The sequence below is a fragment of the Mycolicibacterium brisbanense genome, assembly GCF_001570425.1.
GTDB classification, from domain to species: Bacteria; Actinomycetota; Actinomycetes; order Mycobacteriales; family Mycobacteriaceae; genus Mycobacterium; species Mycobacterium brisbanense.
In genome coordinates this window covers 54,978-112,170 of the sequence record NZ_BCSX01000019.1, presented here as the reverse complement: position 1 = coordinate 112,170, position 57,193 = coordinate 54,978, and the positions used below count along the sequence as shown (strand labels likewise).

Genomic DNA, 57,193 nt, shown 5'->3' with positions numbered 1-57,193 from the left:
CATGGCCTGCGCGAAGATCGCCACGACGCCCGCCTCGCCGTGCGGATCCTGCCGCGGTCCGTAGACGTTGGCAGGCGCGATGTGCGAGCAGTCCAGGTTGTACAGGTTGCGGAAGGTGTTGAGGTACACCTCGCCGGCCACCTTGCTCGCCGCGTAGGGCGAGGCGGGGTTCGTCGGGATCTCCTCGCTGGTGGGGTACGTCGGGGGGACGCCGTAGACCGAACCGCCCGACGACGTGTGCACCACCTTGCGGACGCGCGCCTTGCGGGCGGCCTCGGCGAGCCGGACGGTGCCGACCACATTGATCGTCGAATCCAGCTGCGGATCGTCGACCGACCGCTTCACCGAGATCTGCGCGGCCAGGTGAAAAACCACCTCCGGCTGGAACTCGGCCAGCAGCGCGACCAGATCGGCGTCGACGATGTCGGCCTTCACGAACTCGAAGTCGTCGCTGGTCTCCGCACCCTGCAGGTTCTCGACCCGTCCACTGCTCAGATCATCGAGACCCACGACACTGTGGCCGTCGGCCAGCAGCCGATCCACCAGCGTTGATCCGATGAAGCCCGCAGCGCCCGTCACCAGTGTTCGCACGATGACACCGTACAGTCGGCAAGAGTGAACTGGGTCGCGCGCACCGCAGCCGCACTGATCGTGGCGCAGCTCGTGGTCCGTGGCGTACTGGCCTTCGGCGGCTACTTCTACTGGGACGATCTCATCCTGGTCGGCCGCGCAGGCACCCAGAACCTGCTGTCCCCCGGCTACCTTTTCGACGATCACGACGGCCATGTGATGCCCGGCGCGTTCCTGGTCTCCGGCGTGATCACGCGGCTGGCTCCGCTGAACTGGGTTCTTCCCGCGATCAGCCTGGTGGTGCTGCAACTCCTGGCCTCATTGGCGCTGCTGCGGGCCTTGTGGGCCATCCTCGGCTGGCGGCCTGTGCTGCTGGTGCCGCTGACGTTCGCGCTGTTCACCCCGTTGGGCGTGCCGGGGTTCGCCTGGTGGGCCGCCGCACTGAACTCGCTGCCGATGCTGGCCGCACTGGCCTGGGTGTGTGGTGAAGCGGTGCTGCTGGTGCGCACCGGGGCCCCACGGCACGCCGTGATCGGGACCCTGGTCTACTTCGGCGGGCTGCTGTTCTTCGAGAAGGCCGCCGTGATCCCGTTCGTCGCCTTCGCCGTCGTCGCACTGCTGGGGTATGTCACCGGGTCATTCGGTGTCCGCGAGGTGTGGTTGCGCGGGTTTCGGTTGTGGACGGCATGCCTGGCGCTGACCGTCGCGTGGATCGGCGTCTACCTGCTGGTCGTCAACCAGAAGCGCTGGAGCTTCGACCTGTCGATGACATGGGACCTGCTGAGCCGGTCGTTCACGCACGGCATCGTGCCGGGCCTGGCCGGTGGGCCGTGGGCGTGGCAACGCTGGGCACCGGCATCGCCGTGGGCGACGCCGCCGCTGACGGTGATGCTGCTTGGCTGGCTGGTGCTTGCTGCGGCGGTGGCCGTGGTGCTGGCGCGTAAGCAACGCATCTGGCCGGTGCTCGTGGTGGCCCTGGGCTACGCCGTCGCCTGCCAGATACCCATCTATCTGATGCGCTCGTCGCGGTTCACCGCACTGGAACTCGCGCAGACGCTGCGTTACCTCCCGGACCTCGTGGTGGTGCTGGCGCTGCTGGCGGCGGTGGGCTTCTGTGCGCACAACCGCGAGTCGCCCTTGCTCGACGCGTCCCGGACCCGCACGGCCGTATGCGTCGGCGTGGCAATCGCTTTCGTGGGCAGCAGTCTCTGCTCGACCGCGACGTTCCTGCGGGTCTGGCGTGACAGCCCGGTGCCTGCCTACCTGGCCAACGCGCAGGCCGGGCTCGCGACGGCGTCGTCCGCACCGCAACTGGATCAGGAGGTCGACCCCCTGATCCTGCAACGGGTGGCCTATCCAGAAAACCTGGCAAGCCACATGTTCGCCCTGGTCCGAGCTCGTCCCGAATTCGCCTCGGCAACAACAGAACTCCGCATGTTCGACCGCTCCGGCAAGCTCTTGCCCGCGCTGGTGACCTGGGTCCGCAGCATCGCCGAAGGCCCAGCGCCGCATTGCGGCTTCCTGGTCCAGCCCGACGCACCTGTACGCATGCCGCTGGACGGCCCACTGCTGCCGGCGGATTGGACCGCCGAGATCAACTACCTCGCCAACAGCGATGGCTCACTGACCATGTCCCTGCCCGAAGGGCCTGAGGTCAAAGTGCCTGTGCGGCCTGGGCTCAACCGCGTCTTCGTCCGCCTGCCCGGCGCCGGCGACGCAATTCTCGTGCGGGCCAACACCGCCGCGCTGTCGGTCTGCATCTCCCCCGGGCCCGTCGGATTCCTGGCGCCGAGGTAGGTCGGCATACGGGATACTGATAGTTCACTCATCAGATCCCGGGGGGTGGCTGCGGCGCCAGATCATCGCTGGCAAGGGACCGCGAACGACGCGTATGCAAGTGGGCAACTTCATCTTCCGCCGCATCGGCACCTTTGCGTCGGTTGTCACCGCGACGTTGTGGATGGCTGGGTGCATGCCGCTTCACGCACCACCGCGCGCGAGCACATCCCCGCAGCCCACGGTGAATCTGCCTCCGCGCGAGCATGCCCAACAACTCATGGACCAGTTCGGGATCTCGTTACCGACACATGCTCGGAATGTCCGGGTTGTCACACCCCCGCTCGATGATTTTCGCGCCAAGGCACTCGTCAGTTTCGAAGCGCCCCGCGAGGAAGTTGTAGACGAGACGTGTCGCGGCGTGAAAACCAAATCGCTGGAGCACTGGCCGCTCATCGCCGGCGGCACTGATCAAGAGATCCTCGACTATGCGCATGCCGCGCCCGACGAAAACAAGTACGGTTCATGCCAGCAGTACATTGGGGGCAAGAAAATCCTCATCCTCGTACCACGGATAGAGAACCTACTGACATATGTGGTTCTTTATCACAGGCCTTATCGGTGAGCCACAGGCCGCCACCAAACGATTAACGATCTCGCCGTTGACGACCGCTTACTTGTCGGTGGCCGCGAGTAGCATCGGTAGCGTGTTCGAAAGTATGTTCGACATCGACGCGGAGGCCAGCGAAGCTGAGCTGCGCGCCCAGATCGAGACCTTCGAACACCTGAAATCGGCTGCCGCCGCCGCCCAAGCGCGGGCCACCGCACTGTGGGCCGCCAAGCGCCGCGCCGCCGAAGCAGCCGCCGGCGTACCCGCCAGCCGCCGCGGCCGCGGCCTGGCCAGCGAAGTGGCGTTGGCCCGCCACGACGCCCCCGTCTGCGGCAACACCCACCTGGGCATGGCCCACGCCCTCGTCCACGAAATGCCCCACACCCTGGCCGCCCTGCAATGCGGCGCCCTGTCCGAATGGCGCGCCACCCTCATCGTGCGCGAATCGGCCTGCCTCAGTGTCGAACACCGCCGCCAACTCGACGCCGAAATGTGCGCCGACATCTCGCGCCTACAGGGCTGGGGAAATTCGCGGATCACCGCCGAAGCCAAAAAGATCGCCGCCAAACTCGACGTCGAAGCGGTCGTGCAACGCTGCGCCAAAGCCGCCAAGGACCGCTGCGTCACCATCCGACCCGCACCCGACAGCATGGCCTACGTGACCATCCTGCTGCCGGTCCAACAAGGTGTCACGGTGTATGCCTCCGCCAAACATGCCGCCGACACCACCTTCGACGAGCGCACCCGCGGACAAATCATGGCCGACACCATCTACGAACGCGTCACCGGCAGGCCGGCCGGTCAGCCGGTGCCGATCGAGCTGAACCTCGTCATGGCCGACACCACGTTGGCCGGCGACGACGACGCCCCCGCCTGGATCGGCGGCTACGGCCCCGTGCCCGCCGGGTTCGCCCGCACCCTCGTCAACGACACCTGCGCGGCCGACGTCAAGGCCACCCTGCGGCGGCTCTACCGCCATCCCCGCAGCGGACAACTGATCGCGATGGAGTCGCAGGCCCGGCTCTTCCCCAAAGGCCTGGCAACCCTGCTCGACCTGCGCGACCAAACCTGCCGCACCCCCTACTGCAACGCACCCATCCGCCACCACGACCACGCAGTCCCCAAACACCACGGTGGCCCCACCACCGCACTCAACGGCCTCGGCACCTGCGAAGCCTGCAACTACACCAAAGAAGCACCCGGCTGGAGGGTCACCACAACTGAGATCGACGGCGTCCACACCGCCGAATACACCACCCCCACCGGAGCCGTCTACCAATCCACCGCACCACCGCTACCCGGACCACCGGTGCGAACCGTGAGCATCATCGAAGGCCAGCTCAGCATCGACCTGGTCACCTTCGAAGCTGCCTGACATCTGCCATGAGCCGATTACGGCCCTCAGACGTTGACGTCGAAGCCCAGATCAACGTCGCAGGCCGCCTGTCCGCCTCGGACGCCCCAGTTCTCGAGCGCGCTCTCGCGCAGCAGGATGGTGATGTGGTCGGCCGGAATTCCGAAGTCCCCCAAGCGATTGACGATCTGGCTGTATAGATTGCGCTTGGCCTGCACCGAGCGGCCCACGAAGCAGTCGATGGTGACGAGCGTATACAGATCGGGATTCGCGAGCTTCGGCGAATACGCGAACCGATGCGGCTCATGGCTCACCAGCCGCACGTGCTTGTCTTCCGCGGGAATCTGGAAAGCAGCGACAAGTGCGGCATGCACGGCATCGATGAGGGCCACCTCTTCGGCAACCGTGTAGGGCTTGCGAACCTCGATCAGCGAACTCGGCACTGGCGAATAATCACACGCCGGGGCCGAGCCGTCATCCAATTTTCGAGGCGAACTGACCGGCGGTTGGAGCAGGCTGGGAGCCATGGACCTCGATCGCTCCCCACGGTCGCCAGCCCCGAGGATCACTCGCATCAACCCCGACCAGTTGCACAAGCCACCTGGTTATCACCACATCACGATCGTCGAGTCCGGGCGAACCGCCTTCCTGGCGGGCCAGTGCCCGGTCGATATCTCCGGCGCACTGGTCGGCGCTGATGACATCGCCGTCCAAATCGACCAAGTGGTGTCCAATTCGGCAATCGCATTGGCGGCCGTGGGGGCCCAGCCGGGCCACGTCGTCCGCTCTGTGGTCTACGTGGTGAGCGACGACACGGCTGTTCTCGCCGCCGTCTGGCGACGGCTCACGCACTCGGTCATCGCCGCGGCCTTCACCACCGCGAGCACCCTGCTTGGCGTTTCACGGTTGGGATTCCCGGGGCAGCTCATCGAAATCGACTTGACGGCAGCACTTTTGGATAAAGCGGTGGGCTCAGGCGAACGTGAGCATGACAGGTGAAGGAACCACGGATGGAGCCGCCTGGGGGAATCGAACCCCCGACCTATTCATTACGAGTGAATCGCTCTACCGACTGAGCTAAGGCGGCGTGCTCGGCGAACCGGGCGGCACGAGTCTACGGCAGAGGCCGCGAGCGACCAAAGTCGCTCCCCGAGTCGCTGCGCACCTGCCGCCGGCCGTCAGCTCCGCAAGGCCTGCCCGACGGTGGCGACCATGGCGTCGAGGGCGAACTTCGGCTTGACGTTGACGGCCAGGGCCTCGCGGCATTCCAGCACCGCCTCGATACAGCGCAGCAACTTGTCCGGGGACGCGTGGGCGGCCATGGCGGCGACCTTGTCAGCCATGTCCGGGTGATTGGCCGTCACGCCCGTCGCCCCCGACGACACCAGCAGGGCGTCCCGGAAGTACGTCGCGAGGTCGATCAGGGCTCGATCCAGGGCATCGCGCGATGCGCGTGTCTTACGTGATTTCTGCCGGTTCTCCAGCTCCTTGAGGGCTCCGGCGGTGCCTCGCGTGGTGCCCGCGGTGCCCTTGCCGGTGCCACCGGCGCCCAGGGCCGTCTTCAGCTCCTCCATCTCGGCCTCATTGCGGCCGGCCGTCAGCGCCAGCGCCTCGGCCTCGGCGACTGCCACCATCTCCTCGGCGGCCGCGTAGGCCCGCGCCGGGGTTGCCGCGTCGCGGGCCAGCCCAAGCGCCCGCTTCCGGCGCTCCCTGGCTTCCGGATCGGTCGCGAGCCGCCGGGCCCGCCCGACATGCCCACCGCTGACCGAGGCGGCCCAGCGGGCGTCTTCCTCGGGCAAGCCGTCACCGGCTATCAGCACGTCCGCGATGGCGTCGGCTCCCGGAGTCGTCAACGCCACATGCCGGCAGCGCGAACGCAGGGTGATCGCGATGTCCTCGGGGTCCACCGAGGGTGCGCACAGCAGGAACACGGTCGACGGCGGCGGTTCCTCCACCACCTTGAGCAGCGCATTGGCAGCGCCCTCGGTGAGCCGGTCAGCATCCTCGATGACGACGATCTGCCAGCGCCCCGTCCCGGGCCGCCGCGACGCGATCTGGACGATCTCGCGCATCTCCTTGACCGCGATGGACAGCCCTTCGGGGATGATGCGTCGCACATCGGCGTGGGTACCGGCCATCGTCGTCGTACACGCGCGACACTGCCCGCACCCCGGCGTCCCGTCCGACGTGCACTGCAATGCGGCAGCAAAGCACAGCGCCGCCACCGACCGGCCGGAGCCGGGAGGCCCGGTGATCAGCCAGGCATGTGTCATGGATCCTGTCGCGGCGCCGTTGTGCGCGGAATCACCCCGCGCAGCCGCAGCAGCCGAGACCAGCTCCTGTTCAACCGCGTCCTGGCCCACCAGCCGCGAAAACACACCGCTCATCACGGCCAACAGTAGTGGTCCAGGCCGACACAACCTGCGTACAGCGGCGCTGAACGTCGCCCGGGACCGATACGGTGAACGGGTGAGCACGGGGGCTGTCCCGATCGGGCGAATCAGCGCATTCGTCCGATGGGTCGCGCGTACCCCGTGGCCGGTCTTCACGCTGGGCATGCTGCAGTCCGACATCATCGGAGCGCTGTTCGTTCTCGGCTTCCTCAGATTCGGTCTGCCACCCGAGGATCGCATCCAGCTCCAGGACCTGCCGGCCGCCAACCTGGCGGTGTTTCTCGGCTACCTGTTCATCGCGTTCACGGTCGGCGCGTACCTGAGCCTGCGCTTGCTGCTGCCGGTCATCCGCTGGCAACGCCGCGACACCCTGATGACCGCCGGCGACCCGGCCATCACCGAGCTGGCTCGCACCCGCGCGCTGCGGATGCCGTTCTACCGAACGCTGATCAGCGTCACCAACTGGTGCCTGGGTTCGGTCGTGTTCATCGTGGCGAGCTGGCCGGTGGCCAGCCGGTCGGCGCCCGTGGTCGCGGTGGCGACCGCGCTGGGCGCCACCGCCACCGCCATCATCGGCTACCTGCAATCGGAGCGCGTGCTGCGCCCCGTGGCGGTCGCGGCTCTGCGAGGCGGCGTCCCGGAGAACTTCCACGCTCCCGGCGTCATCCTGCGCCAGGTGCTCACATGGGTGCTGTCCACCGGGGTGCCGCTGCTGTCGATCGTGTTGGCCTTGGTCGCCAGCAAGTTCTCGATCCTGACGGCGACGGCCGACCAGCTGACCACCCCGTTGTTACTGCTGGCTGTCGCCGCGTTGGTGATCGGGTTGGCGGGCACAGTGCTGGTGGCCATGTCGATCGCCGATCCGCTGCGCCAGCTGCGCTGGGCACTGGGCGAGGTGCAGCGTGGCAACTACAACGCCCACATGCAGATCTACGACGCCAGCGAGCTGGGCCTGCTGCAGGCCGGGTTCAACGACATGGTGCGCGACCTGGCCGAACGGCAGCGCCTGCGCGACCTGTTCGGCCGCTACGTCGGGGAGGACGTGGCACGGCGGGCGCTCGAGCGCGGCACCGAGCTCGGCGGCCAGGAGCGCGACGTGGCGGTGCTGTTCGTCGACCTGGTGGGCTCGACCCATCTGGCGTCGACCATTCCAGCGGCCGAGGTCGTGAACCTGCTCAACGAGTTCTTCCGGGTGATCGTCGACACCGTCAACCGCCACGGCGGTTTCGTCAACAAGTTCCAGGGCGACGCCGCGCTGGCCATCTTCGGTGCTCCCATCGAACATCCCGACGCCTCCGGTGCCGCGCTGGCGGCCTCCCGCGAGTTGCACGACGAACTGCTCACGGTGCTCGGCAGCGACACCGAATTCGGCATCGGCGTCTCGGCCGGCCGCGCGATCGCTGGGCACATCGGTGCACAGGCCCGGTTCGAGTACACCGTGATCGGCGACCCGGTCAACGAGGCGGCCCGCCTGACCGAGCTGGCCAAGATGGAGGAGGGCCACGTGCTGGCCTCGGCCATCGCCGTCAGCGGTGCACTCGATGCCGAGGCGCTGTGCTGGGACGTGGGCGAGATCGTCGAGCTGCGCGGCCGCACCGCACCCACCCAGCTGGCCCGCCCGGTGAACCTCGTCACGCCGGCCGACCTGGACGCCGAACGTCAACTCGTATCGGAGAACTCGCCCGAATCCGGGGCATGAACCGGCCGGCCCGCGACGCGGTCAGGCTTTCTTGGCCGCAGCCTTCTTCGCCGGTGCCTTCTTGGCCGCCGCCTTCTTCGCGGGCGCCTTCTTGGCGGCCTTCTTCACCGGGCCGCGGGCCCGGCGGTCGGCCAGCAGTTCCGACGCGCGCTCGTCGGTGATGGATGCGACGTCGTCACCCTTGCGCAGGCTCGCATTGGTCTCACCGTCGGTGACGTACGGGCCGAACCGGCCGTCCTTGATCACCATCGGCTTGCCAGATGCCGGGTCAGTACCCAGTTCTCGCAGCGGTGGGGCCGACGCGGCCTGGCGGCCACGGCGTTTGGGCTCGGCGTAGATCTTGAGCGCCTCGTCGAGGGTGATGGTGAACATCTGCTCCTCGTTGGCCAGCGAACGAGAATCGGTGCCGCGCTTGAGATACGGCCCGTAGCGGCCGTTCTGCGCAGTGATCTCCTCGTTGTTCGACGGGTCGACACCCACCACGCGCGGCAGCGACAACAGCTTCAGCGCGTCGTCGAGCGTCACCGTCTCCAGATCCATCGAGCGCAGTAGCGACCCGGTGCGCGGCTTGGGACCGGTCGGCTTCTTGCCCTTCTTCGCCGTCGCACCGGCGGCACCGTCGTCGGGTTCCTCAGGCTCGGGCAGGATCTCGGTGACGTACGGACCGAACCGGCCGTCCTTGGCCACGATCTCGTGCCCGGTCGCCGGGTCGACACCCAGCACGCGGCCCTCTTGCGGTGTGGCGAAAAGCTTTTCGGCCAGCTCGAGGGTCAGCTCGTCGGGAGTCAGCTCGTCCTTGAGGTTGGCCCGCTGCGGCTTGAGCTCTCCGGGATTGTCCGGATCGTCGACCATGCGCTCCAGGTAAGCCCCGTTGCGGCCCACGCGCACGTTGATGGCGCGCCCCTCGGAATCGTCAAAGAGCTTGATGGAGTTGACTTCCCGAGCGTCGATGCCCTCGAGGTTGACGCCGACGAGCTTCTTGAGCCCACCGGCGCGAGCCACCGAGCCCTCGACGCCATGATCGCCGCCGAAGTAAAAGTTGTTGAGCCAGTTGGTGCGTCGCTCATGGCCGTTGGCGATCTCGTCGAGCTCGTCCTCCATGGCCGCGGTGAAGTCGTAATCCACCAGCCGGCCGAAGTGCTGCTCGAGCAGGCCGACGACGGCGAACGCGACCCACGAGGGCACCAGCGCGCTGCCCTTCTTCTGCACGTAGCCGCGATCCTGGATGGTCTTGATGATCGAGCTGTACGTCGACGGGCGACCGATGCCCAGCTCTTCGAGCACCTTGATCAGCGAGGCCTCGGTGAACCGCGCCGGCGGCGACGTGGTGTGGCCGTCGGCGGTCAGATCGGCTGCGTCGACGCGCTGGCCCTGCGTGAGGTTGGGCAAACGGCTCTCGGCGTCGTCGGACTCGCCGCCGGCGAGCTCGTCGATGCTCTCGACGTAGGCCTTGAGGAAGCCCGGGAAGGTGATGGTCCGGCCCGAGGCGTTGAACACCACCTGTTCGCCGGTGCTGGCGACCCCGGAGATCCGCAGGCTGAGCGTCGTACCGCGGGCATCGGCCATCTGCGAGGCAACAGTGCGCTGCCAGATCAGCTCGTAGAGCCGGAACTCATCGGTGTCGAGCTGCGCGTGCAGCTGACCGGGCGTCTGGAACACGTCACCGGCCGGACGGATTGCCTCGTGGGCTTCCTGGGCGTTCTTCACCTTGCGGGTGTACTGCCGAGCCGTCGGGTGCACGTATTCGTCGCCGTAGAGCTGACGAGCCTGGTTACGCGCTGCGTTGATGGCCGAGTCCGACAGCGTGGTCGAGTCGGTACGCATGTAGGTGATGTAGCCGTTCTCGTACAGCCGCTGCGCGATGCTCATGGTGCGCTCGGAGGAGAACCGCAGCTTGCGGCCCGCCTCCTGCTGCAGCGTCGAGGTCATGAACGGCGCGTACGGGCGCCGGGTGTAGGGCTTCTGCTCGACCGAGCTGACGGTCAGCTGGGCACCGCGCAAGCCGGCCGCAAGACCGGACGCGCCTGCCTCGTCGAGCACCAGCACCTCGTCGGGCTTCTTGACCTGGCCCAGCGAGTCGAAATCTCGGCCTGTCGCGACCCGGCGGCCGTCGACGGTGTTGAGCTTGGCGGTGAACCGCGGCGGAGAGGCCTCCGGATCGGACACGCTGGCGTCCAGCTCAGCGGTGACATCCCAGTACCCCGCGCTGCGGAACGCCATGCGTTCACGCTCGCGGTTGACGATGATGCGGGTCGCCACGGACTGCACGCGGCCGGCCGACAGCTTCGGCGCGACCTTCTTCCACAGCACGGGGCTGACCTCGTAGCCGTACAGCCGGTCGAGGATGCGGCGGGTTTCCTGAGCGTCGACGAGGGAAATGTCCAGGTCACGCGGGTTTTCGGCGGCTGCGCGGATGGCGGGCTCGGTGATCTCGTGGAACACCATCCGCCGGACCGGGACGCGCGGCTTCAGCGTCTCCAGCAGGTGCCAGGCGATCGCCTCACCCTCGCGGTCACCGTCCGTCGCCAGATAGAGCTCGTCGACGTCCTTGAGCAGGCCTTTGAGCTCGGCGACCGTGGTCTTTTTGTCGGGGCTGACGATGTAGAGCGGCTCGAAGTTGTCGTCGACGTTGACCCCGAGGCGGGCCCACGGTTCGGATTTGTACTTCGCCGGCACGTCCGCGGCGTTGCGCGGCAGGTCCCGAATATGGCCGCGCGAGGACTCCACAACATAGTTGGAGCCCAGGTAGCTGGCTATTTTGCGCGCTTTGGTCGGCGACTCGACAATGACGAGTCGCCGGACATTACCGGTCCTACCGCTACTGGCCCTTTTAGGGTCGTCGCCAGCCAACTGTGCCTACGCTCCACTTCTGTCAACGCCCCGACGTGCAGGGCAACTGACAATTTCGCATTCTGCGCGAGCCTACGCAAACTGGCTCCCCCGTGGGCAACCATTAAATACGTGGCCAGTGCGCTAACGCAGCAGGCTCCCGCGGTGGTTCCCCCACGTTTTCTACCAGGCGCGATAGCCGTCGCCTGCCACTGACCCGCAACGCCGGGTGCGAGCCGCGAGTCCCGATGAGCGTCGGGGCGATGCCCACCCGCATCATCGCCGCCGCCAGCGCGGCGTGCGTATCGGGTGCATGAGGGTCCAGGCCCAGCAGGTAGCGGTCGTCGGCCTCGGGGGTCCCGGCCGCCAGCGTCCAGGCCCGCAGCTCCCGGGCGCCGGGCAGCCAGGACGCCGGGACCGTCTTGACGGCGCCCCTGGTCCAGTCCCGGGCGATCGGCACCAGCTGAGGATCCAGGGCGGTGCGCACCAACGGTGTGTTCTCGTCGGTACGCGCGATCTCGGGCATCAACCCGGCCTGGTCCATCATCTCGGCCAGCGCAGTCGCCCGCCACGGCTCGTCGACCACGACGGATATGCGGGCCGCCGGCTGCCCCTCGACGTTCACGAGCACAATCTGTCCCGGGCCGGCCAGCAAGCCGGTGAGATCGGTGACCGTAGGGGGCACCGACTCCGCCGAGAAAAAGGACAGCTGGCTCACAAATCGACAGTAGGCCAGCCGACGTCAGAAAGCAGAACACCCCCGCGGGTGTCCGGTGTGGGACTTTCGCGGGGGTGTCCTATCAGGGTTGGGTTGGCTCAGACTGCCCGAACACCCGTGGCCTGCGGCCCCTTGGGGCTCTGGCCGACCTCGAACTCAACCTTCTGGTTTTCCTCCAGGGTGCGGAAGCCGCTGCCCTGGATTTCCGTGTAGTGGACAAACACGTCGGCGGAGCCGTCCTCGGGGGCGATAAAGCCGAAGCCCTTCTCCGCGTTGAACCACTTCACAGTTCCCTGTGGCATCTCTCGTTCTTTCCTTCTCTTCTTACCGGGTGCGGTCCACCGACTTCCGGCGTACCGGGCCCGTTCCGACCGCCATACCTTCGTGGAGTCGTCGGAACTGACCCGACCTACAACCCTCGCAGGAACCGCGATCGCAACGACGATCCTGCGAGTGCGAGTGACAAACACAGAAGCTGCGACCGTCGTTAGTCAATCACGTTCTCCGCTGGTGCGACAGTCTCGACGTGCACTGCGTGGTGAACAATTCGTTTACAAAGCCGGGTGGGTAGCCCCGGAGGGCGTTTCAGGAGGTCACGGAGTGTCGGATCGCGGGTCGGATTTGGGCCGCGGACGTGAGGAGCGATTCGGTAGAGGACGCGAGGAGCAGTCAAGTAGAGGGTTCGGCCGGGAGTTGCTCGCCCGCGCGGTCGACGGCACACCCGCCGACGAGCACCCGCTGCGGCACGTCGCCGACCTGCCCCCGCGTGAGGGGCACCGAGCCGAGTGGCCGGCGTGGGCTCATCCAGATGTGGTGCGGGCGTTCCATGATCAGGGCATCACCGCGCCGTGGGCGCATCAGCTCGCCGCCGCCCAATTGGCTCACGAGGGCAGGCACGTGGTCATCTCGACAGGTACCGCGTCGGGCAAGTCGCTGGCCTACCAGCTGCCGATCCTGTCGGCCCTGGCCACCGATCCACGCGCCCGGGTGCTGTACCTGTCCCCCACCAAGGCGCTCGGACACGATCAGCTCCGCACCGCTCACGTGCTGACCGAAAGCATCACCGCGCTACGGGATGTCGCGCCGGTGTCCTATGACGGCGACAGCCCCACTGAGGTGCGACGCTTCGCGCGCGAGCGGTCGCGATGGATCTTCTCCAATCCCGACATGATCCATCTGTCGCTGCTGCGCAACCACGCCCGCTGGGCGGTGTTCCTGCGCAACCTGAAGTTCATCGTCGTCGACGAATGCCATTACTACCGTGGCATTTTCGGTTCGAATGTGGCGATGGTGCTGCGGCGGCTGCTGCGGTTGTGCGAGCGCTACGCGCCGGGTGGCACCGAGTCGGTCGCCCCGACCGTGATCTTCGCGAGCGCCACCACCTCCGCCCCCGCCGATACCGCCGCCGAGTTGATCGGTCAAACGGTCACCGCGGTCACCGACGACGCGTCGCCGCAGGGCGCCCGCACCATCGCATTGTGGGAGCCGGCACTGCTGCCGGATCTGACGGGTGAGAACGGCGCCCCGGTACGACGCTCGGCGGGCGCCGAAGCCGCCCGGGTGATGGCCGATTTGGTCGAGGAGGGTGCGCGCACCCTGACGTTCGTGCGGTCGCGCCGCGGCGCCGAGCTCACCGCGCTGGGCGCACGGACCCGACTGGCCGACACCGCACCGGAGTTGGCCGAGCGGGTCGCGTCGTATCGCGCCGGATACCTCGCCGAGGACCGCCGCGAGCTCGAGCGCGCGTTGGCCGACGGACAGTTACGGGGGCTGGCCACCACCAACGCACTCGAACTCGGCATCGACATCGCCGGTCTGGACGCGGTGGTGCTGGCCGGCTTTCCCGGCACGGTCACGTCGTTCTGGCAGCAGGCCGGACGCTCCGGGCGGCGCGGGCAGGGCGCGCTGATCGTGTTGATCGCGCGCGACGATCCACTGGACACCTACCTCGTGCACCATCCCGCCGCGCTGCTGGACAAGCCGATCGAGCGGGTGGTCATCGACCCCACCAACCCGTATGTGCTCGGCCCCCAATTGCTCTGCGCCGCAGTCGAACTCCCGCTGACCGACGCCGAAGTACGGCGGTGGGACGCCGAAGCGGTCGCCGCGACGCTCGTCGACGACGGTTTGCTGCGTCGGCGGGCAGGCAGCTACTTCCCCGCGCCCGGCGCCGATCCGCATCCCGCAGTGGACATTCGCGGCTCCATCGGCGGGCAGATCGCCATCCTGGAGGCCGACACCGGCCGGATGCTGGGCAGCACCGGCGCCGGGCAGGCGGCCACATCGATCCACCCGGGTGCGGTTTATCTGCACCAGGGCGACAGTTATCTCGTCGACTCATTGGATTTCGAGGACGGCATCGCGTTCGTGCACGCCGCCGATCCCGATTACCGCACCTACGCCCGCGAGATCACCGACATCGCCGTCACCGGAGAAGGCGAACGGCTTACGTACGGGCCGGTCACCGTGGGCCTGGTGCCGGTTTCGGTGAGCAACAGCGTGGTCGGCTATCTGCGTCGCGGCCTCGACGGCGAGGTCATCGATTTCGTCGAACTCGACATGCCCACGAGCACTCTGGAAACCATGGCGGTGATGTGCACGGTCACTCCGGAGGCGTTGCAGGACCACGGAATTGACATGCTGGCGACTCCGGGGGCCTTACATGCCGCCGAGCACGCCGCGATCGGACTACTGCCACTGGTTGCCAGTTGCGACCGCGGTGACATCGGCGGAGTGTCAACGGCGGTAGGGCCTTCGGGCGTCGGCGGACTGCCCTCCATCTTCGTCTACGACGGCTATCCCGGCGGGGCGGGGTTCGCCGACCGCGGATTCCGGCAGCTCAGCACATGGTGGGGCGCGACGGCCGCGGCGATCGAGGCATGCGAGTGCCCGCACGGCTGCCCCTCGTGCGTCCAATCGCCGAAGTGCGGCAACGGTAACGATCCGCTCGACAAAGCGGGCGCGGTGCGGGTACTCCGTCTGGTGCTCGGCGCGCTGAATGATGCCTGAGCGTGACCCCCGACGGTGACGACGACCGACCCCTCGACGGTCGACTGCACGGATCGACATCTCTTTGCCACGTTCGGGCACGCCGAACACACAGACGTTGCAACGAACGGTCGGACAACGCGATCCGTTCTCAATCCCGGAGGCCGGGTGCAGTGGCAAAGTACTTGAATCCACTCATGTTTGCAACTCTCCCGCGCACTGGAAGCGCACCCGTAGCCGAATTCGGGTGCCGGCTGCTACGGATTTCGTCGTTGCTCAGCCGATAACCGGGCCCGAAACCACCGGTAAAATGCCCGCCATGACCCACGACTGGCTGCTCGTGGAGACACTGGGTGACGAGCCCGCCGTGGTCGCCCGAGGTTCTCAGACGAAGAACCTCGTTCCGATCAGTGTGTTTCTGCGCCGCAACCCCAATCTGATGGCCATCCAGAGCGCCATCGGGGCAACCGTGCGGGCTGGTCAGGGCCTCAGCAGCATCACCCCGAAGAATGACCGCGTGATCCGCACCGAAGTGGTGCGGATGTCCGACGGACGGATCCACGGCGTGCACGTCTGGATCGGTCCACTCGACGTCGAGCCACCTCAACGCCCCATTCCGGGCCCGCTGAAATGGGACCTGACCAACGGCGTCGCGACCGATACTGCGGAATCCATACGTAACAGCGGCATGAATCCCGAAACCGAGGCCACCCACGGACGGGCGTTCGCCGACGACCTGCCGACCCGCGATCTCAACGCCGGGGAAACCAAAGTGTTGTCGATGGCAATAAAACCGGAGGCCGGAAACACCCTTTGCACAACGTGGGACGTCACCGATTTCCGGGGCGAGCCCATCACCGTCGGATTTGTGGCTCGCGTCGCGTTCGAGCCGGACGACGACGGCACCGAGAACCTCATCTGCCGGGCGATGAATTGGCGCAGTGAGCGTGAGGGCACCGCGGTCGCCGCCGACTACCTGGCGCAGCGCATCCTCGACGGCCTTGCCCGGCCCGGCGTGCACCGTGCGCTGGTCGATCTCAAGAACTGGAAGTTGTTGAAATGGCTCGATGAACCAGCTCCTTTCTTCGACTGGCGCAGCAGCAACGGTGGACCCGCACGCGTACATCCCACCGATGCGCGCCACATGGCCAGGATGACAACGGAATTCGCCAGCGGGATGACGGCCGCGGTACTGCGGATGCGCGCGGCCGACGACAGCTGGCACCCCATCTACATCACGATCAACCGGATCGAACTCGAACCAGGCACCTTCGCCGGCCTGGTGGCCCTGCGGCTGCCCACCGCGGCCGAGATCACCGCCGCCGACCTGGATGCCATCGAATAGCTAAGCAGCCGAGGCGGTTTCGCTCGGACCCGCTCGGGCCACCGCCGTCGCCGGACCGATGCCCCACCGGCCGAGCCGCACCTCGGCGTGCACCGTGAGCACCACATCGAGGCCATCCACCCGGCACTGCGCCACCGTGGTACGCATCGCCGACGCGATCGCGGCCGCCTGCGTGCACGCCGCATCCGGTCCCGCGATCAACGCCCCCGCCGCGGCGAGCGCACCCAGATCCGCTGCGGCCTGGGCCCGATGCCGCGCGATCACCGCCGCACCGACACTGGCACCCGCCATCGCGCACATGACGAGCACACCGATCATCGCGGCAGCCAGCACGCTGGCCGAACCGGCGTCATCGCACACCCGGTTCGATCGCCGCGGCGGCCTCGGCGGCGACGGTGAGCCCCGGCATCGCGGCGGCGACGCTGACCCGCGCCACCACCAGCGCGCCGTCACGTCGCAACTGCACCACCGCATCTCGCGGGGCGATACGCTGAGCCACCTCGGTGGCCGAGCGATCATCGCCGCGCGCGGCCAGCCGCGCCGCTTCTCGCGCCGCATCGACACAGCGCACCTGCATCGACACCGCACTGAGGCCGGCCAGACACAACGCAAGAACCACCACCAGGGCCGCGATCGCGAACGCCGCCTCGACAGTGACCGCACCACGGTCACCTAGACCTTGGTGCTCAGCGCCCGGCTGATGATGTTGGTCAACGCCGTCACGATCGAGTCGCCGGTGACCACCGTGTAGAGAATCGCGCCGAAGGCCGCCGCAGCGATGGTGCCGATGGCATATTCGACCGTCGACATTCCGTCCTCGTCGACCGCCAACACGGCCAACCGCGTCTGGATCTGCGCAATGATCTTTCCCGCCATGATGTTTCCTCCCGATGTGTACCGATGTCACCACAAACCCGAACTCAGAACGTCTCCCGCGAGCCCTGCCACGACGGGGATGATCCCCAGACACAGAAAGGCCGGGAGGTAGCACAGCCCGAGCGGCCCGGCGATGAGCACACCGGCCCGCTCGGCAGCGGCGTCGGCTGCCGCGGCAGCTTCGTGGCGCGACTGATCGGCCAACTCGGCGACTCCACGGGCCAGCGCCGTGCCCGACGATGCCGACCTGCGGGCCAGCCGCAGCAGGGCTTCGGCGTTGCGGTCGTTGAGGCCAGCATCATTCGGCCACGCCGTCACGGGATCCGCGCCAAGAGCGAGCAGATCGGCGGACCGGGTGAGCAACCCGGCGAGCGGTTCGGGTGCCGACGGCGCCGCGGCGGCCGCCGCGCTCGACACCGCCATGCCGGCGCTCAGGCAGGCGGCGAACAGCTCGAACGTCGACGCAGCAGCCAGCGGGTCGTCCGCCGACGGGCGCTGCGGCAGCCGCGGCGCAGCCGACGGGTGGGTCCGTAGCCGCGTCGCGGGCCGATCCGCAGACACCAGCAGAGCGACCGCGAGAAAGATTGCCGCCCAGCTCATTTCAGCACTCCGGCCACTATCCGGTCTGACCACAGCAGGCCTGCGCACGCCAGCAGGACTCCGATGACCAACAGCCAGCCGCCCACGCCGGGGGCAAGCAGGAACGCAAGAGGCTCCGCACCGATCATCTGCCCGAGCGCGATGCCGATGACCGGCAGCCCGGCCAACATGGCCGCGGTGGTGCGGGCACCGGCCATGGCCGCGGTGACCCGGGCGGAAAAGCGTTCCCGCTCAACGATGTCCTGCGCAGCGGTCTGCATCAGCGTGGCGACGGCCAGACCACGGGCCTCTGCCAGTCGCCAACACACCGCGAGCCGGTGCCAGTGCATCGGCAGCGGCGAGGCCACCGCGACGTCGTCGAGCCCGGCCGCGACATCGGCACCCAGCCGGGCCCGCGCCGCCACGGCACGCATCCCATCGGCCACCGGGCCGGCGACCTCCTGCGCGGCCACGGTGAACGCGGCAACCGGGTGCGCCCCGACCCGCAGTTCACCGACCAACACCTCCAACGCCGATTGCAGCGCAACAGATTCGGCCGCTCGACGCCCCTGCATGGCTCGGCGATGCCTGCGCAGCGCCACGGTGCCCACCATCGCTCCGGCAGCCACCGCGACGGGGATCGGCACGAGCCACGCCAACGCGATCAGCACCGGCGCGAGCACTGCCCATGGACGTCGCTGTGGCGGGCGCGGCAACGCCCGCAGCCGTCGGGGCGCGGAGGGCCAGGCCAGCAGGGCCGCAGCGAGGGCCAGCGCCGCGGTGCTCACGACACGCCCCGATCGGCGAGCATCCGGCGCAGAATGCCTGCACCGGCGCCGAACCCGGTGTCCGCGTGCCATGCTGTGCACACGTCGAGAACACCGTCGACCCCGCGTTGCAGCACGGCGATCTCCGACAGCCGTCGCCGCCGTTCGCGGTCCCTGCCGACATGGAGCAGCACCTGAACCAGTTATCAGTAGTTAACTACACAATGTGGGCGCACAATGCGTGTTGAACTGCGTATTTATCGTCGGGTACATGTACTCTAAGAGTGTGCGTAGCAATATCAACCCTCTCGCCACGCCGATGCGGCGTGTTGCTTGCGCTCTCTGTTTTTGTGTGCGAAATTCGCCGTGTGAACCTACAAGAGCGGTTGCGCAAGGCGGTGTCGGATCATGGGCCGTCGTTGGCGACTCTGCGTTACGACTTGGAGGTGGTGATCCCCAAGGTTGGCCAGATGTGGCAGCCGTTGTTCGAGGATCCGTTGGATATTCATGGTCAGGCGTTTTGTACGTGTGTGCGCCAGATGGTGTTGAGGATGCGCGAGCTTCGCAAGCCGATCCCTGGGGACACGTTGTTGACTTCTCGTGGCAGTGGGTTGTCGGTGCAGATCGCCGATTCGCGGGGGATGGATTTTCGTGCGCGACGGTGGCCGTCGAAGGTGTTGCACGGGGAGCGAGTTCGGGTGGTGACGCATCCGACGGGCGGCGATCTTCGGGTGCTGCGGCCGCCGAAGGCTCAGGTCGACGAGCAGATGTTGTTGGACGAGGACGAGCCGGCGCAGTTGTTTCCGTCGCCGATTGTGACTCCGGCCGGTACACCGGATATCTTCGCCCTGTGGTGGCCGACCGACGATGGGTGGGGATTGTCGGAGGCGGTGTTGGCGTTCGTGGTGGATGTGGACAATGCGTCGCGGGTGCAGATTTTGGCAACCGAGCCGCTGCCTCCAGTCACCGACTCTCCGCTGGTGACTCCGTCGGCGCAGGGTCAGGGGCCCAGGGACGACTTCGGCGAGTACGAGCCGCCGGCGCTGGGGACGGGCGAGGATCCCGAGGAGCCGGCTTAAGGGGTCGTGGTGTCGGGGGTCGATGCGAATGTCGGCGGGTGGCTGTTGAATCGAGGTCGCAATGACGACGACCGTGGACGTGTATGGGTTGCGGGTCAACCAGGCCCGGGTCATGCGCGCGATGACTGCCACTGCGGTGATGGAAGCGTTGGGCTGGAAGCATTCTCGGCTGAACCGGTTGGAGAAGTCGACCACGACGGCGTTGCCGATCAAGGATTTCGACCGGCTGGTGGCGGTGTTGCGGTTCCCGGCGAAATTTTTCACCACCGCTCCGACGTCGCGGGTGCACCAGTCGGATCTGTTGTTCCGTGCGCCGCGGTCGATCACGGCGACCGAGCGGGAGTATTTGGCGCAGTTCGCGGCATTGGCTGGGGAGTTTCTCGACGAGCTCAATGGCCGCACTCAGTTACCTGCGGTGAAGTTGCCGATACTTCCGATCGACACCGCAGTGACCCAGGCCGCTGCGGCGGTGCGTGCCAGTTGGGGGTTGGAGCACGATCAGCCGATCGAGTACCTGACGCATGAGATCGAGCGCAGCGGTGTGGTGGTCGTGGTGCGCCGCTTGCTGACCTCCTCGTCACGGCGGATCCTGGGTGACGGGGATTCCACCGGCAAGATCGACAAGCATTTGGGTTATTCGGTGCGTGTCGGGGAGTTCAATACCCGGCCGTTGATCGTTGTGCGGCAATCGAATTCGTGGGAACGGACCCGCTGGACGCTGGCTCATGAGGTGGGTCATCTGGTGTTGCATGCCTCGGGCAGCGTCACCGAGGCCTGCGAGGAGCAGGCGTCGCAGTTCGCCTCGGAGTTGTTGGCGCCGGCGGCGGTGCTGGCCAAGGACGTGTCGCGGGCTCCGTCGCTGGCGGAGTTGTTGCCGGTGAAAGCAAAGTGGGGTGTGTCGCTGGGGGCGTTGATCAAGCATCTGCATACCTCGCAGTTGTTGACTGGGGCGCGGTTTGAGGCGTTGCGCCGCCAGCTCTACACCCGGGTCAATCCGGATACCGATACGACGTGGGGTCGGGTGGAGCCGGGCTGGAATGACCGTGAGGTGGAGCGGCCACGATTGATCAGCAAGTGGCTGGAGATGGCGTTTTCGGCGCGTTCGGCGGCGATGCTGGCCCCCTATGACTTGGTGTGGCCGCAGGATCTGCTGGAGGACTTCATGGCCGGGCAGCGGGCCGCCCCGGGCGCGGCGGCGGTGCGGGTGGCCGCCGGCAGCGGCAGAGCGACGGTCGGACCCGGGTCATCGGCGCCCAGTACGGGCAGCAATGTGATTCCGTTGCGGCAGCGAAGCCGGCGCGGCTAGAACACAAGGGGGGCCGGTGGCGCGAGTGCAGCGGGTGATCTTTGCCGACCAGCCTGTCACCTACACGGTCGTTGGCGCCGATCATCTGCCGGTGGCCCCGGCTGCGGAGTATCTGAGGTTTCTGCGTGAGGGGGGCGCGTCCCCGCACACGGTGCGTGGCTACGCCGCGGGGTTGGCGCGGTGGTTCACGATGCTCGAGCACACCGGCCATCGCTGGGATGACTTCCCCACCACCCTGTTCGGGCAGTACTTGCAGTATCTGCGGACTGGGGATCTGCCCGGGACACCGCGCCTGGGTGCCCCCGAGACCAAGATGGTGACCAGTTCTTTGCAGCCGCGGGCGGCTGCGGTGTTGTCGATGTATCGCTATCACGCTGATGCCGGCACCACCGAGGTGCCTTATCGGCGTTTGGTCACTCAGCGGGGCAGCTGGCGGCGCCACAACCGCTACGTCGGGTTCCTCGACGGCGTCGGGCCCCACCGCGACGGCGAGCACCCGATCTACCCGGTGCGCACCCCGCGGCGATCGGCTACCCCTGTCTTGTCGCCTGCCCAGGTGGCCACGATCCTCGATGGCTGCTCGGTGCAGCGCGACGGGGACTGGACCGGCGGGGCCGCCGCGGTGCGCAACCGATTGTTTTTCGCAGTACTGGCCGAAACGGGAATGCGTCTGGGCGAGGCCTTATCACTGCGGCACAACGATTTTCATATCGGCGCCGGTGCGACCCCGTGGATCGACATTGTGGAGCGCCAAGATCATCCCCATGGTGCTCGGGTCAAGACCGGGCCGCGGCGGATCTATGTCGGTGATGACCTGGAGGCACTGTATTCAGAGTATGTGTGGCAGTTGGTCGCGATGAACGCCGACCAGGTGGTCGATGATCTGTCGAATCATTTCGTGTTCGTCAATCTGCAACGGGGACCGCGTTTTTCGCCGATGCGCCAGGAGAACATCTACGAGAAGGTGCGCGGGCTGCGCACAGCGCATCGGAGTCTGCCGCCGGATTGGTCACCGCACTGGCTGCGCCACACTCACGCCACCGCGTTGCTGCTGGCGGGGGTGCCTGAGCATGTGGTGATGCGGCGTCTGGGCCACGCCGATGTGCAGACCACTCTGTCCACCTACGGCTGGGTCACCCAGGACGCGGCGATGCGTTCACTGGCCGAGTGGAAAAACTATGTCGCCGGATGGAAAGGACTTCACGATGGCCAGCAATGAGGGCCGCCTGACCACACCGGTAGGCGACCTCGGTGCGGTGGCGTGGCAGGCGCAGTGGGCCCAGGTACCCGCCGAATGGCGCCGCCCGGCCTATCAGGTGCATCTGCCCCCGGCAGATCGGGTGTTCCTGTCCCGCAAGAACGATCTGCCGCCCGCTGCGACCGCTGGGGTGTACGACTTCACCCCGCAGGCCACACCGGCGCGGTTCGCCGACGAGATCGCCTGGTGGGTGTGGGTGTGCTACCACGAGGGGCTGCGCAAGATCGAGCATTCCCTGCTGCGCTGGGCCACCCAGGCCATCAGCGCCGCCGCGGCCGAGTACCGCAGTGCGCACGGCCGCCACCCGGTGAGCATCACCGACCTGGCGGTCAACGACATGGTGCGCCACGCGGTCGTGGTGTTCGAGCGGCGCAATGCGCGGCTGCCCGCCGGCGGCACACGCCGCAATATTGTGGGCCTGATCGAGCATCTGCACCTGTTTGTGTCGGTGCGGGCCAGCGCCATCGACTGGTGGGCCTATGACACCTGGGATCTGCGGGCCGATCCACGGATCCCGCAACGCGAACACGAACCGTGCCACGAGAAGACGGTGCGCATCGGCGCGATCGAACCAGCGTGGCTGCGCGAAGGGGTGCGGTTTTGGCTGCGCACCTGCCTGGATGCGGAGTTGCTGCGCTGGTCATCGGCAGTCGATCGTGCCCGCGAGATGGCGCGCCATTTCGGTGAATTCGTGATCGCGCGTGGCTACACCGATCCCGTCTTATCCGATGACCCGGCGCAGCTACGCCTGATTTTCACTACCTACAACGAATACCTGCGCTCCCCAGCCGCGGCTGCCCGACCTGACAAGCCGTTGTCTGCCACGGCGATCGGCGACAGCCAATCTCAGATCCAGAGCTTCTACACGTTCATGCTCGACCATGCACCCGAGGCCGCGGCAGCCACCGGCGATGCGCGTTGGGAGAACCTGTCCGCGGCGCACACCCGGTTGTGGGGGCCGGCGTTTCGCACCCGCCGCGCCCACCGCACCCGGGAATTGACCTGGTACTCCACTGGAGAACTGCAGCAGATGCTGGCCTACCTCGACGTGCTCGCCGCCCAACGGGGCGCCCTGGTGTCGGTGACCCATCCCGATGGCACCGTGTCGCTGATCAAAGGCCTCGGCGACCCCCAGGCCGCCCGGATCTGGCTGCTGCAAGCACTGACTGGGCGGCGGGCCTCAGAAATTCTCATGCTCGATCACCACCCGCTCGAAGCGATCCCCGGCGCGGCGCGGCCCACCGCCACCGATGACCCCGATGTGTTCGTGGCCAAACTGCGCTACCAACAGACCAAAGTCGACGGGGTCATCCCCACCATCCTGGTCGAGCAGGCCGTGGTCAACGTCATCGCCGAGCAACAGCGCTGGCTCGCCGACACCCACCCCAGCCTCACCCCGAAATACCTGTTCATCGCGGTCAAACAAAACCTGGCCGGGCGCCGGCCCCGCCCGTATGCAACGTATCGGGCCTCCCTGGACAAGCTCGATGCCATCCATGGTCTCAGCGATGCTGCGGGAAACCCGTTGCGGTTCACCCAAACGCATCGGCTGCGCCACACCCGGGCCACCGAACTGCTCAACGACGGCGTGCCGATCCACGTCGTCCAGCGCTACCTGGGCCACAAGAGCCCCGAGATGACCATGCGTTATGCCGCGACACTGGCCGCGACCGCCGAAGCGGAGTTCCTCAAACACAAGAAGATCGGCGCTCACGGCACCGACATCGGAATCAGCCCGTCTGACATGTTGGACATGACCCAGCTCTCAGTGCGCACCGACCGGGTCTTGCCCAACGGGGTGTGCCTGCTGCCGCCACTGAAAACCTGCGACAAGGGCAACGCCTGTCTGTCGTGCGGGCATTTCGCCACCGACGCCACCCACCTCGACGAACTCAAAGATCAGCACGCCAAGACCACGGCGCTGGTCGAGATCAGACGTCAGCAGTACCGCCAGCGCACCGGCCGCGAACTCACCGATGACAACGTATGGGTCGCCCAACGCCTGCGCGAATTGCATTCCCTGCAAGCCATCCTGGACCGCCTGACCGCAGATCAACGCACCCATCAGGAGGCGATCGCCGGGGCCGGGACGGCCAACCGCATCCCGCTGCAACCTGTGGCCACCCGCGGTGCGCACGATTCAGCACTGCGCAAAGCCGATCCTCACACACCCGCATGACCGTCACCCCCGCCTCCCTCACCGCCCTTGAGGCCAGCGCCCGCAAACGCAGCGCCGACGTCGAGGCCCGTATCGATCGGGCCCTGAAGAAGATGCGCAAGCAGGGCCTCGACATCAACGTCAGCAGCCTGGCCCGCCACGCCGGAGTGTCACGCAGCGTCATCCACCGCCGCCCCCAACTGCGAGAACAGATCCGCACCACCCAGCCGCTGGCCGCCGCCCCCGATCCACCGCCACCACCGGCTACCGACACCGAGAGCAGCATCATCACCGCGCTACGGACCCGCCTGAAGGCACGAGACGCCCAGATCGCCGACCTGAAAGCCCAACTGCGCGAACGCGACCACATCATCGCGACCCTGCACGGGCAACTGGCCGGCAAACCCCACCCGGACACCAACTCCTAGCTGGCTGGTTGTGCGGGTCGCTGCGTGGTTTGCGCGGTGATGAAGTCGTCGACGATGCGGGTGCAGTCGTGGTGGCCGATGGCGCGTAGGCCGGTCATTCTGGCGAAGACCAGGGGGCCGACCAGTTGGCACAGTGCCAGTTCGATGTCGAGTTCGCCGAGTTGGTCGAAGGTTTCGGGGCTGTGCAGGATTTCGTCGAAAGGCCGCCGGTACTGCTCGATCACCCGGGTGCGCAGCATGCTGGCGGTGGCGTGTTGGCCGGTATCGCTGTCGCTGTCGTGCGTTTCGGTGGGGCCCAACGCGGCCCAGGCCAAGGTGGTGACGTGCAGCGGCGCTTCGGCGAACAGGTCGGCTTGGCGCGAGAGCAGTTCGATGAGCCGCTCACGCAGGGTGCCGCTGGTCGGGGCGGGCGGGATGACTTGGGGCAGAAGGCGTTCGAAGGTGGCCGCGAGCAGTTGTGAGGAACTGTTGAAGTGGCGGTAGAGGGTGGTGCGGGCGACCTTGGAGGCTTTAGTGACCGCGTCGATGGTGACGGCTTCGATCCCACCGGTTTTGAGCAGGTTGGCCGCGGCGTCGAGCAGTCGGGTGCGCGATCGGGTGCGGCGCGGGTCGACGTCGTCCTCGTCGTCGGGTGCCGCCGCGGGTTCTGTCCCCACCTGACCTCCTGGTGTTCCGATCGCCGGTGCGTTGCCCCCGCTCTCCCGGTTATGGTACCGATAGTAGCGCAGCGAAACTGCTAGTACCGGCGGTCCCGGGTCGGGACGCGGTGGCGGGGCTGCCCGGGTGTGAGGAGGCCGTGATGGGTGCTGATCAGCCGCAGCGGTTGCCGTCACACACGCCGACCTGCATGGGCTGCGGGCCGGACAATCCGCACGGTTTGCAGCTGGAGGTGTTTCGGTGCGGCGATGAGGTGTTCGCTGATCTGGTGTTCGATGAGCGTCATATCGGTGCGCCGGGGCTCGCACACGGTGGCGCGATCGCCGCGGCCTGTGATGACGTGCTGGGGTTTTCGTTGTGGATCGCGGCCACCCCGGCGGTGACGCGCCGTTTGACGGTGGACTATCTGCAGCCGGTGCCGTTGGGATGTACGCATCGGCTGACCGCGCGGATCGCCACCCGCGAGGGCCGGGCGTTGCATGTGGACGGGGTGGGGGTCGGCGTGGACGGTGTCACCCGGTTCACCGCCTCGGCGGTGTTCATCACGGTGGATGCGGCCCATTTCGCCGCCCACGGTGACATCAGCGGTTTCGGGGAGTTGTTCGCCGAGCTGGCCCGCTACGGTGGCGCCGGCCCCGACGCGGGGTCGCGGTGAGCGCGCCCACCGCCGCACCCCGGGACCGGGTGCGGCGCCCGCGCCGGCCGGCGGCCTCGGTGTGGGCGCGTCGCGAGGCGATCCTGGATGCCGCGTGGACGGTGGCCTCAGCACACGGTTTTGACGGTGTGCAGATGCGTGCGGTGGCCGCGCAGGCCGGCATTGCCGCCAGCTCGCTGTATCGGCATTTCCGATCCAAAAGCCATCTGCTGGTGACGGTGCTGGCCCGCGAATTCGAACGTCTCGACACCGAATTCGTCTGGAGTACCGGTGAACTGGCGCCGCAGGCCCGGCTGGGGCGGTTGACCACCCACCTGCACACAGCCTGGCAGGCCAACCCGCACCTGACCGAGGCGATGGTGCGTGCGTTCGTCGTGGCCGACACCGAGGCCACCAGCGCGATCGAGCACGCTGTCGCGGTGATCGAGGACATGCTGGCCCGCGCCCTGGGCGGGCCCACACCCAGCGCACATGACCGGGACGTGGCCAGCCTGATCGCCGACGTGTGGCTGGCCAACCTGATCGCCGTCATCGGCGGCCGGATCGATGCGGACCTGGCCCGCGAACGCATCGACCGCACAACCCGACAGCTGGTGCACGGCACCCACACCACCACTTAGCGATACTAGTAGTATCGCTGCGCTACTCCCAGTACCATAAAGCGACACAACGACGTGTCGAAGGGAGCCGGGCATGCATACCCCCTGGATCGAGCGGTGCACCGTTCAGCGTGTCTCGTTGCGCGACGGATTGGTGCTCGACCTCGACGATTACAACGAATTGGTGATCGCCACCCCGATCCGGCTGACCCTGCCGCCGATCGGATCGTCTTATCCCGAAGAGCAGGTCCTCATCGACCCGGGCAACGTCTCGGTCCAGCAGCGTCCGTTGCTGGACCTGGCCGGCGCGGTGTGCACGGGGGCGTGGTGCGACGAGGGCGGCGGGTTGCACCTGGGTTTTTCCCGCGGGCATCGCATCGATGTCGCCCCCCAGGAGGCCGCGACCTCCTGGGAGCTCTACGGCAAACGCCACGGCTACATGGCATGCCTGCCCCGCGGGCGGGTGCGGGTGGTGCGCCACGACCTGCCCGACGACGAATCTGAGGACACCGCAAGTTAATTCACCCCCCACCGCGCCCAGCCGCAACCATGGCCCGAAAGGTCGGCGCGGCCCTTCCGATCCTCGTGTGGGACTATTAGTATCGTAGCGATACCGATAGTTTCGTTTCTTGGGAGGCGTGGGGATGGGCGATCGAACCGGAGATGCTGGGCCTTCCCGTGGCCGGCGCGGCGTCGATCTGTCCGGATCTTCGGAATACAGCGCCCGGTTGGGTCGGCTCGCGGCGTTCACGGTGGGCCACAAGGCATTGGTGATCGGTGGATGGATCGCGGCCGCGGTGGTGCTGGCGCTGCTGTTCCCGCAGCTGGAGACGGTGGTGCGCCAACAGTCGGTCGATCTGATCCCGCGTGATGTGCCCTCGTTTCAGACCGTGGACCGCATGAGTGAGGCGTTCGGTGAGCAGGGCTCCAAGACGATGCTGTTCGTCGCGATGCAAGACCCGGCCGGTCTGACCCCCGATAATCAGCTGCGCTATCAGGATCTGGTGGGGCGGTTGCGCGCCGATCACGACCATGTCCTGCTGGTCCAGGATCTGCTGGCCGACCCGGTCACCAGAACCCAGGCGGTCAGCGGTGACGGCAAGGCCTGGTATCTGCCGGTCGGGGTGGCCGGCACGCTCGGTGATCCCACCGCGGCCGAATCCGTGCAAGCCGTGCGCGATCTCACCGACACGGCATTCGCCAACACGTCCACCACGGCCTATGTGACAGGGCCACCGGCCACGTTCGCCGATCAGATCGCCTCAGCCGAGCACGACCTGGTGTTCATTTCGATCGCCACCGCCGGGCTGATCGCGCTGATCCTGCTGATCGTGTACCGGTCGGTGTTCACCGCGCTGCTGCCGCTGCTGGTGATCGGGATCAGCCTGGCCGTCGGGCGTGGGGTGCTCTCTGCCCTGGGGGAAATCGGCATGCCGGTCTCGCAGTTCACCGTGGCGTTCATGACCGCGATCCTGCTCGGCGCCGGCACCGACTACACCGTGTTTCTGATCAGCCGCTACCACGAACAACGCCGCGCCCAGGTGCCCGCCGAGCAGGCGGTCATCGCGGCCACCGCCAGCATCGGCCGAGTCATCCTGGCCTCGGCGGGCACCGTGGCCCTGGCCTTTCTGGCCATGGTGTTCGCCACCTTGAGTGTGTTCGCCGGCCTCGGTCCGGCCTGCGCGGTCGCCGTGGCAGTCGGATTCGCCGCCACCGTGACCCTGCTGCCGCCGGTGCTGGCGCTGGCGGCCACCCGCGGCATCGGCGAACCCAAACCCGACCGCACCCGCCGCTACTGGAACAGCGTGGCCGTGGCCGTGGTGCGTCGCCCGGTGCCGCTGCTGGTCATCAGCCTGACCATCCTGGTGGCACTGTCAGCGGCCGCGGCGACCATGACCATCAGCTACGACGACCGCCAAGGACAACCCCCCACCACCGCCAGCAACCAGGGCTATCAGCTGCTGGACCGCCATTTCCCCAAAGACGTCGTCATCACCGAATTCCTCGTCGTGGAAAACCCGACCGACATGCGCACCGGCAAAGGCCTGGCCGACCTCGACGAGATGGCCTCACGCATCGCCCAAATCCCGGCCGTGACACGTGTTTCCGGGATCACCCGACCGGCCGGGCAACGCCTCGACCAAGCCCAACTGTCCTGGCAGAACGGACAAATCGGCGACAAGATGGCCGACTCGGTCGCCCAGGGCAACGACCGGCGCACCGACCTGGACAAGCTCACCCACGGCGCCGACCAACTCGCCGACGGCCTGGCCCAACTCGACACCACCGTGCGCACCGCGCTCACCCCCCTGGGCGGTGTACTCACCCAAGCCGGCGCCGCCGGTGAGAACATGCAGCGCTTCGGCCCGCTGCTGCAACAACTCTCAGCCACCGCACCCGAGGTCGACACCGCCATCCAAGCCGGCCCCGGCATCCGACCCCTGGCCGAACGCGCCCAGACCGCCATCGCCGCCCTCGACCCGCTCGTCACCGCACTCAACACCTCACCGTGGTGTATCACCACCCCGCAATGCACCCAGATCCGCGACCAGGTCAGTATCCTGACCACCCTGCGCGACAACGGATTCTTCACCCAACTCGCCACCCTGGGCGACCAGTACAACCCGGCCACCAACGCCACCGTCACCGGCACCCTCACCGAAGTGCAACACACCGTGGCCACCATGAACAACGCCTTCAAAACCCTCGGCAACCCCGAAAACCTGACCGCCAACATCGGCCGACTCCAACACGGCATCAGCCAACTGGCCTCCGGCGCACGCGCCCTGGCCACCGGCGTGCACACCCTGGCCGACAGCAACATCCAAATGCTGTCCGGGATGAGTCAAATCGCGGCCCAACTGCAAAACTCCGCCCGCGCCACCGCCGGATCCGATGCCGCCACCGGCTTCTACCTGCCCCCCGAAGCCTTCGACAACCGCCAATTCGCCGACGTCGCCAAACACTTCCTCTCACCCGACGGCAAAACCGCCCGCTTCGCCATCGACACCAACACCGACCCCTACAGCGGCGAGGCGATGAACCTGGCCCGCCAGATCACCGACGTCGCCAACACCGCACGCCCCAACACCTCCCTGGACCACGCCACCGTCTCGGTCGCCGGATTCCCCGCCGTCAACTCCGACATCCAACGCCTGCTCTCATCCGACTTCACCCAACTGGCCATCGCCACCCTGGTCATTGTCGGACTCATCCTCATCGCCCTGCTACGCGCCCTGATCGCCCCGCTATATCTGCTGGGCACCGTCGTGCTGAACTACCTGGCCTCACTCGGTATCGGAGTCATCGTCTTCCAATGGATCCTCGGCCACCAAATCGCTTGGCCCGTACCACTACTAGCGTTCATCATCCTCGTCGCCGTCGGCGCCGACTACAACATGCTGCTCGTATCCCGACTCCGCGAAGAATCCACCCACAACATCCGCGTCGGCGTGCTGCGCACCGTAGCCACCACCGGCTCAGTCATCACCTCCGCCGGCCTCATCTTCGCAGCCAGCATGTTCGGCCTGATGATCGGATCGGTAGCCATCATGATCCAAACCGGACTCATCATCGGCTGCGGACTACTGCTGGACACCTTCCTCGTACGCACCCTCACCGTCCCAGCCATCGCCACCCTGCTCCGCCAAGCCAGCTGGTGGCCACAACGCCCCACCACACCCACAACACACCCCACACCAACACCACAACCAGCCACCGCCACAACCTGACAGCGCTAAGAAATTTCAACCACAGTCACACGCGGCATTCCCGATTCACACCGATCCGCCAAAACCCGCCCCGCAGAGCGCAGATCATCGAGTACAGCACTACAGATAAGCATGTCGCCCACGGTCGCAAACACCATCCCGATCACCGTCAGCGACAGTCGAGGACACCCGCAACCGACCTACAGATAACACGGCAGCTGCAACCTGGCTGCGCAGCGCGGGCGCACCAAGACCGCCGAGCGCACCGAGGGCCTCCAGCCGGGCCGGTACCTCGGCAGGGCTGTTGGCATGCACAGTGCCGGCGCCACCGTCGTGACCGGTATTGAGCGCACCCAGCAGATCCACCACCTCCGCGCCGCGCACCTCGCCCACGACGATGCGGTCGGGTCGCATCCGCAGGGCCTGCCTCACCAGATCGCGGACCGTGATCTCGCCGATCCCTTCGACATTGGCGCCGCGGGCCACGAGCTTGACCAGATGCGGATGTGGCGGGGCGAGTTCGGCGGCGTCCTCCACACAGACGATCCGTTCGCTCGGGGGTACCGCACCGAGCAGAGCCGCGAGCAGCGTCGTCTTGCCGCACCCGGTTCCGCCGGAGATCAGGAACGCCAGGCGGGCATCGATGATCGCTCGCAGCAACTCGGCCGCATCGGATGCAATGGCGCCGGAGGCGGTGAGCGACGCCAGATCCTGAGTGGCAGGCCGCAAGACCCGCAGGGACAGGCACGTGCCGCCGACCGCCACCGGCGGCAGCACCGCGTGTAGCCGTACCGTGGCCGCGCCAGGTCCGGCGAGCTGGCCGTCGACCCACGGCTGCGCCTCGTCGAGGCGGCGCCCGGCCAGCAGCGCGAGTCGCTGCGCCAGCCGGCGCACCGCGGCCTCGTCGGCGAACCGGACCGTGGTGCGGCGCAGGCCGTTGCCGTCATCCACCCACACCGCGTCCGGCGCGGTGACGAGCACGTCGGTGGTGCCGTCGACCGACAGCAGTGGCTCGAGCAGCCCTGCGCCGGTCAGTTCGGTCTGCAGCACCCGCAGGCTGCTCAGCACCTCGGTATCGCCCAGCAGCCCACCGGATTCGGCCCGGATGGCCGCGGCGACCACCCCCGGCGTCAGCGGGGTTGCTTCGGTCGCCAACCGCTCACGTACCCGCTCGATCAGCGATGCGGTCATGCCGCCGCCCCCGCGGGATGCGATGCCAGCACGGTGAGCACCCGCCGGGCCGCACCGGACAGCGGTGCACGCCGGCGCATCCGCAAGCCACCGCGCTCGAGAAGTTCGGTGATGCCAGGTTCTGGCCGCATGGCAGCCAACAGCGGCAGGTCGACGATGCGCGCCACCTCGGCCGACCGTAACCCACCCGGGGCGGGACCACGCACCACCACACCGGCATTCGGGTTGCAGGCCAGCAGCCATGGGCGGGCCGCAGCCGCTGCGGCGCAGGACCGCACGTCGGCGGGCGTCACGAGAACGACGAGATCGGCGGCATCCAGCGCGGCCTCAACAGCGGCCGTGCAGCGTCGCGGTACATCGCACACCACCGTCGCGCCGCCGCGACAACCGGCGTCGATGACCGCACCGAGCGGACCCGCGTCGATGTCGACACCCGTTCTGCCGCTGGACAACACACTGACCTGATGGCGGCGTGGCAAGGCGTCGCGCAGCGCCGGGAAGGCCAGCCTGCCGCTCTGCAGTGCCAAGTCGGGCCAGCGCAGGCCCGGCACGTCCTCGGTGCCCATCACCAGATCGATGCCGCCGCTCCACGGATCGGCGTCGACCAAAAGCGCCGGCCCGCCGTCGGCGGCAGTCTGTGCCAATGCTGCGGCGAACACGGAAGCCCCGGCGCCACCGCGGGATCCGACGACCGCCAGGACCGGGCCGCTGCTGCCGTCGTCGGCTACCGCGGCAGCCGACAGCACGGACACCAGTTCGGCATCTTGTGCAGGCAGGGTCAACACCTGTTGGGCGCCAACCGAGATCGCAGCCTGCCAGTCCGCGGACGCAGGAGCAGCCGCGCTCACGAGCGTCACTCGGTCGCGCCGCGGCAGTGCCCGTCGGGCGCAGCGGGCCGCCGCGTCGGCGTCGAGAAGCACTGCCGCAGCGGCCGTCCACGCCTTGCGGCTGGACGGTTCGCCGACGTGAACGAGCGACACCCCTGCAGCCGCGGCAACGCGATCGGCATCGTCGCGCAGCACCGGATCACCGATCATGGCGAGCACCGAGTGCGTCGAATTGGTCATGGCCCCAAGCCTGTGGCCGTCGAGGCGGAGGCGCCAGCGCCGAATCGCAGAATGTGGATGAACGACGGGTTGGGGATAACTCACCGGGGGCGGCACTGCGGCGAATTTCTCCCCGGAAAAAGAGACGACCCCCGCCAGGGGGGGAGGAGGCGGAGGTCGTCGTGTATCAGCCCCGGGGGGTCGGGCTGATGCACCTCGGCATAAGCCGAGTAATGCTCACTATACACACGGATCTGCCCAAAGACGCAAGAGATGCGGCTGCGAGTTAACAAGACGCCGCGTGTGAGACAGATCGTGTCGACATGTGCCGTGAACTGCCGGTTTGTCGGCACCGCGGGAGCACATCGGACACCGGCCTCTATGCTGGCGCATGTGAGTGCATCCGATCCGGTTGCCGGGGAGCCGATCGCACCGCAAGCCGGGCAGACCAACGGTCGCCCGGTGCGCACAGCGGCTTTCTTCGACCTCGACAAGACGGTGATCGCCAAGTCCAGCACGCTCGCCTTCAGCAAACCTTTCTTCGATCAGGGGCTGCTGAACCGACGCGCTGTTCTCAAGTCGACATACGCGCAGTTCCTCTTCCTGATGTCGGGCGCCGACCACGACCAAATGGACCGTATGCGTTCGTACGTCACCAACATGTGTACGGGCTGGGACGTCGAACAGGTCAAGTCGATCGTCAGGGAGACGCTGCACGACATCGTCGACCCGCTGGTGTTCGCCGAAGCCGCCGAACTGATCGCCGACCACAAGCTCTGCGGCCGCGACATCGTGGTGGTCTCGGCCTCGGGCGAGGAGATCGTCGCGCCGATCGCGCGGGCGTTGGGCGCGACCCATGCCATGGCCACCCGGATGGTCGTCGAGGACGGCCGCTACACCGGCGAGATCGCGTTCTACTGCTACGGCGAGGGCAAGGTCGAGGCCATCCGGGCGTTGGCCGCGCGCGAGGGCTACGCGCTCGACCACTGCTACGCGTATTCCGATTCGGTGACCGACATCCCGATGCTCGAGTCGGTCGGCCATCCCACCGCGGTCAATCCGGACCGGGCGTTGCGCAAGGAGGCCGTTGCGCGCGACTGGCCGGTGCTGACATTCACCAAACCGGTGTCGTTGCGCGACCGGCTCCCCGCCGCCCCGTCGGGGGCCGCCGTCGCCACCACCGCGGCGGTGGGTGTGAGTGCGCTGGCGGCAGGCGCGCTGACGTATTCCCTGTTGCGCCGCTTCACTTTCTGAGCTACCGGGTGTAGTAGCTGAGGCGCTGTCGTAACGATCGGGAAACTCGCTCAATTTGGGCCTTGATGTGACTGTGGTCACGTAGTACAAAGGAACCACGGAAGCTTGGAGAAGCCAAGATATAGCCAGAAGAGAAGGCTAAATCTCCCGAACCAGGCTCCCTAGCACGGGTCCCGGCACCCACGCGGAGCACATGCCGCGGAATAGGCAAAAGTGTTGCGGGCCTGCGTGATTGCGAGAAGCGGACGGACACGACGGCCCTTTGGGTGGGGTTGCATCCGAAGCGCATCGCAAGGACGCCGAGGCCACCCACGCAACCCACATTGCACGCTTGGTAACCGGAATCCGTGCTAGCGGGCGGCGAGCCGAACACAGTTCGGAACGCCGCCCGCTTTGCGTTTGCTGGACAGCCCGCCGAAAGACCCTCAGCCTGCAGCAGACTGGGCGATCTGCAAAGCTTCCCGCGCGCCGGCGTGCAGCGCTTCGGAACTCAGCAGCAGCCACGCCGTCAGCCCGTCGCGAGTGCCCGCCGCGAATCCCCGTGCGGCAGCCCGGTAATCGCCCGACTTCTTCATCCAGTGCACCTCGGGCACACCGAGGCCATGCGGATCCAGCCCGCTGGCGATCGTCACCAGTCGTGACAGGCCACGGGCCACCACGCCGTCGGCCGTACCGAACGGCTCCAGGGTCAACAGTTCGCCGTGAGCGACAGCGGCGAGAATCGGCGCGGGCACGCGCGATCCTCCGGTCAGGATTTCGGCGAGCAGTTCCAGCCGGCGCCCCACGGCGGGATCCGTGCGCGGCCGGCCCAGGTGTTCGTCGTCGGTGAGATCTGCGGCGGCCAGCGCATGCAACCGGGCCAGTGCCTGCAGCGGTGCCCGCTGCCACACGCCGACCAGCGTCGTCGCCCCACCCTCGAGGGCTTCGGCGACGCGGATCGCGCCTGCGGTCACGGGATCCGGCTCGCCGTCGGGGGGCAGTTGGATGGATCCGCCGTCGAGCACCGCGGAGGCGCGGGCCGCCCGCATCGCGGCCTCGCCCGCGGTCTGCGGCCAGCCACGCAGATTGAAGCGGTGCCGGTGCGCGCGTCCGAGCGCCTCCCTGGCCTCGTCACACGCCGCGGCCACGCCGGGCAGCTCGGCCAGCGGCGCGAGTGGATCAGTATTGGTCGATTGCTCGCGCTGGCTCACGCCCACATACGCTAGCCGACCGCTGGACGCCGGATCTTTGACCGTTCGGCGCACCGGGCGCGCCGCCCAGCCGACGGCGTTGTGAGTCTCCAACGCCCGTGCAACGTTTGGTGACTAGGCTCACAAACATGTCGAACCCGTCAGTGACGCACGCCGAAGTTCCGTCAGCCTATCCCCCACCCGCCGACTTCGCGGCCAGCGCGAACGCGACGGGCGAGTTGTATGCCGCGGCCGAACGAGACCGGCTGGCGTTCTGGGGTGAACAGGCCAACCGGCTCGCCTGGCACACGCCGTTCACCGAGGTACTGGACTGGTCGGAGGCGCCGTTCGCGAAGTGGTTCGTCGGCGGCAAGCTCAACGTCGCCTACAACTGCGTGGACCGCCACGTCGAGGCAGGCAACGGCGACCGCGTCGCAATCCACTGGGTCGGCGAGCCGGTCGACGACGCGCGCGACATCACCTATGCCCAGCTCAGGGATGAGGTGAGCAAGGCCGCCAACACCTTGACCGATCTCGGCCTGGTGGCCGGTGACCGGGTCGCGATCTACATGCCGATGGTGCCCGAGGCCATCATCGCCATGCTGGCGTGCGCCCGCCTGGGCGTCATGCACAGCGTCGTGTTCGCCGGGTTCTCCGCCAGCGCGCTGCGCGCCCGCGTCGAGGACGCGCAGGCCAAGCTGGTCATCACCACCGACGGGCAGTACCGCCGCGGGGAGGCCGCGTCGCTGAAGTCCGCTGTCGACGAGGCAGTCGAGGGCCAACCGTCGGTCAAGAACGTTCTTGTGGTGCGGCGCACCGGAATTGACGTCAACTGGACGCCCGGCCGCGATCTGTGGTGGCACGAGACGGTGGATCAGGCGTCGCCCGAACACACGCCGCAGGCGTTCGACTCCGAGCAGCCGCTGTTCCTGCTCTACACCTCGGGTACCACGGGCAAGCCCAAGGGCATCGTGCACACCTCGGGCGGCTATCTCACGCAGGCCGCCTACACGCACTACAACGTGTTCGACATCAAACCCGAAACCGACGTGTACTGGTGCACGGCCGATATCGGCTGGGTCACCGGGCACACCTACATCACCTACGGCCCACTGGCCAACGGCGTCACGCAGGTGGTCTACGAAGGCACTCCGGCGTCGCCGACCATGCACCGGCATTTCGAGGTCATCGAAAAGTACGGCGTGACGATCTATTACACGGCACCCACGCTGATCCGCACGTTCATGAAGTGGGGCCGCGTACTGCCCGAGGGCCACGACCTGAGCAGCCTGCGGTTGCTGGGCTCGGTCGGTGAGCCGATCAACCCCGAGGCGTGGCGGTGGTACCGCGAATTCATCGGCGGCAACAAGACTCCGATCGTGGACACCTGGTGGCAGACCGAAACCGGCGCCATCATGATCTCCCCGCTGCCCGGCGTGACGGCCGCCAAGCCCGGTTCGGCGATGACCCCGCTACCCGGCATCGCGGCCAAGATTGTCGACGACGAGGGCAACGACCTGGTGCCCGGCGCCGACGAAGCCGAACACGTCACCGGATACCTGGTGCTCGACAAGCCGTGGCCAGCCATGCTGCGCGGCATCTGGGGTGATCCGGAGCGATTCAAGGAGACCTACTGGTCCCGCTTCGCCGAGCAGGGGTGGTATTTCGCCGGCGACGGCGCCCGGTATGACTCGGACGGCAACATCTGGGTGCTCGGCCGCATCGACGACGTCATGAACATCTCGGGCCACCGCATCTCGACCGCTGAGGTCGAGTCGGCGTTGGTCGGCCATTCCGGTGTCGCCGAGGCCGCTGTCGTCGGCGCGTCGGACGAGACCACCGGACAAGCCATCTGCGCCTTCGTCATCCTCAAGGAAAGCGCCCACGGTGGCGCGGAGAACATGATCGACGAATTGCGCGCGCAGGTCTCCCGAGAGATCTCGCCGATCGCCAAACCCCGCGAGATCCACGTGGTGCCCGAGCTGCCGAAGACCCGTAGCGGCAAGATCATGCGCCGACTGCTGCGCGACGTGGCCGAGGGCCGTGAACTCGGCGACACCTCGACACTGGTCGACCCGAGCGTGTTCGAAGCCATCCGGGCCAGCAAGTAAGCCCCTTCTCCTCCACCGGAACTGCATTCCGGGTCGTCAAATCGCGAGATTAACGACCTGGAATGCAGTTCCGCGGAGAAACGCCGCCGCGGCGGCGGATCAGGGGATCGGCACGTACCCCGTACCGGGCCGATTCTTGGCGGTGATGTCGGCGAGCTGCGTGTTGAACGACATGGTCACCGCAGGGGTATGCAGCGGCACGTATTTCACGACGCAGGTCGGCAGATCGTTGGTGTAGGCGCCGTGCAGCATGCCCACCAGCTTGTTGTCGACCGTGACGGGCGCGCCGGAATCGCCCGGCTGACCGCACACCTGGTTGACGATGGTGCCAGGGTCCTGCCCCGGTCCCCACGTCACGCCGCACGAATAGCCAGTGGTGCGGCCCAGTTTGCAGGCGATCTGGCCGAACACCGGGTCCGGGCCGAGACCGTCGATCTGGAAACCGTTGACGTTGTCGGTCGGGGTGACCTTCTGCGGGTCGAACTGGATCACCGCATAGTCCAGCAATTCGTTGCCGGCGACCATGGTGCCCAACTGGCCGGCGCCGGTCGCGTTCTCGGCCGCCACCGTCGCGCCCGGGCCACCGCAGTGCGCCGATGTGAAGCCGATCAGCCGGCCCGCGTTGTCGTGGCCGATGGTGGTGAGGGTGCAGAACGTGTCGCCGTTGACGACGATGCCGGAGCCCCCACCGAGCACGACGGGGTCGGCGTGGGCGACACCAGGTGTCAGCAATGCGGCCAGCGCGAGAATCAGTGTCCCGACAACAAACTTCCAGCGGCGTCTGGTCGCCAAGTGTCCTCCAATCGACGCGCCCGACCCGCGCACCCCAAGGGAATACTCACATCGTACGTGGGCTCAGATGTCGGCCGGGATCGTGATCCGGGCGACCGCATGGCAACATGAACCGCGACCACATCACCGAAACCAGGCATCGGACCCGGGGAGGAAGCTTCTTGTGAGCAACGGCGACCGCAGGACCGGAATTCCGGCAACGGTGACCTCGATTCCGCTGGTAGATCCGCACGCGCCCAAGCCCGACCCGTCCATCGGCGACCTGGTCAAAGATGCGACCGCCCAGGTGTCGACGCTGGTTCGCGCCGAGGTGGCACTGGCAAAGGCCGAGATCACCCGCGACGTCAAGAAGGGCTTGACCGGCAGCATCTTTTTCATCGCCGCGCTGGTCGTGCTGTTCTACTCGACCTTCTTTTTCTTCTTTTTCGTTGCCGAGCTGCTCGACACCTGGCTGTACCGCTGGGCAGCGTTCCTGATCGTGTTCGGCATCATGGTGCTGACCACGGTCGCGCTGGCGCTGTTCGGCTATCTCAAGGTGCGCCGCATCCGCGGACCGCGGCAGACCATCGAGTCGGTGAAAGAAACACGTGAGGCGCTGACGCCCGGGCATGACAAGGCCGCGGCGCTGACGACGGCCGACGCGGCACGGACCAAGACGGCCCCGGCCGACCCGTCGGGCTGGTAATGCCCCCACCCGACCCGTCGATCACCCGGATCGACGGGCCATGGCGGCATCTGCAGGTGCACGCCAACGGCATCCGCTTCCACGTCGTGGAGGGTGGGAACTCGCAGCCCGACGCTCCGCTGGTGATCCTGCTGCACGGCTTCGGCTCGTTCTGGTGGTCCTGGCGTCATCAGCTTCCCGGGTTGCCCGACGCTCGCGTCGTCGCCGTGGACCTGCGTGGCTACGGCGGCAGCGACAAACCCCCGCGCGGCTACGACGGCTGGACCCTGGCCGGCGACACCGCGGGGTTGGTGCGGGCGCTGGGCCACAAGACCGCGACGCTGGTGGGCCACGCCGACGGCGGCCTGGTGTGCTGGGCGACGGCCGTGCTGCATCCGAGGGTGGTGCGGGCCATCGCGCTGGTCAGCTCGCCGCATCCGGTGGCGCTGCGCGCATCGGCGCTGACCCGGCGCGACCAGGGCCGCGCGCTGCTCCCCTCGCTGATGCGCTATCAGCTCCCGATGCTGCCGGAGCGCGCGTTGACCCGGCACGACGGTGCGGAGCTGGAACGCCTGGTGCGCAGCCGGGCCGGCACCAAATGGCAAGCCACCCAAGATTTCTCCGACACCGTCGGACACATGCGGCGCGCCATCCAGATCTCGGGCGCGGCCCATTCGGCGCTGGAGTACCAGCGCTGGGCGGTGCGCAGCCAACTGCGCGGTGAGGGCAGGCGGTTCATGCGGTCGATGAAGCGCCCGGTCAATGTGCCGGTGCTGCACCTGCGCGGCGACGCCGACCCGTACGTGCTGGCCGACCCGGTCTACCGCACCCAACACTTCGCACCGCACGGCCGCTACGTGGCTCTGGCCGGCTCCGGGCACTTCGGCCACGAAGAAGATCCGGACGCGGTCAACGAGCAGCTGCGCAGGTTCCTCACGCACCTGGGCCAGGGCTGATCAGGAGCTGATGCAGGTCCCGGTGGCCACCCGCTGGGTGTTGCCGATCTTGGCCATCTGCTGCTCCACTTCCTTTGCGGTCAGCACGAATCCGGTGTCGGCATCGTCGACGGCCGCGCCGAACACGACGCCGAGCACCTTGCCGGCCCGGTTGATCATCGGCCCGCCCGAATTGCCCTGCCGCACAGTGCCCCGCACCGTGTAGACCTCACGGGTGACGGTGGTGGTGCGGTAGATGTCGGGGCCTTTGAGCTCGATGATCTCGCGGACGCGGGCCGGGGTGGCCAGGAAGTCGCCGCCGCCGGGATACCCCATCACCACCGCATCCGTGCCCTGCGGGGCCGCCTGCTCGGCGAAGGTCAGCGGAGCGGTCGGCAAGTCGGGGACGTCGAGGATGGAGATGTCGGCGTTGGGGTCGTAGGACACGACGCTCGCGTCGTAGGTCTTGCCCTCGGCCTCGACGGTCACGCTGTCGGCACCGGCCACCACGTGGGCGTTGGACATCACCCGGTTGGGCGCCACGACGAATCCACTGCCCTCCAACACCTTCTGGCAGCTCGGTGCGACGCCCTTGATCTTGACGACGCTCGGCCGGGTGGCGGCGACGACGGCGTCGTTGGCCAGGCTCGCATCGGGCGCATCGACGTTGACGATCGGGGTGCGGCCGAACGGCTGCAATACGTCGAACCCCGACGTGTCCAGCAGGCTCGACAGCCGCGTCGGCACCGACTTCAACCACGGCGGCGCGACCTTGTCCACCTCGGTCAGCACCCGCGAATTCTTCACTGCCGCAGCCAGGTTGGGCTGGTCCGATGACGTCAGCGGGGTGGCCAGCAGGTAGGCCGCCACCAGGACGGCGACCAGTTGCAAGGCCACGCCGATGGCCGAATCGAACACCCGCAGGACCGGATTGCGCAACGCGCTGCGAACCGCGCGGCCGAGCACCACGCCTGCGATCTCCCCGACCACGACGAGCGCCAGGATCAGGAACAGCGACGCGAACAGTTTGGTGCGCGGCCCTTCGATGTGGCTGACGATGTGCGGCGCGAGCAGCAGGCCGGCCACGGCGCCGAGCACCACGCCCACAAAGGACAGCAGCGAGCCGAGCGCGCCGGAACGCCAGCCGGAGATGGCGGCGACGAACGCGATGCCGATGATGGCCAGGTCAAGCCAAAGCGAAGGTGTCATCTACTTCCAGTTCAAGGTTGCGCTTCACCGTAGCCGTTCGGATGCCCGACAAGCGCCATTGCCTCGTCGAGTTCGCGTACGTCGTCGGTGTTCCACGGCTGCGCCCAGCCCGCGACATCGAGGATGGCCGAGATGACCTGCCCGGTGAAACCCCACACCAGCATCTCGTTGAGCAGAAACGCCGGGCCTGCGAACCGCCGGGTGGACGCCTCGCGGCAGACCATGAGCCGATTCTCCGGATTGATGAACGCGCGCACGGGCACCCGGGCGACCACCGCGGTCTCGGACGGGTCGACGACGGCCACCGGGCCGGGATCCGGTGAGTAGGCCAGGACCGGGACGACGTGAAATCCCGACGGCGGGATGAACATGCGCTCCAGTGTGGCCAGCGGACGTAACCGTCCGGTGTCGATGCCCGTTTCCTCCCACGCCTCGCGGAACGCCGTCGCCACCGGACCCGCGTCACCGGGATCGGTGGCGCCGCCGGGAAAAGCAGCCTGCCCGGCATGATGCCGCAGCGTCGACGCCCGCACGGTGACCAACAGATCGGCATCGTCGGGAAGGCCGGATGCAGGCGCATCGGCGGGGCCGGAGAACAACACGAGCACCGCGGCGTCGCGGCGGGCACCGGCGAGGACCGCCTGCTTGTCCAGTTCGACGATGCTGGCCAGCACGTCCGGCGGAACCCGGCGGCGATACGCGTCGGGCACGCCGTCGACGTTGTCCACCAGAGGTCGCAGCCACGCCGGTGCGGCATCGGGATTCAGCTCGCCGAGCTGGGAAGTCAACGCGCTGCTCCTTGGCCCAATTTCTCCGACACCGCCGCGGCGATCTCGTCAGCGTTGGAAAAGGGCCGCGGCAGGATTCCGGCAACGCTACCGTCTGCGCGCAGCACCACCGTCGCAGGCATCACGTTGGGCACCCGCAGCGCGGCGGCGATCAGCCGACGACCGTCCTGCAGGGTCGGCAGCCGAACGCCGAGTTCGGCCAGCCGCAGCAGCGCGGCCGCCTCGTTCTCGTCCTGGTGCACCGTGACCACGAGGAGATCAGAACCCATGCGGCGCTGATACTCCGCCATCGCGGGCAGTTCGTCGGCGCACGGCCCGCACCAGTACGCCCACAGGTTCAGCACCACCGTGCGTCCGGCGAGCGCGCGCGCCACGTCGACTGCGGCGCCGTCACCGGCACATTGCAGCGTGATGCCGGTCAGGGCCTGCGGACCTGGCCCCTGCCCGGGCGACGGGCACGGTGGCAGGGCCGCTCGAGCGCGCGGACCGGCGAGGGCCTGCGGGGTGTCGGCGTCGCGGTGATCACGGCCCGCCGCAGGCGCGACGCCCGCGCTCGGGACGTCGCGCATCTGCATCCAGAACGCAGTACCCAGGGCCACCAGGACCACCAGCACGGCGATGGTCCACCGGGTCGACGTCCTCACAGCCCGGCGAGAGCCAGCAGGTGCTCGGTCTCGGGGCCTTTGACCAGTGGGGCGGCGACGAGCGGATCGGTGGGACCGGTACCGAACGACGGGCAGTCCTTGGCCAGCACACACACGCCGCAGGCCGGTTTACGGGCATGGCACACCCGGCGGCCGTGGAAGATCACGCGGTGGCTGAGCAGCGTCCACTCGCTGCGTTCGATCAGCTCGCCGACCGCGAACTCGACCTTGACCGGATCTTCCTCCTCGGTCCAGCGCCAGCGCCGCACGAGCCTGCCGAAATGGGTGTCGACGGTGATGCCGGGGATGTCGAAGGCGTTACCCAGGATCACGTTGGCGGTCTTGCGTCCGATACCCGGCAGTGTCACCAGGTCTTCCATGTTGGCGGGCACCTGGCCGTCGAAACGCTCGACCAGCTCCTGGCCCAACCGGATCAGCGAGGTGGTCTTGTTGCGGTAGAAACCGGTGGGCCGGATCAGCTCTTCCATCTCGGTGCGGTCGGCCTGCGCGTAGTCCAGCGCGGTGCGGTATTTCAGGAACAGCGCAGGCGTGGTCAGGTTGACGCGCTTGTCGGTGCTCTGGGCCGACAGGATGGTGGCGACGGCGAGTTCGAGCGGGTTGGTGAAGTCCAGCTCGCAGTACACATGCGGAAATGCCTGGGCCAGTTCACGATTCATGCGTCTGGCGCGTCGGACCAAGCCAAGGTGCGTCTCGGTGTCCCATTTTTTGGGACGGGCTGTTTTCCCAGTTCGGACGGCACCCGTGCTCACCCTTGCCAGCGTACTGATTCCCTCCGACACACCCGGCAGCGGACCTGGTGGCATTTCGTGACCTTCCTGAGACCTACGCCGTGTTTACTTCACCCTTGTGTCGTGGTTGCTGGTGGCGCTCGTCCCCGCCTTGCTGATGCTGGTGGCGGTCGGGCTCGGCCGGCTCGAGAATTGGCTCGCCACCGAGCGCCCGGCCGGTGCGCGCGACACGTTGAACGGTCTGCAGCGGCGGCTCGCGAGCCTCGACGGCGACCGTTTGCCCACGCGGGTGTACAGCCAGCACGCGACGAATCCCGGATTTCACACGACTCGCCATGCCAATCGTGTGTAGCGTGGGCTAGTCGCGAAACCGCGTACCTCTAGACTGATCATGAATTGTCAATAGAGGGTCAATACCACCCGACACCTTAAGAGGAACAACGTGGACGAGATCCTGGCCAGGGCCGGAATCTTCCAGGGAGTCGAACCCACCGCCGTATCAGCGCTCACCAAGCAGCTGCAGCCAGTCGACTTCCCGCGCGGGCATACCGTGTTCGCCGAAGGCGAGCCCGGTGACCGGCTGTACATCATCATCTCCGGCAAGGTGAAGATCGGCCGCCGTTCACCGGACGGCCGGGAGAACCTGCTGACCATCATGGGTCCGTCGGACATGTTCGGTGAACTGTCGATCTTCGACCCGGGTCCTCGCACCTCGAGCGCCACCACCATCACCGAGGTGCGCGCGGTGTCGATGGACCGCGACGCGTTGCGCGCCTGGATCGCCGACCGGCCCGAGATCGCCGAGCAGCTGCTGCGCGTGCTCGCCCGTCGTCTCCGGCGCACCAACAACAACCTTGCCGACCTGATCTTCACCGACGTACCGGGGCGTGTCGCCAAGCAGCTGCTGCAGCTCGCACAGCGGTTCGGCACGCAGGAGGGCGGCGCGCTGCGCGTCACCCACGACCTGACGCAGGAAGAGATCGCTCAGCTCGTCGGCGCCTCACGGGAGACCGTGAACAAGGCGCTGGCCGACTTCGCCCACCGCGGCTGGATCCGCCTGGAGGGCAAGAGCGTGCTGATCAGTGACAGCGAGCGCCTGGCGCGGCGGGCGAGGTAACGAGCGAGCACCGGGCACGGTGCTCGCTAATCTCTCAGGTAATCCAGCTGGGCCTGCACCGACCATTCGGCTGCAGGCCACAGTTTTTCATCCACATCGGTGTACACATGCTCGACGACCTGACGCGCGGTTGCGTCGTCACCGAGTTCGCGCAGTGCGCCCCTGACCTGGTTGAGCCGGTCCTCGCGGTGCGACAGATACATCTGGGCGACGGCTGCCAGGTCGCCCAGCTCCGGGCCGTGACCGGGTAGCACCGCACGCTCACCCAGGCCCTGCAACCGGCGCAGCGACTCCAGATAGTCACGCAGGCTGCCATCCTCGGTGTCGATGACGGTGGTACCGCGGCCCAGCACGGTGTCCGCGGTCAGCACTGCGTCGTCGAGCACGAAGCTCAGAGAGTCGGCGGTGTGCCCCGGTGTGGCCATGACGGTGATCCGCAGGCCCGCCGCCTCGATCACCTCGCCATCGGACAGCGGGCCGCCGAGGCCGCGCAGGAAACCACTGCCCACCGAGCGGACCGTGGCCCCCGTGGCGTCGACGATCTTGTCGACCGCGCCCGTGTGGTCTTCATGTTTGTGGCTGATCAACACCAGCGGAATCCGGCCGAGTTCGGCGATGCGGGCGACGTGCTCGTCATCGTCCGGGCCGGGGTCGACGACGACCATCTCGTCGCTGCCCGGCGCGCGCAACACCCAGGTGTTGGTGCCCTCCAGGGTCATCAGACCCGGGTTGTTGCACAGCAGCACCGAGGCCGTCACCGTGTCTGTTTCGACGACCGGCCTCAACAGCCCGTAGGCCGGGTGCTGCAGATCCGCGCCAGAGCTCACGCGACCTCTGTCCAATCGTCGCTCACGCGACCTCGACGATGATTTCGACCTCCACCGGCGCATTCCGCGGCAATTCCGACACGCCCACCGCCGAACGGGCGTGCGCACCGGCCTCACCGAACACGGCGCCGAAGAGTTCGGAGGCACCGTTGACGACGCCGGGCTGCCCGCTGAAACCGGGAGCGGACGCGACGAAGCCGACCACCTTGACGACCTTGACGACGGAGTCGATGCCCACCAGCGCGTGCACCGCGGCCAGCGCGTTGAGCCCGCACAGGCGAGCCAGCTCACTGGCCTGCTCGGGGCTGACCTCGGTGCCGACCTTGCCGGTCGCGACGAGCTCGCCGTTCTGAATGGGCAGCTGCCCAGCCGTGTACACCAGATTCCCGGTCCGGGTCGCCGGCACGTAGGCGGCCAGGGGCGCCACCACCTCGGGCAGTTCGATGCCCAGTTCCGTCAGTCGCTGCGAAATGGTCACTTCGGCCTCTTCAGGTAGGCGACATGCTGTTCACCCGTCGGGCCGGGCAGCACCGAAACCAGCTCCCAGCCGTCGTGGCCCCACTGATCGAGAATCTGTTTGGTGGCGTGCGTCAGCAACGGCACGGTTGCGTACTCCCACCGGGTCGGTTCGCTCATGGGCTGAGCTTATCGGGCGGCCCCTCCGCCGGATGCAGCCGCGCATGCGAGGAGCACCAATACAACCGCGCACGAGAGGAGCACCGATTCAACCCAGTTAGCATGCAGTGGTGGCAACCACAGAAAGCACGGCCAAGCATGTCGGCTGGCCGTCGCGGCTGACCAAGGCCCGTCTGCACTTCGTGTCGGGCAAGGGCGGCACCGGCAAATCCACCATCGCTGCAGCGCTGGCCCTGGCGCTCGCGGCAGGCGGGCGCCGGGTGCTGTTGGTGGAGGTCGAGGAACGGCAGGGCATCGCGCAGCTGTTCGACGTCCCGCCGCTGCCGTACGAGGAGGTCAAGATCGCCACCGCCGAGGGCGGCGGTCAGGTCAACGCCCTGGCCATCGACATCGAGGCGGCTTTCCTGGAGTACCTCGACATGTTCTACAACCTGGGCCTGGCCGGCCGGGCGATGCGCCGCATCGGCGCGATCGAGTTCGCCACCACCATCGCGCCCGGCCTGCGCGACGTGCTGCTCACCGGCAAGATCAAAGAGATCGTCACGCGCACCGACAAGAGTGCGAAGGCCAAGCGCATCGCCTACGACGCGGTCGTCGTCGACTCTCCTCCCACCGGCCGCATCTCGAGGTTTCTCGACGTCACCAAGGCCGTCTCGGATCTGGCCAAGGGCGGCCCCGTGCATTCGCAGGCCGACGGCGTGGTCAAGCTGCTGCACTCGGAGCAGACCGCGATCCATCTCGTGACACTGCTTGAGGCACTGCCCATCCAGGAAACCCTGGAGGCCATCGACGACCTCAACGAGCTGGGCCTGCCGATCGGCAGCGTCATCGTCAACCGCAACATCCCCGCCTACCTGTCTGCCGAGGACCTGGCCAAGGCAGCCGACGGTGACATCGACGCCGACGCGGTGCGGGCGGGCTTGGAGAAAGTCGGAATCAGGTTGTCCGACAGCGACTTCGCCGGTCTGCTCACCGAGACCATCCAGCACGCCACCCGGCTCGCCGCTCGCGCGGAGAGCGCCGAACAGCTCGATGCCCTCGACGTCCCGCGCCTGGAGCTGCCTGCGCTGTCCGACGGTGTCGACCTGGGCAGCCTGTATGAACTCGCCGAAGCTCTTGCCCAACAGGGGGTCCGATAACCGTGAGCACCAAGCCCGCTGCCCTCGACATGGGCGCCATCCTCGCCGACACCTCCAACCGGGTCGTAGTATGTTGCGGCGCAGGCGGTGTCGGCAAGACCACCACTGCGGCCGCGATGGCGCTGCGCGCCGCGGAGTACGGCCGTACCGTCGTGGTGCTCACCATCGACCCGGCCAAACGACTCGCACAGGCGCTGGGCATCAAGGATCTCGGCAACACACCGCAACGGGTTCCACTGGCCCCCGAGGTCACCGGTGAACTGCACGCGATGATGCTCGACATGCGCCGCACGTTCGACGAGATGGTGGTCCAGTACTCGGATGCGGGCCGCGCCGACGCCATTCTGGAGAACCAGTTCTACCAAACCGTGGCAACCTCACTGGCCGGCACGCAGGAGTACATGGCCATGGAGAAACTCGGTCAGCTGCTGGCCGAGGACAAGTGGGACCTCGTCGTCGTCGACACCCCGCCGTCGCGCAACGCCCTGGACTTCCTCGACGCGCCAAAACGCTTGGGCAGCTTCATGGACAGCCGACTGTGGCGCATGCTGTTGGCCCCGGGACGCGGCATCGGCCGACTGGTCACGGGTGCGATGGGGCTGGCGATGAAAGCCTTGTCCACCGTGCTCGGTTCCCAAATGCTTTCCGACGCAGCCGGTTTCGTCCAGTCCCTGGATGCCACCTTCGGCGGCTTCCGCGAAAAGGCGGACCGCACTTATGAATTGCTCAAGCGTCGCGGCACGCAGTTCGTGGTGGTGTCGGCCGCCGAACCCGACGCGCTGCGCGAGGCGTCGTTCTTCGTCGACCGCCTCGCCGGGGAGAACATGCCGCTGGCGGGGTTGATCCTGAACCGGACCCACCCCACGCTGTGCGATCTGCACGCCGAAAAAGCCGAAGAGGCTGCCGACGATCTGGCGGCCGAGGATCCCGACGCGCTGGCGGTGGCCGTGTTGCGCATCCACGCCGAGCGGGCGCAGACCGCCAAGCGCGAGGTGCGGCTGCTGTCCCGGTTCACCGGAGCCAATCCGCACGTCGCGATCGTCGGTGTTCCGTCACTGCCGTTCGACGTGTCGGATCTGGAAGCGCTGCGGGCGATCGCCGATCAGATCACCGGCGTCGGGGAACCCGTCTGAAGGAGCGCTAAACAGCGCTGCGATGTTTGCGCTGGGCGGCGAAGAAGTCCGCCCAGGAAACAACTTCGGGGTGCTGCTTGAGCAGGGCACGACGCTGGCGCTCGGTCATACCGCCCCAGACGCCGAACTCGACGCGGTTGTCCAGCGCGTCGGCCCCGCACTCGAGGATCACCGGGCAGTGCCGGCAGATCACCGCGGCTTTGCGCTGGGCCGCGCCGCGGACGAACAATTCATCAGGATCAGCCTGCCTGCAACGCGCCTGCGACACCCATGCGATGCGCGCCTCGGCTTCGGCTCCGTGTGCCAAACTATGAGCAGGACTGGGTGTGGCCGTAGTCGTCTTGCGCGTGACAGTCCGTGAATCTGACACCTGCGATCCCTTCGTTCCAACCTTCGACCGCTATGGCCGACGGTGAGCCCTCCGGTGTAGAACGCCGATGCGATCTACGCCACATTGCGCCAGCCTGTGTTACCTGGGTCGCACTGTGTGTCCAAGCTAGGTGGTCAGAGGGTATTAACGCAACAGTTTGCGAGGCACTTTTTTGGGACGGCCGTGCAGTCTGATCATGCATCGCGGCGTTTCTGCCGTTTCCCCAGCGAGATCGTGATAAGGCCGTTCATACGCTCGCCGGTGGACCCCCAGGGAAGCGTCGTTACTCTGTACCCATGCCAGACCAGCCGACGCGACCGCCCACCACGGTCACGGTCATAAAGCTCGCCTGGTGCTGCCTACTGGCCAGCGTGCTCGCGGCCGCCTTCATGTTCCCGGTCGTCGGCGGATTCGGGCTGATGTCCAACCGCGCCTCCGACGTCGTTGCCAACGGCTCGGCCGCACTGGTGGAAGGCGACGTGCCGCAGGTGTCGACGATGGTCGACGCCAAGGGCAACACCATCGCGTGGCTGTACTCGCAGCGCCGGTTCGAAGTGCCGAGCGATCAGATCGCCAACACCATGAAACTGGCGATCGTCTCCATCGAGGACAAACGGTTTGCCGAACATAACGGTGTGGACTGGCAGGGCACGCTGACCGGCCTGTCCGGTTATCTGTCCGGCAACGCCGACACCCGTGGTGGCTCCACGCTCGAACAGCAGTATGTGAAGAACTACCAACTGCTGGTGGTCGCACAGACCGACGCCGAGCGCCGCGCCGCCATCGAGACCACCCCGGCTCGCAAGCTGCGGGAGATCCGGATGGCGTTGACGCTGGACAAGACGTTCACCAAGCCCGAGATTCTCACGCGCTACCTGAACCTGGTGTCGTTCGGCAACGGTTCCTACGGCATCCAGGACGCCGCACAGACCTATTTCGGCATCAACGCATCTGAGCTGAACTGGCAGCAGGCCGCACTGCTGGCGGGCATGGTGCAGTCGACCAGCACGCTCAATCCGTACACCAACCCCGACGGCGCCCTGGCCCGGCGGAACCTGGTGTTGGACACGATGATCGACAACATCCCGCAGGAAGCCGACGCGCTGCGGGCCGCCAAGGAGCAGCCGCTGGGCATCCTGCCGCAGCCCAACCAGCTGCCGCGCGGCTGCATCGCCGCCGGCGACCGGGCGTTCTTCTGCGATTACGCGCTGGAGTACCTGGCCCGGGCAGGTCTGAGCAAGGAACAGGTCGCCAAGGGCGGTTACCTGATCAAGACCACGCTGGATCCCGATGTGCAGGTGCCGGTCAAGTCCGCGATCGACGGCATCGCGAGCCCGACCATCGACGGCATCGCCAGCGTGATGAGTGTGGTCAAGCCGGGCAAGACGTCGCACCCAGTGGTCGCGATGGCCAGCAACCGCACCTACGGCCTGAACACCGACGCGGGCGAAACCATGCAGCCGCAACCGTTCTCGCTGGTCGGCAACGGCGCGGGGTCGATCTTCAAGATCTTCACCACGGCCGCGGCCATGGACATGGGGATGGGCATCAACACCACGCTGCCGGTGCCGGGCTTCTTCCAGGCCAAGGGTCTCGGCAGCAGCGACACCCCGGGTTGCCCGAAGGAAACCTGGTGCGTGAAGAACGCGGGCAACTACAAGGGCTCCATGAGCGTCACGGAGGCACTGGCCACCTCGCCCAATACCGCGTTCGCCAAGCTGATCTCACAGATCGGCGTGCCGCGGGTGGTCGACATGGCGGTCAAACTGGGCCTGCGGTCCTACGCGATGCCCGGCACGGCACGGGATTACGACCCGGACAGCAACGAGAGCCTCGCCGATTTCGTCAAGAGACAGAACATCGGGTCGTTCACGCTGGGGCCGCTCGAGGTGAACGGGCTTGAGCTGTCGAATGTGGCGGCCACCCTGGCTTCCGGTGGCGTGTGGTGCCCGCCCAATCCGATCGACAAGGTCATCGACCGGCACGGCCAGGAGGTCTCGGTGACCACCGAGACCTGCGAACAGGTGGTGCCGGAGGGGTTGGCGAACACCCTCGCCAACGCCATGAGCAAGGACGACACCGGCGCAGGCACCTCGGCAGGTGCGGCAGGCTCGGTCGGCTGGGACCTACCGATGTCGGGGAAGACCGGCACGACGGAGAACAACAAGTCGTCGGCGTTCCTCGGTTTCACCAACCAGTACGCCGCGTCCAACTACATCTACGACGACTCGTCCACGCCGAGTGAGCTGTGCTCGTTCCCGCTACGTCAATGCGGTAACGGCAACCTGTTCGGTGGTAACGAACCCGCCCGCACGTGGTTCACCGCGATGAAGCCGATCGCCAACAACTTCGGCCCGATCGCGTTGCCGCCCACCGATCCGCGATACGTCGACGGCGGGCCCGGCTCGCAGGTGCCCGTGGTCAACGGCTTGGACGAGAACGCGGCGCGACAGCGCCTCAAGGAGGCCGGCTTCCAGGTCGCCGACGGCAGCGCGTCGGTCAACAGCAGCGCCAAGTACGGCACGGTCGTCGGCACGACGCCCAGCGGGCAGACCATCCCCGGCTCGATCATCACGATCCAGATCAGCAACGGCATCCCGCCGCCACCGCCGCCGCCACCGGTGGCGATCCCGCTGCCGGGTGGTCCGCCACCTGAGATCGGGCAGACGGTCGTGGAGATCCCGGGTCTGCCGCCGATCACCGTGCCGGTGCTCGGTCCGCCGCCACCGCCGTGACGGCCGGATCGTGATGTGCACTTGCCCACCCTGACCGGCCAAGAAGCGGTACGGCACAGCATCGGGCAGTAGGCTGCCACCATGTCAGCCGCCTCGGTAGCCAAGAAGACAGCCGCCGTCGCCACCGGCTCGTTGGTGGCCGGGATCGGGTATGCGTCGCTCATCGAACGCAACGCCTTCGTCCTGCGTGAAGCGACCATGCCGGTGCTGGCACCGGGCTCGTCGCCGCTACGCGTCCTGCACCTGTCCGATCTGCACATGCGGCCCGGTCAGCGCCGTAAACAGGCGTGGTTGCGCGACCTGGCTCGCCTCGAGCCGGACCTGGTGGTCAACACCGGTGACAACCTGGCGCACACCAAGGCGGTTCCGGCTGTCGTGCAGTCGCTGAGCGAGCTGCTGTCGGTGCCGGGCCTTTTCGTGTTCGGCAGCAACGACTACTTCGCACCGCGGCTGAAGAACCCGCTCAACTACGTGACCAAACCGCAGCACCGCGTGCACGGCGACCCGCTGCCGTGGCAGGACCTGCGGGCCGCGTTCACCGAGCGGGGCTGGCATGACCTCACGCACACGAAGCGCGACATCGAGGTGGCCGGCCTGCACATCTCGGTGGCCGGCGTCGACGATCCGCATCTCAAACGGGACCGCTACGACACCATCGCCGGGGCGGCCAACAGCGCCGCGAACCTCACGCTCGGATTGACCCACTCCCCCGAACCACGGGTGCTGGACCGCTTCGCGGCCGACGGCTACCAGCTGGTGCTGGCCGGCCACACCCACGGCGGCCAGCTGTGCCTGCCGTTCTACGGCGCGCTCGTCACCAACTGCGATCTGGACCGGTCGCGGGCCAAGGGTGCCTCTCGGTGGGGCGCGAACATGGCCCTGCACGTGTCGGCGGGCATCGGCACGTCCCCGTACGCCCCGATGCGGTTCTGCTGCCGCCCGGAGGCGACGCTGCTGACGCTCGTGGCGGCGCCCACCGGTGGTGGTCATGTCGGCAGCCGTGCCGGCACGTCGTCGCCGACCGTCTCCGCACGGTGAACACGCCGGCCGGCACGGCGTCACGCAGCCAGCCACGTGACTGGGTGGACAACGCGGTCCGCTTGATCGAGGCCGACGCCCGCCGCAGCGCCGACACCCACCTGCTGCGCTATCCCCTGCCATCGGCTTGGTGCGACGGCGTCGACGTGGCGCTGTACCTCAAGGACGAGTCGACGCACATCACCGGAAGCCTCAAGCACCGGCTGGCGCGGTCACTGTTCCTGTACGGCCTGTGCAACGGGTGGATCGCCGAGAAGACCACGGTGATCGAGGCATCGTCGGGTTCCACAGCCGTCTCCGAAGCGTATTTCGCGGCGCTGCTCGGTCTGCCGTTCATCGCGGTGGTGCCATCGTCGACCAGCACCGCCAAGATCGCCCTCATCGAATCACAGGGCGGCCGTTGCCATTTCGTCGCGAAATCCTCACAGGTGTACGACGAGGCACAGCGGCTCGCCGCCGAGACGGGTGGGCACTACCTGGATCAGTTCACCAACGCCGAGCGGGCCACCGACTGGCGCGGCAACAACAACATCGCCGTGTCGATCTTCGAGCAGATGCAGATGGAGGCCCATCCGATCCCGGAGTGGATCGTGGTGGGCGCGGGCACCGGTGGCACCAGCGCGACGATCGGCCGGTTCATCCGGTACCGCCGCCACGCCACCCGGCTGTGCGTCGTCGACCCCGAGAACTCCGCGTTCTTCCCCGCCTACGCGCAGGGGCGCGGCGACATCGTCACGGGCGCGTCGTCGCGCATCGAGGGAATCGGCAGGCCACGGGTCGAGCCGTCGTTCCTGCCCGATGTGGTGGACCGCATGGTGTCGGTGCCCGATGCCGCGTCGGTCGCGGCGGCACGCCACGTCAGCGCCGTCCTGGGACGCCGGGTCGGGCCGTCGACGGGCACCAACATCTGGGGTGCGTTCGGGCTACTCGCTGAGATGGTCAAGCACGGGCAGAGCGGATCCGTGGTGACCTTGTTGGCCGACAGCGGTGACCGCTATGCCGACACCTACTTCAACGACGAGTGGGTGAGCTCCCAGGGGCTGGATCCGTCCGGGCCTGCCGCGGTGCTCGCAGAGTTCGAACGCTCCGGGTCCTGGTCCTGATCGTCGGGGCCGTCAGCCGTCGCGAACAGCCACAGCGCTGCGACCGCGAAAAAACCCAGGTAGATGGTGGCGCCCAAGGTTGTCATGGTGGTCTCCAGTCGTGCCGGTGGCTTCAGTGTGCACAACGCCACCGACATGCCGAATCCATCCCGCGACGGATCGTGATGTACGCCGCGACGCGGATGCCGTGGTGAGCCGGCCGGACTAGGTTGCGGGTATGGACGCCCGCGCCGATTACCGCCGCCCGGCGTTGTGGCTGGTGCCGGTGCTCGTCGCGGTCATCCAGGTGGCAGGCAGCAGCGGGATGCGTCATCACCGCGGCCCCGAGCTGCCGCCGCTGACCTGGTTCGGCTTTGTGCTGCTGCTGGCCGGACCCCTCGTGTTGTTGGCGCGTTACCGCTATCCGTACCCAGTGCTGCTGGCGGTCACGGCGATCACCGCGACGTATCTGCTGGCCGGGTTCGGGCCCGGCCCGGTGTTCCTGTCGCTCGTGGTGGCGTTCGTGCGGGCTGCGACGGTGTGTCCGCGGTGGTGGACCTATCCGCTGCCGCTGATCGGCTGGGTGGCAGCCGGGTGGGTGTTGCCGTGGCTGACCGGTCACCCCCGTCCGCCGCTGGAGGCGATCGGTGGGCTGGGCGCGTGGCTGCTGGTGCTCGTCGCGATCGCCGAGGGTCTGCGACAGCGCCGTTCGGTCGTGGAGGCCCGTCGCCTGCGACAAGACGCGATGGCGTCGGCGGCGCGTTCCGAACAGCAGCGGGAGGCGACGGCCGCGCGGCTGGCCATCGCCCGCGAGTTGCACGACGTGCTGGCGCACAGCCTGTCGATGATCAACGTGCAGTCGTCGGTGGCGCTCGAGCTCCTCGACAAGCAACCCGAGCGGGCCGGACCCGCCCTGGCGGCCATCAAAGATGCCAGCCGCCAAGCGATTTCAGACGTTCATTCACTTGTCACCGCACTGCGCGCCGACGGCGGCGAGCCCACCGCGCCGACCCCTGGCATCGCCGATCTCGACGGGTTGCTCGGCCCGGCCCGCGCGACCGGATTGACCGTGACGACCACGGTGACGGGCCGGCCGCGGCCGCTGCCCGCGGTGATCGACGTGGCCGCCGCCCGCATCGTGCAGGAGTCGTTGACCAACGTCGTGCGTCACTCGACCGCCACCACCGCCGCAGTCACCGTGGATTACAACGGATCTCGGTTGACCGTGGCCGTCGACGACAACGGCGCCGCGCGCACCGGCCCGTCGACCGGCGGCAGCGGCATCACCGGCATGCGGGAGCGCGCCAAGGCACTCGGCGGATCGTTCAGCGCCGGGCGCGCACCCGGCGGCGGGTTCAGCGTGCGAGCCAGCCTGCCCGTCGACGAAAGCGCTTACGCCGGATGACGATTCGTGTGGTGGTCGCCGACGATCAAGCCCTCGTGCGGGCCGGTTTCGTGGCGCTGCTGGACGCGCAGGACGGTATCGAGGTGGTGGCCGAGGCCGACACCGGATCCCGGGCCCTGGCGGCCGCCGCCGAACTGCGGCCCGATGTGGTGCTCATGGACATCCGGATGCCGGACATGGACGGCCTGACCGCCACCCGCGCGATCGCGGGCGATCCGGAGCTGGCCGGGGTGCGGGTGGTGGTGCTCACCACATTCGAGCTCGACGAGTACGTGTTCGAGGCGATGCGGGCCGGGGCGAGTGGGTTCCTGGTCAAGCACACCGAGCCTGCCGAACTGGTCCGCGCCGTGCGCGTGGTGGCCGACGGCGACGCGCTGCTCTCGCCGTCCGTGACCCGTCGGCTGGTCGCGGAGTTCGCCGCACATGCCAAGACCCCGGCCACGCCTGCGCTGCCCGATCTGACCTCGCGAGAACGGGAGGTGATGGTCCTGGTCGCCGAGGGGCTGAGCAACGCCGAGATCGGTGAGCGGCTGTTCATGAGCCCGGCCACCGCCCGCACCCACGTGAGCCGCATCCTGATGAAGCTGGGCGCCCGCGATCGCACGCAGCTCGTGGTGCTGGCCTATGAGAGCGGCCTGGTACGCCCCCGGTGGCAGGGCTGACGTCGTCACTACGCACCGATGCGTACCACAGATGACGCCCGCGGACCGATGTTCCCGCGGCCCGCACGCAGCAGGCTTGCGGTATGACCATTCACGAAATCACCCCCACTGCAACCACATTGCTCGCCGAGCACGGGCCCCGGTCCGCCGAGCACGCGTGGAACCCATGGTTCCTGCTGATCCCGCTGACGTTCTGGACACTCGTGATCGTCGGCATCGTCTTCACGGTCCGGCGGTTCCGCGGCCGCCAGGGTGAGCGCACCCTGCGTGACGCCTACGCCAAGGGCGAGGTCGACGAGGCCGCATACCGCGAGCGGCTGGCCGTCCTGCGCGAAACGCGCCGCTGATCTGCGGTGCTGCGTCGAGTTCGACGCGAGGGTCGTGGCCACGACCGATCGACAACCCTGGCGTCGAACTCGGCGCCGGTAACCGTTTGGCTTTCGACCACCCCAGTGCGATACGCTGTCGAGGCTTCACACGGGGTGTGGCGCAGCTTGGTAGCGCGCTTCGTTCGGGACGAAGAGGTCGTGGGTTCGAATCCCGCCACCCCGACAGTGTGATCAAGGCCCTGACCAGGGAAATCCGGTCAGGGCCTTCTTCATGTCAGGAGGTCTGACCGGCGTCCGTCCGCAGTGCGTCCGCAGCAGTTTTCGCCAATGCCTCGACGGCCGCGTCGAACGCGTCCGCAACGGCTTCCAGATCGTCGGGAAACAAGTCGGCATAGGTGTCGAGAGTCAGCGCAGCGCTCTTGTGCCCCAACATCGTCTGCACGGCCTTCACGTTGGCTCCGGCACTGATCGCCAGCGACGCCGCGGTGTGCCGGAGGTCGTGCAGCGTCGGCCGCGGCCAGTCGGTCGTGGGCTTCCCCTCGTCGTCGAGCGCGCGCAGTTGGTCGACGGCCTTGTTGAACACGCGGGTGCGGAACGTCGCGATGCGCAGCACCCCGCCGGCCGGTGCGGAGAACACCAGATCCTCGCGGCCCTTGCCTCGCATCTGGGCGGCGAGATCCTCGACTAGGAACTTCGGAAACGGCACTGAGCGGCGCTCGTGGTTCTTCGGGGTCGACCAGGTGAGCTTGCCCTTGACCTCGGTGACCGACTCCCGGATGTTCACGCGTCGGCGCAGCATGTCGAAGTTCTGGACCTTCAGTGCGGCCATCTCGCCGTACCGCAGGCCCGTGTAGGCCAGGAAGCGGACGACGAGGCCGTCCCGGGCCATCGCGTCGGCCAGCTCGGCGACCTGCTGGTGGGTCAGGTATGCACGCGCCGAGTGCGTCCGCCGTGGCGCCTTCACTCCGTCGCACGGGTTGCGGGGTATCCGGCGGTCCTCGACGGCCAGGGCGAGCACCATCCGCAGCACACCGAGTGCGTTCTCAATCGTCGGTGCCGCCGCGCCACTACCACCGTCGCTTTCTGGCCGGTGCAGCTCGTCAATCCAGGCTCGCACTGCCGACGTCTGCACCTCGGCCACCGCGGTGTTCTCCCACGCGTCTTGGACGTGCACCGACCATGCCGAGGCCCTAGCTGCCTTGGTCGAATCTTTCACGTGCGCTTGGGTTTTCAGCCACTGATGATGCATCTCGCCGACTGTGACCGTGCCGGCGCCGGGCGCCACGTAGGTGCCGGTGACGATGGTTGACGTGACGTTCTCCAGCCACTGGGTCGCGTCAACCTTGCGGGTAAAACCCTTCGCTACCTCACGGCCGTTAGCGTCGACATACCTTGCTCGCCAACGCTTTCCCTTGCCGTGGTTGGCGCTCTCGACGAGGGTTCCCGGCTTCCCATGGGCCTTATCGGTGCACGGGGCGCCGTCGCCGACACGGTGCCAACGGTCCTCGACACCCGACCGGCGGTTACGCGTCTGGGTCATCGAATCTATCTCCGAACCTGCGCTGGAATTCCACCTCGCCATAGGCGTCCATCAACGTTTCCTGCGCGCGCCTAATCATCCCTTCGCGAATAAGAGCCTTCTCCTCCTCGGACTGCTCAAAGATTTCAGCTTCAGTTCTATAGAGGTCCGAAGTTATTGCGCCCACAATAATTTCGAGGATTCTCCTATGAATCGAATCTGTGACGAACGCATGGTTGGAAGCGCCGGACTCGTCTTCCCTTACCCGAAAACGGGCCGCCATTTCGTTGGCCAC

57 protein-coding genes and 2 tRNA genes (2 of these 59 only partly in view) are annotated in these 57,193 nt (G+C 67.4%); 31 read left to right on the top strand and 28 right to left on the bottom strand.

Features of this window, described 5'->3' with window-relative positions:
* Positions 1-591, bottom strand: partial view of an NAD-dependent epimerase/dehydratase family protein gene (locus tag RMCB_RS08510; RefSeq protein WP_062828430.1) — the 5' portion only. Its footprint begins 369 nt before the window's first position; 591 of the gene's 960 nt are visible here — the first part of the coding sequence; its start codon is at positions 589-591; the stop codon falls past the left edge of the window.
* A gap of 24 nt (positions 592-615) precedes the next feature.
* On the opposite strand from RMCB_RS08510, the gene RMCB_RS08505 reads away from it, so the two are divergent.
* From RMCB_RS08505 to RMCB_RS08495, 3 genes are all read left to right on the top strand, one after another.
* Positions 616-2,367 carry a hypothetical protein gene (locus tag RMCB_RS08505; RefSeq protein WP_062828429.1) on the top strand — a complete coding sequence of 584 codons (1,752 nt, stop codon included), beginning with the start codon at positions 616-618 and terminating at the stop codon, positions 2,365-2,367.
* 100 nt (positions 2,368-2,467) lie between these two features.
* Positions 2,468-2,971 (top strand): hypothetical protein, encoded by a 504-nt coding sequence (locus RMCB_RS08500; protein WP_131805503.1) that lies wholly within the window; start codon positions 2,468-2,470, stop codon positions 2,969-2,971.
* 82 nt (positions 2,972-3,053) lie between these two features.
* On the top strand, positions 3,054-4,331 hold the full coding sequence (locus RMCB_RS08495; protein ID WP_062828427.1) for an HNH endonuclease: 1,278 nt from the start codon (positions 3,054-3,056) through the stop codon (positions 4,329-4,331).
* 26 nt (positions 4,332-4,357) lie between these two features.
* On the opposite strand, the gene RMCB_RS08490 is transcribed toward RMCB_RS08495, so the two are convergent.
* Entirely contained in the window at positions 4,358-4,753 is a 396-nt protein-coding gene (locus RMCB_RS08490) for a tautomerase family protein (protein WP_062828426.1), read from the bottom strand.
* A gap of 82 nt (positions 4,754-4,835) precedes the next feature.
* Here RMCB_RS08490 and RMCB_RS08485 point away from each other — a divergent pair, with 82 nt between their 5' ends.
* Positions 4,836-5,309 carry a RidA family protein gene (locus RMCB_RS08485; protein ID WP_062828425.1) on the top strand — a complete coding sequence of 158 codons (474 nt, stop codon included), beginning with the start codon at positions 4,836-4,838 and terminating at the stop codon, positions 5,307-5,309.
* A gap of 12 nt (positions 5,310-5,321) precedes the next feature.
* On the opposite strand, the gene RMCB_RS08480 is transcribed toward RMCB_RS08485, so the two are convergent.
* Positions 5,322-5,397: transfer RNA gene (locus RMCB_RS08480), tRNA-Thr, on the bottom strand.
* A 91-nt stretch (positions 5,398-5,488) separates the two neighbouring features.
* Entirely contained in the window at positions 5,489-6,697 is a 1,209-nt protein-coding gene (locus RMCB_RS08475) for a DNA polymerase III subunit delta' (protein ID WP_062828424.1), read from the bottom strand.
* 82 nt (positions 6,698-6,779) lie between these two features.
* Between RMCB_RS08475 and RMCB_RS08470 the strand changes: the two genes are divergently transcribed.
* Positions 6,780-8,402, top strand: a complete 1,623-nt coding sequence (locus tag RMCB_RS08470) for an adenylate/guanylate cyclase domain-containing protein (RefSeq protein WP_029369304.1) — start codon at positions 6,780-6,782, stop codon at positions 8,400-8,402.
* Between the two features lie 21 nt (positions 8,403-8,423).
* On the opposite strand, the gene topA is transcribed toward RMCB_RS08470, so the two are convergent.
* From topA to RMCB_RS08455, 3 genes are all read right to left on the bottom strand, one after another.
* On the bottom strand, positions 8,424-11,252 hold the full coding sequence (gene topA, locus RMCB_RS08465) for a type I DNA topoisomerase (protein ID WP_062828423.1): 2,829 nt from the start codon (positions 11,250-11,252) through the stop codon (positions 8,424-8,426).
* Positions 11,253-11,355: 103 nt separating this feature from the next.
* Positions 11,356-11,949, bottom strand: a complete 594-nt coding sequence (locus tag RMCB_RS08460) for a hypothetical protein (RefSeq protein ID WP_062828422.1) — start codon at positions 11,947-11,949, stop codon at positions 11,356-11,358.
* Between the two features lie 98 nt (positions 11,950-12,047).
* Positions 12,048-12,251 carry a cold-shock protein gene (locus RMCB_RS08455; protein WP_006243848.1) on the bottom strand — a complete coding sequence of 68 codons (204 nt, stop codon included), beginning with the start codon at positions 12,249-12,251 and terminating at the stop codon, positions 12,048-12,050.
* A 319-nt stretch (positions 12,252-12,570) separates the two neighbouring features.
* On the opposite strand from RMCB_RS08455, the gene RMCB_RS08450 reads away from it, so the two are divergent.
* The gene (locus RMCB_RS08450; RefSeq protein WP_062828552.1) at positions 12,571-14,958 is read left to right on the top strand and encodes a DNA 3'-5' helicase SftH; all 2,388 of its coding nucleotides are present in this window, start codon (positions 12,571-12,573) and stop codon (positions 14,956-14,958) included.
* A 298-nt stretch (positions 14,959-15,256) separates the two neighbouring features.
* A complete protein-coding gene (locus RMCB_RS08445; RefSeq protein WP_062828551.1) occupies positions 15,257-16,282 on the top strand; it encodes a PAS domain-containing protein in 1,026 nt (341 codons plus the stop codon).
* Here RMCB_RS08445 and RMCB_RS08440 read toward each other — a convergent pair whose 3' ends face one another.
* From RMCB_RS08440 to RMCB_RS08415, 6 genes are read right to left on the bottom strand one after another with little or no spacing between them, the layout of a single operon-like run.
* A complete protein-coding gene (locus RMCB_RS08440) occupies positions 16,283-16,642 on the bottom strand; it encodes an Rv3654c family TadE-like protein (RefSeq protein WP_201028259.1) in 360 nt (119 codons plus the stop codon).
* Positions 16,632-16,904, bottom strand: coding sequence for a TadE family type IV pilus minor pilin (locus tag RMCB_RS08435; protein ID WP_072278433.1), 273 nt, complete (start codon positions 16,902-16,904; stop codon positions 16,632-16,634). Before RMCB_RS08435 ends, RMCB_RS08440 begins: the two co-directional genes overlap by 11 nt.
* Positions 16,905-16,954: 50 nt before the next feature.
* Positions 16,955-17,158, bottom strand: coding sequence for a DUF4244 domain-containing protein (locus tag RMCB_RS08430; protein ID WP_029369296.1), 204 nt, complete (start codon positions 17,156-17,158; stop codon positions 16,955-16,957).
* A 27-nt stretch (positions 17,159-17,185) separates the two neighbouring features.
* On the bottom strand, positions 17,186-17,758 hold the full coding sequence (locus tag RMCB_RS08425) for a type II secretion system F family protein (protein ID WP_062828419.1): 573 nt from the start codon (positions 17,756-17,758) through the stop codon (positions 17,186-17,188).
* Complete coding sequence (locus RMCB_RS08420; RefSeq protein ID WP_062828418.1) at positions 17,755-18,525, bottom strand: type II secretion system F family protein; 771 nt, start codon at positions 18,523-18,525, stop codon at positions 17,755-17,757. Before RMCB_RS08420 ends, RMCB_RS08425 begins: the two co-directional genes overlap by 4 nt.
* The gene (locus tag RMCB_RS08415) at positions 18,522-18,698 is read right to left on the bottom strand and encodes a hypothetical protein (protein ID WP_062828417.1); all 177 of its coding nucleotides are present in this window, start codon (positions 18,696-18,698) and stop codon (positions 18,522-18,524) included. The genes RMCB_RS08420 and RMCB_RS08415 overlap by 4 nt, the downstream gene beginning before the upstream one ends.
* Positions 18,699-18,830: 132 nt before the next feature.
* Here RMCB_RS08415 and RMCB_RS08410 point away from each other — a divergent pair, with 132 nt between their 5' ends.
* From RMCB_RS08410 to RMCB_RS08390, 5 genes are all read left to right on the top strand, one after another.
* The gene (locus RMCB_RS08410; RefSeq protein WP_019344398.1) at positions 18,831-19,583 is read left to right on the top strand and encodes a hypothetical protein; all 753 of its coding nucleotides are present in this window, start codon (positions 18,831-18,833) and stop codon (positions 19,581-19,583) included.
* Between the two features lie 61 nt (positions 19,584-19,644).
* On the top strand, positions 19,645-20,889 hold the full coding sequence (locus RMCB_RS08405; RefSeq protein ID WP_003882611.1) for an ImmA/IrrE family metallo-endopeptidase: 1,245 nt from the start codon (positions 19,645-19,647) through the stop codon (positions 20,887-20,889).
* Between the two features lie 16 nt (positions 20,890-20,905).
* A complete protein-coding gene (locus RMCB_RS08400) occupies positions 20,906-22,108 on the top strand; it encodes a tyrosine-type recombinase/integrase (RefSeq protein ID WP_021269098.1) in 1,203 nt (400 codons plus the stop codon).
* A complete protein-coding gene (locus RMCB_RS08395; protein WP_003882613.1) occupies positions 22,095-24,326 on the top strand; it encodes a site-specific integrase in 2,232 nt (743 codons plus the stop codon). The genes RMCB_RS08400 and RMCB_RS08395 overlap by 14 nt, the downstream gene beginning before the upstream one ends.
* Complete coding sequence (locus RMCB_RS08390; protein ID WP_003882614.1) at positions 24,323-24,733, top strand: DUF6262 family protein; 411 nt, start codon at positions 24,323-24,325, stop codon at positions 24,731-24,733. The genes RMCB_RS08395 and RMCB_RS08390 overlap by 4 nt, the downstream gene beginning before the upstream one ends.
* Here the strand turns inward: RMCB_RS08390 and RMCB_RS08385 are convergent.
* A complete protein-coding gene (locus RMCB_RS08385) occupies positions 24,730-25,389 on the bottom strand; it encodes a TetR/AcrR family transcriptional regulator (protein ID WP_003882615.1) in 660 nt (219 codons plus the stop codon). The two genes, RMCB_RS08390 and RMCB_RS08385, sit on opposite strands and share 4 nt — an antisense overlap.
* A 143-nt stretch (positions 25,390-25,532) precedes the next feature.
* Between RMCB_RS08385 and RMCB_RS08380 the strand changes: the two genes are divergently transcribed.
* The 4 genes from RMCB_RS08380 (at position 25,533) to RMCB_RS08365 (ending at position 30,375) form a co-directional block, all read left to right on the top strand.
* Positions 25,533-26,045 carry a PaaI family thioesterase gene (locus RMCB_RS08380; RefSeq protein WP_003882616.1) on the top strand — a complete coding sequence of 171 codons (513 nt, stop codon included), beginning with the start codon at positions 25,533-25,535 and terminating at the stop codon, positions 26,043-26,045.
* A 59-nt stretch (positions 26,046-26,104) separates the two neighbouring features.
* The gene (locus RMCB_RS08375; RefSeq protein WP_079710224.1) at positions 26,105-26,665 is read left to right on the top strand and encodes a TetR/AcrR family transcriptional regulator; all 561 of its coding nucleotides are present in this window, start codon (positions 26,105-26,107) and stop codon (positions 26,663-26,665) included.
* A gap of 73 nt (positions 26,666-26,738) precedes the next feature.
* Positions 26,739-27,164: a DUF6188 family protein gene (locus RMCB_RS08370; RefSeq protein ID WP_003882618.1), complete on the top strand. Its 426-nt coding sequence runs from the start codon at positions 26,739-26,741 to the stop codon at positions 27,162-27,164.
* 124 nt (positions 27,165-27,288) lie between these two features.
* Complete coding sequence (locus RMCB_RS08365) at positions 27,289-30,375, top strand: MMPL/RND family transporter (RefSeq protein ID WP_003882619.1); 3,087 nt, start codon at positions 27,289-27,291, stop codon at positions 30,373-30,375.
* Positions 30,376-30,474: 99 nt separating this feature from the next.
* Here RMCB_RS08365 and RMCB_RS08360 read toward each other — a convergent pair whose 3' ends face one another.
* Both RMCB_RS08360 and ssd read right to left on the bottom strand, forming a co-directional pair.
* Positions 30,475-31,545: a TadA family conjugal transfer-associated ATPase gene (locus RMCB_RS08360; protein WP_029369293.1), complete on the bottom strand. Its 1,071-nt coding sequence runs from the start codon at positions 31,543-31,545 to the stop codon at positions 30,475-30,477.
* Positions 31,542-32,612 (bottom strand): septum site-determining protein Ssd, encoded by a 1,071-nt coding sequence (gene ssd / locus RMCB_RS08355; protein WP_062828416.1) that lies wholly within the window; start codon positions 32,610-32,612, stop codon positions 31,542-31,544. Before ssd ends, RMCB_RS08360 begins: the two co-directional genes overlap by 4 nt.
* Before the next feature lie 360 nt (positions 32,613-32,972).
* On the opposite strand from ssd, the gene RMCB_RS08345 reads away from it, so the two are divergent.
* A complete protein-coding gene (locus tag RMCB_RS08345) occupies positions 32,973-33,845 on the top strand; it encodes an HAD-IB family hydrolase (protein ID WP_036423743.1) in 873 nt (290 codons plus the stop codon).
* Positions 33,846-34,270: 425 nt separating this feature from the next.
* On the opposite strand, the gene RMCB_RS08335 is transcribed toward RMCB_RS08345, so the two are convergent.
* Positions 34,271-35,035: a Fic family protein gene (locus tag RMCB_RS08335; RefSeq protein ID WP_062828415.1), complete on the bottom strand. Its 765-nt coding sequence runs from the start codon at positions 35,033-35,035 to the stop codon at positions 34,271-34,273.
* Between the two features lie 128 nt (positions 35,036-35,163).
* On the opposite strand from RMCB_RS08335, the gene acs reads away from it, so the two are divergent.
* A complete protein-coding gene (acs, locus tag RMCB_RS08330) occupies positions 35,164-37,125 on the top strand; it encodes an acetate--CoA ligase (RefSeq protein WP_062828414.1) in 1,962 nt (653 codons plus the stop codon).
* A 99-nt stretch (positions 37,126-37,224) separates the two neighbouring features.
* Here acs and RMCB_RS08325 read toward each other — a convergent pair whose 3' ends face one another.
* Positions 37,225-37,917, bottom strand: a complete 693-nt coding sequence (locus tag RMCB_RS08325) for a S1 family peptidase (RefSeq protein ID WP_109784208.1) — start codon at positions 37,915-37,917, stop codon at positions 37,225-37,227.
* Positions 37,918-38,080: 163 nt separating this feature from the next.
* Here RMCB_RS08325 and RMCB_RS08320 point away from each other — a divergent pair, with 163 nt between their 5' ends.
* On the top strand, positions 38,081-38,602 hold the full coding sequence (locus RMCB_RS08320; protein WP_062828413.1) for a phage holin family protein: 522 nt from the start codon (positions 38,081-38,083) through the stop codon (positions 38,600-38,602).
* Positions 38,602-39,537, top strand: coding sequence for an alpha/beta fold hydrolase (locus tag RMCB_RS08315; protein ID WP_062828412.1), 936 nt, complete (start codon positions 38,602-38,604; stop codon positions 39,535-39,537). Before RMCB_RS08320 ends, RMCB_RS08315 begins: the two co-directional genes overlap by 1 nt.
* Here RMCB_RS08315 and marP read toward each other — a convergent pair whose 3' ends face one another.
* From marP to nth, 4 genes are read right to left on the bottom strand one after another with little or no spacing between them, the layout of a single operon-like run.
* Positions 39,538-40,725: an acid resistance serine protease MarP gene (marP, locus tag RMCB_RS08310; RefSeq protein ID WP_062828411.1), complete on the bottom strand. Its 1,188-nt coding sequence runs from the start codon at positions 40,723-40,725 to the stop codon at positions 39,538-39,540.
* A gap of 11 nt (positions 40,726-40,736) precedes the next feature.
* A complete protein-coding gene (locus RMCB_RS08305) occupies positions 40,737-41,513 on the bottom strand; it encodes an NUDIX hydrolase (RefSeq protein ID WP_062828410.1) in 777 nt (258 codons plus the stop codon).
* On the bottom strand, positions 41,510-42,157 hold the full coding sequence (locus tag RMCB_RS08300; protein WP_029369283.1) for a TlpA family protein disulfide reductase: 648 nt from the start codon (positions 42,155-42,157) through the stop codon (positions 41,510-41,512). The genes RMCB_RS08305 and RMCB_RS08300 overlap by 4 nt, the downstream gene beginning before the upstream one ends.
* The gene (gene nth / locus RMCB_RS08295; RefSeq protein ID WP_234792049.1) at positions 42,154-42,981 is read right to left on the bottom strand and encodes an endonuclease III; all 828 of its coding nucleotides are present in this window, start codon (positions 42,979-42,981) and stop codon (positions 42,154-42,156) included. Before nth ends, RMCB_RS08300 begins: the two co-directional genes overlap by 4 nt.
* A 43-nt stretch (positions 42,982-43,024) precedes the next feature.
* Here nth and RMCB_RS08290 point away from each other — a divergent pair, with 43 nt between their 5' ends.
* Both RMCB_RS08290 and crp read left to right on the top strand, forming a co-directional pair.
* The gene (locus RMCB_RS08290) at positions 43,025-43,258 is read left to right on the top strand and encodes a hypothetical protein (RefSeq protein WP_029369281.1); all 234 of its coding nucleotides are present in this window, start codon (positions 43,025-43,027) and stop codon (positions 43,256-43,258) included.
* 90 nt (positions 43,259-43,348) lie between these two features.
* Complete coding sequence (gene crp, locus RMCB_RS08285) at positions 43,349-44,023, top strand: cAMP-activated global transcriptional regulator CRP (RefSeq protein WP_003883807.1); 675 nt, start codon at positions 43,349-43,351, stop codon at positions 44,021-44,023.
* Positions 44,024-44,049: 26 nt separating this feature from the next.
* Here the strand turns inward: crp and RMCB_RS08280 are convergent, their stop codons facing one another.
* Genes RMCB_RS08280 through RMCB_RS08270 form a run of 3 tightly spaced genes read right to left on the bottom strand, consistent with a single transcriptional unit; the run spans position 44,050 to position 45,486 of the window.
* Positions 44,050-44,850 carry an MBL fold metallo-hydrolase gene (locus RMCB_RS08280; protein WP_062828409.1) on the bottom strand — a complete coding sequence of 267 codons (801 nt, stop codon included), beginning with the start codon at positions 44,848-44,850 and terminating at the stop codon, positions 44,050-44,052.
* A gap of 22 nt (positions 44,851-44,872) precedes the next feature.
* Positions 44,873-45,328: a RidA family protein gene (locus tag RMCB_RS08275; protein ID WP_029369279.1), complete on the bottom strand. Its 456-nt coding sequence runs from the start codon at positions 45,326-45,328 to the stop codon at positions 44,873-44,875.
* On the bottom strand, positions 45,325-45,486 hold the full coding sequence (locus RMCB_RS08270) for a Sp36 family protein (RefSeq protein ID WP_018603531.1): 162 nt from the start codon (positions 45,484-45,486) through the stop codon (positions 45,325-45,327). The genes RMCB_RS08275 and RMCB_RS08270 overlap by 4 nt, the downstream gene beginning before the upstream one ends.
* 107 nt (positions 45,487-45,593) lie before the next feature.
* On the opposite strand from RMCB_RS08270, the gene RMCB_RS08265 reads away from it, so the two are divergent.
* Both RMCB_RS08265 and RMCB_RS08260 read left to right on the top strand, forming a co-directional pair.
* The gene (locus RMCB_RS08265; protein WP_201028252.1) at positions 45,594-46,625 is read left to right on the top strand and encodes an ATPase BagA; all 1,032 of its coding nucleotides are present in this window, start codon (positions 45,594-45,596) and stop codon (positions 46,623-46,625) included.
* Positions 46,626-46,627: 2 nt separating this feature from the next.
* Positions 46,628-47,758, top strand: coding sequence for an ATPase BagB (locus RMCB_RS08260; protein ID WP_062828408.1), 1,131 nt, complete (start codon positions 46,628-46,630; stop codon positions 47,756-47,758).
* 7 nt (positions 47,759-47,765) lie between these two features.
* On the opposite strand, the gene RMCB_RS08255 is transcribed toward RMCB_RS08260, so the two are convergent.
* Complete coding sequence (locus tag RMCB_RS08255; protein WP_029369271.1) at positions 47,766-48,128, bottom strand: WhiB family transcriptional regulator; 363 nt, start codon at positions 48,126-48,128, stop codon at positions 47,766-47,768.
* 296 nt (positions 48,129-48,424) lie between these two features.
* Here RMCB_RS08255 and ponA2 point away from each other — a divergent pair, with 296 nt between their 5' ends.
* The 7 genes from ponA2 (at position 48,425) to RMCB_RS08220 (ending at position 55,602) form a co-directional block, all read left to right on the top strand.
* A complete protein-coding gene (ponA2, locus tag RMCB_RS08250; RefSeq protein WP_029369270.1) occupies positions 48,425-50,863 on the top strand; it encodes a transglycosylase/D,D-transpeptidase PonA2 in 2,439 nt (812 codons plus the stop codon).
* An 81-nt stretch (positions 50,864-50,944) separates the two neighbouring features.
* Complete coding sequence (locus RMCB_RS08245; protein ID WP_029369269.1) at positions 50,945-51,901, top strand: metallophosphoesterase; 957 nt, start codon at positions 50,945-50,947, stop codon at positions 51,899-51,901.
* Positions 51,898-53,004: an L-cysteine desulfhydrase Cds1 gene (cds1, locus tag RMCB_RS08240; protein WP_062828407.1), complete on the top strand. Its 1,107-nt coding sequence runs from the start codon at positions 51,898-51,900 to the stop codon at positions 53,002-53,004. The genes RMCB_RS08245 and cds1 overlap by 4 nt, the downstream gene beginning before the upstream one ends.
* Before the next feature lie 217 nt (positions 53,005-53,221).
* Positions 53,222-54,388, top strand: coding sequence for a sensor histidine kinase (locus RMCB_RS08235; RefSeq protein ID WP_062828406.1), 1,167 nt, complete (start codon positions 53,222-53,224; stop codon positions 54,386-54,388).
* Positions 54,385-55,050 (top strand): response regulator transcription factor, encoded by a 666-nt coding sequence (locus RMCB_RS08230; RefSeq protein WP_062828405.1) that lies wholly within the window; start codon positions 54,385-54,387, stop codon positions 55,048-55,050. The genes RMCB_RS08235 and RMCB_RS08230 overlap by 4 nt, the downstream gene beginning before the upstream one ends.
* A gap of 83 nt (positions 55,051-55,133) precedes the next feature.
* Positions 55,134-55,397 (top strand): hypothetical protein, encoded by a 264-nt coding sequence (locus RMCB_RS08225; protein ID WP_062828404.1) that lies wholly within the window; start codon positions 55,134-55,136, stop codon positions 55,395-55,397.
* Between the two features lie 131 nt (positions 55,398-55,528).
* A tRNA-Pro gene (locus tag RMCB_RS08220) sits at positions 55,529-55,602 on the top strand.
* A 51-nt stretch (positions 55,603-55,653) separates the two neighbouring features.
* Here RMCB_RS08220 and RMCB_RS08215 read toward each other — a convergent pair.
* Both RMCB_RS08215 and RMCB_RS08210 read right to left on the bottom strand, forming a co-directional pair.
* A complete protein-coding gene (locus RMCB_RS08215; RefSeq protein ID WP_062828403.1) occupies positions 55,654-56,919 on the bottom strand; it encodes a tyrosine-type recombinase/integrase in 1,266 nt (421 codons plus the stop codon).
* On the bottom strand, positions 56,903-57,193 hold the end of the coding sequence (locus RMCB_RS08210) for a helix-turn-helix domain-containing protein (RefSeq protein WP_084388403.1). 450 nt of this gene lie beyond the right edge of the window; the window shows 291 of its 741 coding nt (coding positions 451-741); the start codon falls outside the window, past its right edge — the gene reads right to left on this strand; it ends in the stop codon at positions 56,903-56,905. Before RMCB_RS08210 ends, RMCB_RS08215 begins: the two co-directional genes overlap by 17 nt.

What these genes read in the sequence shown, in the direction of transcription:
- RMCB_RS08475 (WP_062828424.1), bottom strand. Translation starts at nt 6,697, where the DNA reads ATGAGCGGTGTGTTTTCGCGGCTGGTGGGCCAGGACGCGGTTGAACAG.
- RMCB_RS08390 (WP_003882614.1), top strand. Translation starts at nt 24,323, where the DNA reads ATGACCGTCACCCCCGCCTCCCTCACCGCCCTTGAGGCCAGCGCCCGC.
- RMCB_RS08445 (WP_062828551.1), top strand. Translation starts at nt 15,257, where the DNA reads ATGACCCACGACTGGCTGCTCGTGGAGACACTGGGTGACGAGCCCGCC.
- RMCB_RS08485 (WP_062828425.1), top strand. Translation starts at nt 4,836, where the DNA reads ATGGACCTCGATCGCTCCCCACGGTCGCCAGCCCCGAGGATCACTCGC.
- RMCB_RS08380 (WP_003882616.1), top strand. Translation starts at nt 25,533, where the DNA reads ATGGGTGCTGATCAGCCGCAGCGGTTGCCGTCACACACGCCGACCTGC.
- RMCB_RS08270 (WP_018603531.1), bottom strand. Translation starts at nt 45,486, where the DNA reads ATGAGCGAACCGACCCGGTGGGAGTACGCAACCGTGCCGTTGCTGACG.
- RMCB_RS08360 (WP_029369293.1), bottom strand. Translation starts at nt 31,545, where the DNA reads ATGACCGCATCGCTGATCGAGCGGGTACGTGAGCGGTTGGCGACCGAA.
- RMCB_RS08315 (WP_062828412.1), top strand. Translation starts at nt 38,602, where the DNA reads ATGCCCCCACCCGACCCGTCGATCACCCGGATCGACGGGCCATGGCGG.
- RMCB_RS08230 (WP_062828405.1), top strand. Translation starts at nt 54,385, where the DNA reads ATGACGATTCGTGTGGTGGTCGCCGACGATCAAGCCCTCGTGCGGGCC.
- RMCB_RS08235 (WP_062828406.1), top strand. Translation starts at nt 53,222, where the DNA reads ATGGACGCCCGCGCCGATTACCGCCGCCCGGCGTTGTGGCTGGTGCCG.
- RMCB_RS08405 (WP_003882611.1), top strand. Translation starts at nt 19,645, where the DNA reads ATGACGACGACCGTGGACGTGTATGGGTTGCGGGTCAACCAGGCCCGG.
- RMCB_RS08225 (WP_062828404.1), top strand. Translation starts at nt 55,134, where the DNA reads ATGACCATTCACGAAATCACCCCCACTGCAACCACATTGCTCGCCGAG.
- marP (WP_062828411.1), bottom strand. Translation starts at nt 40,725, where the DNA reads ATGACACCTTCGCTTTGGCTTGACCTGGCCATCATCGGCATCGCGTTC.
- RMCB_RS08455 (WP_006243848.1), bottom strand. Translation starts at nt 12,251, where the DNA reads ATGCCACAGGGAACTGTGAAGTGGTTCAACGCGGAGAAGGGCTTCGGC.
- RMCB_RS08245 (WP_029369269.1), top strand. Translation starts at nt 50,945, where the DNA reads ATGTCAGCCGCCTCGGTAGCCAAGAAGACAGCCGCCGTCGCCACCGGC.
- RMCB_RS08430 (WP_029369296.1), bottom strand. Translation starts at nt 17,158, where the DNA reads ATGGCGGGAAAGATCATTGCGCAGATCCAGACGCGGTTGGCCGTGTTG.
- ssd (WP_062828416.1), bottom strand. Translation starts at nt 32,612, where the DNA reads ATGACCAATTCGACGCACTCGGTGCTCGCCATGATCGGTGATCCGGTG.
- ponA2 (WP_029369270.1), top strand. Translation starts at nt 48,425, where the DNA reads ATGCCAGACCAGCCGACGCGACCGCCCACCACGGTCACGGTCATAAAG.
- RMCB_RS08365 (WP_003882619.1), top strand. Translation starts at nt 27,289, where the DNA reads ATGGGCGATCGAACCGGAGATGCTGGGCCTTCCCGTGGCCGGCGCGGC.
- acs (WP_062828414.1), top strand. Translation starts at nt 35,164, where the DNA reads ATGTCGAACCCGTCAGTGACGCACGCCGAAGTTCCGTCAGCCTATCCC.
- RMCB_RS08370 (WP_003882618.1), top strand. Translation starts at nt 26,739, where the DNA reads ATGCATACCCCCTGGATCGAGCGGTGCACCGTTCAGCGTGTCTCGTTG.
- RMCB_RS08395 (WP_003882613.1), top strand. Translation starts at nt 22,095, where the DNA reads ATGGCCAGCAATGAGGGCCGCCTGACCACACCGGTAGGCGACCTCGGT.
- RMCB_RS08425 (WP_062828419.1), bottom strand. Translation starts at nt 17,758, where the DNA reads ATGAGCTGGGCGGCAATCTTTCTCGCGGTCGCTCTGCTGGTGTCTGCG.
- RMCB_RS08345 (WP_036423743.1), top strand. Translation starts at nt 32,973, where the DNA reads ATGCTGGCGCATGTGAGTGCATCCGATCCGGTTGCCGGGGAGCCGATC.
- RMCB_RS08215 (WP_062828403.1), bottom strand. Translation starts at nt 56,919, where the DNA reads ATGACCCAGACGCGTAACCGCCGGTCGGGTGTCGAGGACCGTTGGCAC.
- nth (WP_234792049.1), bottom strand. Translation starts at nt 42,981, where the DNA reads ATGCCACCAGGTCCGCTGCCGGGTGTGTCGGAGGGAATCAGTACGCTG.